The sequence below is a fragment of the Bacillus sp. N13C7 genome, from assembly GCF_026790065.1.
Taxonomy (GTDB): domain Bacteria; phylum Bacillota; class Bacilli; order Bacillales; family Bacillaceae; genus Bacillus.
Genome location: NZ_JALAMO010000001.1, coordinates 330,696 through 388,366, shown reverse-complemented (window position 1 = coordinate 388,366; position 57,671 = coordinate 330,696). Strand labels below are relative to the sequence as shown.

Here is a 57,671-nt window from a genome sequence, read left to right as displayed (position 1 = left end):
CGGGGGGCAGAAGAAAGTACTATAAACTTACTGCATTAGGATTAGTGGGATATGAAGACAAGCGGCTGGAATGGGAGTTTGTAAAAAAAATGATTGATACCTTTTTAGAAGGAGGGATAGATGAATGAGACAAATCGATATGTTTGTAGATTCAGTTTATTCAAAAACTGTCGGAAGCCGTAAAGAAATAAATGAACTGAAAGCGGAAATGAAAAGTCATCTGCTGGAAGCTGTCTATGAATTGATGGCGGAGGGGAAGTCAGAGAAAGAAGCGATTGCCACCGCAATTGATCGTTTCGGAGGAACAAATGAAATGAAATCAGTTGTCTCTGGATTATTTCAAGTGAAAAATATATTCGCCAAAAAGCTACTTTATGCAGCTTTTGCATTTCTTGTCGTCAGTATGACACTCTTTGGGCTCATATACGTGAATGAAGTCAAAAAGGACAGAATGCGAGAAGATTACATAATGTCTATTATTCTCAATCATTTAGGAAGGCAAGAAGAAATTACCACCGATAATGAGAACTATATGAAAGACTTGGTTGAAAACAACCCAAGTGTTTATGAAATTTTTCTAATGGATCATCAAAAAATAAAATCCGTGACTTCCAATGAAGAATTCCAAAATCTAAAACCGGATTTCCATGTCAGTAAAAATATTTGGACAACGAGTTCATCAGTTGTTAGTTTTGTAGGATATAGCCAAGGAAATGAAAATTGGGATTTGAATTTAACCCGTATAAGTTATAGACCGCTTGCCGATACCATCTTACATATTGGCGTACTTATATATTGGATTTTATTTTTCGTGTGGGCAATGCTTAATGCTCACCATCAGAGAAGGTTGAATGCAGGGTGGATTATCATGGTTGCCTTATTTAATGTTGTTGGTTATTTGTTATTTCATGTCTTAGGTAAAAAGAGAAAGCTTATTATAAATTAATGATTGTTTAGGAGGGGATGGGTAATAATCTCCTTCTCTACAGATGTTAGATTTTTTCACGCTCATCAGTTGAAAAATGTGAACTAGACAGATAGAATGAATGTGCTATGATAACTGGATTTGTACGGAGCCGTTTTAGGTTTCGTTTTTTTCATGAGCTTTTTTAGGGAAGAAAGGGGGATGAGTATGCCGCGTGCTCTTAAAATTTTAATTATTGGAATGTTTATTAATGTGACGGGTGCTTCTTTTTTATGGCCGCTGAATACGATTTATATCCACAATCATTTAGGAAAGTCATTAACCGTAGCGGGGCTTGTCCTCATGCTGAATTCAGGTGCCAGTGTGGCTGGAAACTTATGCGGCGGTTTTTTGTTTGATAAAATCGGCGGCTTTAAATCGATTATGCTTGGGATTGCGATTACGTTGGCAAGCTTGATGGGCCTTGTCTTTTTTCATGATTGGCCGGCCTATATTATACTGCTGACGATTGTGGGCTTTGGTTCTGGTGTTGTTTTTCCGGCCAGCTACGCAATGGCGGGATCGGTATGGCCTGAAGGCGGAAGGAAGGCATTTAATGCGATTTATGTCGCGCAAAATGCGGGTGTGGCGGTCGGTTCAGCGCTTGGCGGTGTCGTGGCGTCATTCTCGTTTTCATATGTATTTTTGGCGAATGCTGCTTTGTATCTGGTCTTTTTCTTTATCGTATATTTCGGATTTCGAAATATTCAGACGAAAGATGCGTCTCAAACGTCTGTGCTTGATTATGATGCTGTAAACAGCAAAGCAAAATTTGCTGCACTCATTATATTAAGCAGCGGCTATGTGCTTGGATGGCTGGCCTATTCTCAGTGGTCTACCACGATTGCTTCGTACACACAAAGCATTGGAATCTCTCTTTCCTTATACAGTGTGCTGTGGACGGTTAACGGAATTTTAATTGTGCTTGGCCAGCCGCTTGTCAGCTTTGTGGTGAAAAAATGGGCGGAGTCCCTGAAAGCGCAAATGGTCATCGGTTTTATCATTTTTATTGTGTCTTACTGCATGCTGCTGACGGCAAAGCAATTTCCCATGTTTCTGGCTGCGATGGTGATTCTGACCATCGGGGAAATGCTTGTTTGGCCTGCGGTGCCGACGATTGCCAACCAGCTTGCCCCCAAAGGGAAAGAAGGATTTTATCAAGGCTTTGTCAACAGCGCGGCGACAGGCGGCAGAATGATTGGTCCGCTGTTCGGAGGGGTGCTTGTCGACCATTACGGCATCCGTGCACTTGTTTTATCTCTTTTGGTTTTGCTGATGATCAGTATTGCCACAACGCTTTTCTATGACAAACGGATAAAAGCGGCTAAAGAAACAAATAAGCAGGCATCAATGTCTTCATAATAAAAGATCCCGCCGGATGAGCGGGATCTTTTTACATTATCGGGAGCACGTTAACGGCATCCTTTACATTTGAATATGTTTTCAGCGATGAAAAATTGGCATCCAGTTTATTCATTTTCATGGCTAATTCAGGCTTAATGCCGGTAATGATTAGTTCAGTTCCGGTCAATTTCAGCAAATGGCTCAGCTTGAAAATCTGGTCGGCGGTTTGTTCATTTACTTGTGCCAATCCTGATAAATCAATGATTAAATAATCGTCCTTGGATGTTGATAAGATATTCGTCAATGTGCAGACGATGGAATTAAATCGTTCCTCTGTCAGGTTGCCGATCAGCGGAAGAGCCGAAATGCCGTTGCGAATCGGGACAATCGGCGTTGAAAGTGCAGTTATTTCAGTGAGGGAATCCTCTAGAAGCTTTTCATACTCTTTTTGCTGGGTGATGTCTTTTTGAATTCCAACAAAATAGGTCTTGCCTTCGATCTCGAGCGGATCAATATTTAATTCATTCCAGAACATTGTTCCGTCTTTTTTGTAGTTTTGGATCTGTGCAGTAACCGGCTCTTTATTTTGCAGTGCGGTTCTGATGTTGGATACTTCAGCGGGGTCTGTGTGTTTCCCCTGTAAGAAGCGGCAGTTCTTTCCTAAAATCTCCTCAGCTTCAAAGCCGGTCATTTGAACAAAGCCTTGATTGACGTAGACAATAGGGTTGTCCTCAAGTGCGGGATCCGTAATCACCACACCGACCCGCGCGTGATCAAGCGCTTTTTTGATGACTTCCATCTGTCCTTGTACTCCAAATGATTGAAAACTAGCCATATAAATCCCCCTTAGGCTGTCTGCTAACTGCGCGAAAGCCTGGTATTCCCCTTTTTTTAATGAATTCTACAGTAACCGTAGCACAACACATGTTCTGATTCAAGCAAGCGCAGTTTGTTGTTTGTCATTCGGGCTTGTCCTCGTATACACTAAAAATAAGAACAGAGATTGAACATATGAACGGAAGAATATTGTATAAGCTTAATAAGTGACTAGGTCAATGTCACTGGGTGAAAAATGAATCTAATGCATCAAGCTTACCGATCATGTGTTCACATATAATGGAAGAAACAAGCTTTTTCAGATTTGCCAGTATGTAGATATCGAAAATCATCGGAATCGTTTAAGGGGGCTGGATGGCCTGAAGTCGCTTTACGAAATAAGGGCTTTAGGAAGGTGATGATGAAGATGCTGCATCAGGTACTCATTGCTTGTGTAATTGGAGGAATCATGGGGATTCTCGGTCATGTGAAAAAGAGAGGCAGGCTGGAGAAGCCCAGAATGACGAAGCGGTTTATCTACCTTGGATTTTTGGAAGATTGGTTTATCGGCATGACGGCTTCCATTTTACTTGTATTATCCGCTGACCCCGATTCAGGAATTCAACTTGTCATCTTATCCATTATCTCAGGCTACGGCGGTGAAGCTGTTCTCAGAAGTTTTGACTTTGTAAGAGAACTGAACAGCGGCGGCGAACCGGCCGAGTCCAAACGTCAAACCAAAACTCCACCCGAATAATTGTCCTCAATCTCCGCCCGTTCAGGGTACATTCCCATTGTATACAAACCTGCTTGCACTTATGAACAGAATTCTATAAAATACAGTTAAGATTACGGTTGCGATAAGAACAATGAAGAGGAGCAGTAAGAAGCAGATATTGTTGCAGAGAGTTGACGGCTGGTGAAAGTCAATCAAGTTTGTTTCTGAACTCACCTCAGAGTTGCAGCGGTGAAAAGCCGCTGACGCATAACTGCGTTAAAAGTATCAAGTGAGTGCGGCGAATGCCGCGCTAACGAGGGTGGTACCGCGGGAAAACGAAAGTCTCTCGTCCCTTTTTGGGATGAGGGAGTTTTTTTTAGTTTGGGAATATTCTGAATATAATTCTCTCCTTCCCGTCAATACTTGAACCATACACGCCGTATTCAATCAGAAGGAGGTTTTTACTTTGAGTTTTCAGCACAAAGAGATAGAAAAGAAATGGCAAACATATTGGCTTGAAAACAAAACATTTGCCACTCTTGATCATAATGAAAAACAAAAATTTTACGCGCTGGACATGTTCCCTTATCCGTCTGGAGCGGGATTGCATGTCGGCCATCCTGAAGGATACACAGCCACGGATATCCTATCCCGCATGAAGCGCATGCAGGGCTATGATGTTCTTCATCCAATGGGCTGGGACGCATTTGGCCTGCCGGCAGAACAATACGCGCTTGATACAGGGAATGACCCTGCTGTGTTTACGAAGCAGAATATCGATAATTTCCGCCGCCAAATTCAGTCGCTTGGCTTCTCATATGACTGGGATCGTGAAATCAATACGACTGATCCTGAATACTATAAATGGACGCAATGGATTTTCTTAAAGCTGTACGAAAAAGGCCTTGCTTACGTTGACGAAGTGCCTGTAAACTGGTGCCCTGCACTTGGAACGGTTCTTGCCAACGAAGAAGTCATTGACGGCAAGAGCGAACGCGGCGGCCATCCGGTTGAAAGACGCCCAATGAAGCAGTGGATGCTGAAAATTACAGCATATGCGGACAGGCTTCTTGAAGACTTGGAAGAGCTTGACTGGCCGGAAAGCATTAAAGATATGCAGCGCAACTGGATCGGCCGTTCAGAAGGCGCCCACGTTCATTTTGCTATAGATGGACATGATGAATCCTTTACAGTGTTTACGACAAGACCAGATACGCTGTTTGGCGCTACATACACTGTACTTGCCCCAGAGCATGCATTGGTGGAAAAGATCACAACAGCAGAGCAGAAAGAAGCTGTTGAAGCATATATTAAAGAAATTCAATCTAAGAGTGATCTTGAGCGTACGGATCTTGCGAAAACGAAGACAGGCGTTTTTACCGGAGCTTATGCGATCAATCCTGTAAACGGAGAAAAATTGCCGATCTGGATTGCGGATTATGTTCTTGCTTCATACGGAACAGGTGCTGTCATGGCTGTTCCTGGTCACGATGAGCGTGATTTTGAATTCGCTAAAACATTCGGCCTTCCGGTGAAGGAAGTCGTGAAAGGCGGAAACGTTGAGGAAGCAGCGTACACTGGCGATGGCGAGCATGTGAACTCTAATTTCCTGAACGGCCTTAACAAGCAGGAAGCGATTGAGAAAGTGATCGCTTGGCTGGAAGAAACGAAAAACGGTGAGAAGAAAGTGACGTACCGTCTGCGCGACTGGCTCTTCAGCCGCCAGCGTTATTGGGGTGAGCCGATTCCGGTCATTCATTGGGAAGACGGAACATCCACGGCTGTGCCGGAAGAGGAGCTGCCGCTGATTTTACCGAAAACGGATGAAATCAAACCGAGCGGAACAGGCGAATCACCGCTTGCGAACATTAAAGAGTGGGTGGAAGTCACAGACCCTGAAACAGGGAAAAAAGGAAGAAGAGAAACGAACACAATGCCGCAATGGGCGGGAAGCTGCTGGTATTTCTTGCGCTATATTGATCCGCGCAATCCGGATCAGCTGGCATCACCAGAGAAATTGGAAAAATGGCTTCCGGTTGATATGTATATCGGCGGTGCAGAACATGCCGTGCTTCATCTTCTGTATGCCCGCTTCTGGCATAAGTTCCTTTATGATATCGGTGTAGTGCCGACGAAAGAACCGTTCCAAAAGCTGTACAATCAAGGAATGATTCTCGGCGAAAACAACGAAAAAATGAGTAAATCTAAAGGGAATGTTGTCAACCCTGACGAAATTGTTGCTTCTCACGGCGCTGATACACTGAGATTGTACGAAATGTTCATGGGACCGCTTGATGCTTCAATTGCCTGGTCTGAATCAGGCTTAGACGGCGCGCGCCGCTTCCTAGATCGCGTATGGCGCCTGTTTGTTGAAGACAATGGTGAGCTAAATGGCAAAATCGTTGAAGGCGCCGGTGAAACTTTAGAGCGTGTGTATCATGAAACAGTCATGAAAGTGACAGACCATTATGAAGGCCTTCGTTTCAACACGGGTATTTCCCAGCTGATGGTCTTTATTAATGAAGCGTATAAAGCAGCAGAGCTGCCGAAAGAATATATGGAAGGTTTTGTGAAGCTTCTTTCTCCTGTCGCGCCTCACTTAGCGGAGGAGCTTTGGGAGAAGCTTGGCCATTCCGGCACGATTGCATACGAAGCTTGGCCTGTATATGACGAAACGAAACTTGTGGATGATGAAGTTGAAATCGTTGTTCAGCTGAACGGAAAAGTAAAAGCGAAATTACAGGTTCCTGCCGATGCGACGAAAGAACAGCTGGAACAGCTTGCTCAAGCAGATGAAAAGGTCAAAGAGCAGCTTGAAGGCAAAACGATTCGAAAAATCATCGCGGTGCCTGGTAAGCTCGTCAATATTGTGGCAAACTAAGCCTAGAAAAAATCCCCTTTGCCAAAAGGGGATTTTTTTCATCAGTCTCTGAATAGCAATCGTCAGGCTGACTTTGATATACTGAACATGATTATTGTGAATGGGAGTGTTTTCTTTGGAAATAAAAGAAATCAGCACAGCCGCTTTGAAAGAAAAAATTGAGGCGGACGAAGAATTATATTTAATTGATGTAAGAGAAGATGAAGAAGTTGCGGAAGGCATGATCCCGCAAGCTGTTCATATTCGCATGGGAGATATTCCTGAAAAAATGGATACCCTTGATAAAGACAAAGAGTACGTGTTTATCTGCCGCTCAGGAATGCGCAGCATGAATGTCTGCAGGTATTTGGATGAGCAAGGCTTTAAAACAGTCAATGTTGAAGGCGGCATGATGGCCTGGGAAGGCGAAACAAAACCAAAAAACTAGGGGAAGCGGTCCCTAGTTTTTTTATTTGTATTCCGGCAGCCAATCACCGTGGGCTTCAAATAAGTCGTCACACATGGAGATGATGTCATTCAAGGAAAGCTCCGCGCTTGTATGCGGATCAAGCATTGCAGCTTGATAGACCGCTTCTTTTTTCTGTGTAACAGCGGCTTCAATTGTCATCAGCTGTGTATTAATATTGGTCCGGTTTAAGGCTGCAAGCTGCTCAGGCAGTTCGCCGGCGAAGCACGGCGTAATTTTTTTTCTGTCAGCGACACATGTCACTTCTACAACCGCTTTTGAAGGCAGATTGGTAATCAGTCCTGTATTCAAGACGTTTCCCCCGAAGGTGAACGGCTCGTTTGTTTCCATTGCTTCTATAATTCTCGAACCGTATTCCTTTGAACGTTCATGCGTAAGGTTTTTATTGTTGACGATATCATCCCGCATTTTCTCCCAATTTTGAATCTGTTTCACGCATCTTCTCGGATATTCGTCAAGCGGGATTTGCAGCTCGCTGATCAGCTCGGGATAATTCCGTTTAATAAAGTAAGGGTGGTATTCTGCGTTGTGTTCGGAGGATTCCGTCACATAATAGCCGAACTTATCCATCAATTCAAACCGCACCATATCATGATGCTTTGTTTTTTGTTTTTCTTTTGCTCTTCTTTTAATTTCCGGATAGAGATCTGCACCATCTTTTTTGACTTCCAAAAGCCAGGCCATATGATTGATTCCTGCGATGCGTTCCTCGATTCCATCATGCTCCATTCCGAGAGATTTGAATAAATCCTTCGTGCACACTTGAACACTGTGGCAAAGCCCGATTGTTTTGATATTCGTATAGCGGAGCATGGCGCCTGTAAGAGTGGCCATTGGATTTGTATAATTTAAAAACCACGCATCCGGGCACATTTCCTCCATATCTTTTGCGATATCAAATAAGACCGGGATTGTTCTGAGTGATCTAAAGATCCCGCCGATTCCGACTGTGTCGGCAATCGTCTGACGCAGCCCGTACCGTTTGGGAATCTCGAAATCGATGACTGTGCTTGGTTTATATCCGCCAACCTGGATCGCATTGATGACATAGCTTGCGTTCTGCAAGGCTAGTTTTCTGTCATCGTAGCTGTTGATGGCAACGCTCGGATTATAGCGGTCTCTCAGATTTTCAAGCATGAGCTGGGATTCCCGCAGGCGTTTTGGATCAATGTCATATAGGGCGAATTCAAATCCATTCAGCGCTTCTGTTAATAAGCAGTCTCCCAAAACATTTTTCGCGAAGATGGTGCTTCCTGCACCGATAAATGTGATTTTTTTCATAATGCTTCCTCCTTAATGTTATCCCTTTACCGCTCCGGATGACAGGCCGGCAATAAAGTATTTTTGCAGCGCCAAAAACAGAATAACCATCGGCAGCATCGCCATGAGCGCGGCTGCGGCAACTAAATGCAGGTTGTTGGCGTTTTCTCCGAAAAAACCTGCCATGGCAACTGTTAATGTCTGTACCTTTTGATCTTGTAAAAAGAAAATGGCGAATTGATAGTCGTTCCATATGAAGACACAGGAAATAATACAGATTGTCGCAGTGATCGGCTTCAGCAGAGGAAACACGATCGTAAAAAAGATTTTCAGCATGCCTGCGCCGTCAATTCTTGCGGCTTCCTCAAGCTCTTTTGGAATGGTCGAACGGATAAAGCCTGAATACAAGAATACGGTTAACGGCATATAAGCGGCTGTATTGATCAAAATGGCGATAGCGTGTGTATTGACCATTCCGGCGTCCACGACCATCCGGTACAAAGGCACCATGGACGTTAATGGAGGGATGATCATAATGGAAATCAACAGGGCAAAAACGGCTTTATTCAGCTTCGTTTCCCGCCGGGCAAGAGGGTAGGCGGCAAGTGAGCCGAATACGATCAATAACAAGGCAGAAAAAACAGTGATGATGATGGTGTTCATAAAAGAGTTTCCGAGCGAAGCGCGCTCCCATGCGTCTGAAAAATTGTGAAAGGAGATGTCGGCTGGAAACAGCCATTTCGAACTGTAGTCCCCTTTTGCTTTTAATGAAGTGGTCAGCAGGATGTAAAAAGGAATGAAATGCGCACAGGCGACAATGGCGGCAAGAATCGTAATGATCCGCATGTTTTTTGAACGGGCGGTTTTCATGACATTTCCGTCTCCTTTCTTTTAAAGTACGCTAGCGCACAAAAGCTGATGATCAAAATGACAAATGCCATAAATATGCCTTGGGTTGCGGCATAACCGGCATCCTGCCGTTTGAAGTACAAATCATACATAAATGTGGACATGGACTGCGACGCATTTCCGGGCCCCCCTGCGGTGAGCGCGATAATGACGTCAAACAGCTTTAAGCCTCCGATAATGTTGATCACCATATTAATCGTGATTGAGGGCATTAACAGCGGCAGCGTGATCGTGAAAAACTGCTGCCCTTGTTTCGCTCCATCCATTTGCGCCGCTTCATAGTAGTCTTTTGGAATGCTTTGCAGGCCTGCTAAGTAGACAACCATAGCAATCCCGACATATTGATAGGTGTTAATCATGACAATGATCCATGGATTGAGTGATGGACTGGCGAGCGCATTGATCGGGCTGATGCCGAATACACCCAGTAAATCGTTGAGCGCGCCTCCGTCGTAGGAGAAGAAAAAGTACCAAATGTAGCCCATAATGAGCGGGCTGATCATGACCGGCAAATACACAATTGTTCTAGTTATCGCTTTCATTTTGATGCTTTGATTCAATAGCAGGGCGTACAAGAGTCCAACCACATTCTGAAAAAAGGTGCTGCCGAGCCCGTAAAGCAGTGTGTTTTTTAAGATGTGCCAGGTGTCAGGATCAGAAAACAGCCTTTCATATTGCGCGAATCCCACCCATTGGTAGACTTGTGAAAAGCCGTTCCAGTTTGTAAAGGTGATCAATGCGCCTTTCACAAACGGATAAATCATAAAGACCAGTACGGAGAGCAAAGCAGGAATATACATCCACCAAAGTGAGGACTGCTTTTTTGGCTTAACCTGTTTCACATGAACGTCCCTTGCGATCTCACTCATTGTTCTTCAGCTCCCTGTGTTTCCGATTGCTCCCGAAGTCGTTTGTATTCTCTGCCCAGCTTTTTCGAAATCTCTTGAGGCGTCAAAATGTCAGCCGCAAGCTCCTGCCCGACCGTGCCAAGGACATCCCACATTCCGTTTGGCAGGTATAACCGATCGAAGTAAGGCTCGACTTTGACATCTTGATAATACTCATAATCGTTTGCGTAAAAAATATCAGCTTTTACATGAGTCAGACCCGAAGGAAGCGACGTGGCCTCAGCCATTTGTTTGGCATTTGCGGGACGGGCCATAAATGCGATAAATTCTTTTGCCTCTTTTAAGTGAGGCGAATCTTTCCATGCTGCAAGCGTATAGCGTTCCCCGCCGATCCATATTGGGTCATCATCGGCATGTATGGCAGGTGTCGGGATAATGCCGACCTTGACGTTCGGATTGATCTGGGCAACGTCTTGGCCGAGTGTGCCGCCTTGCATCGTAAAGGCGATTTTGTTTTGGGCCATTAATTCAATGAGCTGTGATTTTTTTGCAGTTACAGCGTCAATATTGATTAGTTTTTCTTTCTGCATTTGTTTAAGGATCTCTGATAAATAAGTGAATTTGCTCCATTGAAAAGTACCGTTGATGAGCTGTTTTGTTTCATTATGGGCAGGATCTGTGATGAGAAGAGGTGTAGCGAATTGGTCGTAATATTGGGCGAATGAGCTTTTGTCATATCCAGCAAACCAGAAGGGCACAATCTTTCCCTTACTCTTTTCTTTAATCGTTCTCAGCGCTTTCATAAAGTCATCCATGGTTTCCGGCGGATCAATGCCGTAACGGTTTAAAATATTACGGTTATACGCCAAACCGTCTTTTGCCTGATTGATCGGATAGCCATACACCTTTCCATTCTTATTTTTGAGGATGCTGTTTAAATTTGGGTCAAGGTTTTGAGTCCATTCCATCTCACGGAGATCGGCGGTATATTCTCCGTACCTGATTTTTCCCCAGCCATGTGTATCGAAAAGATCGGGCAAGTCATTGGCAGCCATTCTCACACGCATCATATTTTCATAGTCATTGCCTGGGAAATGAAGGCTGACACGAATGTCACTGTGTTCCTTTTCAAACGCTGCCGCCAATTTTCTGAACGTATCTCTTTCAGTGTCGGTTGACATTGTAGAATAAATGGTTAACGTCTGTTTTGCGGTATCTGCTGAGCTTTTCTCTGCTGAGCAGCCGGGCAGCATAAGCAGAATAAGAGAGAGAAATAAAACAAATATGTGTTTCATCTTTTCCTCCTTATCATCGTGATGAATCTTTTCTTATGTCACCCCCTTAGCCGTACATCCGCAGCTTTGTCTCACGATTAATGTTGTGGGCAGTGTGACGCGGTGGGGAAGCGTTCGGCCATTGAGGCGGTCGAGCAGCAGTTTTACGCCTGTACGGCCCATTTCCTCTGTGTATACCTTCACCGTCGTTAAAGGCGTGCTGGCAAACTCAGCTTCTTCAATGCCGTTAAAGCTGACGATCGCTGTATCGCGAGGCACTTGCAATCCGGCTTCCTGGAGTGCTTTTAATGCGCCAATCGCCATGGAATCGCTGGCGATAAAGAATGCTTCCGGCAGATTGCCTTGAGCGATTGCTTTCTTCATCAGGCGATAGCCCTCACGCATGCTGTATTCTCCGACCAGCACATGCTCAGGCTGGGGGGCGGCAAACTCCAAAAAGGCGGTGAGGCGCTTGTCTTCAATGGTTCTGCGAATGCTTTGTCCGTCCTTCAGCGTATGCTCTTTTTCCTGTCCGCCAATGTAGCCTAACCGTTTGTAGCCTAGATCGAAAAGGTATTCGATTGCCTGTCGTGAAGCGGATTCAAAATCAATGCCAATCGAATCGTATGCTTGCGGATCTGGAGAATGATTAATAAATACGGCATGCTCCAGCCTTCCGCTGATGTGCTTAACCGCTTCATCATGAACACGGCCGATGACAATAACACCATCCAGTTCCCGAAAGATATGCTCCTGAAAGGAACCGAGATGAATCGAATTCGTAATGAAAATTTCCTGTTCAAAGCATTCTTTTTCAATGCCTTTGCGAATTGAAGAAAAATAAGGATCCTGCCGCTCCTGATCGGGGGACAGGCAGCTCAGCACGCCGATCAGCGGCTGGGCCCGCTGTTTTTGCCCGCGGGCTTTCCGGCGTTTGGCAACCGTTTGATAGCCAAGCTCTTCGGCAATATTGATGACTCTTTGTCTCGTTTCACCTGCAACTGTCAGCGACTCATCTTCATTTAAAATTCTGGATACAGTTGCACTGGAAACATTAGCTTTTAAGGCGATATCTTTAATCCGAACCATGGGTATCCCTCTCATCTTTTTAGTAAAATGTTAACTTATCTGTTTTTGATAAATTGATACTATCATATGGAAGTAAGCGGTTACAATAACTATTTTCGGAATATTTCGTTATATTTACTAAATATTTAGTAAATGATCTGATGTGGTTTAGAAAAATAAAGGGGAAACCCAATCTGTCTCGTAAATGTGAAGTAAGCGAATAAGGAGGGGGATGGAATGAAAAACGAAAAAAGAAAGCAGCTGTTTCGGCTGCTTGGAGATTTGCCAGATCAGAGGCCAATCAGTGCAGAGGCATTGTGTATAGAAAAAAGAGAAGGACATATCATTGAAACGCTCCTGCTTGATTTAAACGGATATGAAAAGGTGCCTGCTTATTTTGTAAAGCCGGAGTCAGCAGAAGGACCTTGTCCAGCCGTGTTGTTCCAGCATTCCCATGGCGGCCGGTATGACAGGGGGAAAAATGAACTGATTGAAGGAGCAGATTATTTAAAAGCGCCTTCTTATGCTCATGAGCTGACGTCTCTCGGGTATAGCATTCTTTCAATTGATCATTGGGGATTTGGAGATCGGCGAGGAAAAGCGGAAAGCGAGATTTTCAAAGAAATGTTGCTGACCGGCAGAGTGATGTGGGGCATGATGATTTATGACAGTTTAAGAGCATTAGATTATTTGCAGTCTCGTCCTGATGTCCTGTCTGACAGAATCGGAACCATCGGCATGTCTATGGGAGGGTTGATGGCATGGTGGACAGCGGCGCTTGATGACCGGATTAAGGTGTGCGTGGACTTGTGCAGCCAAGTAGATCATCACGTACTGATCAAAACACAGAATCTAGACCGGCATGGCTTTTATTACTATGTCCCGTCGCTTGCAAAGCATTTTTCCGCATCGGAGATCCAAAGCCTGATCACGCCGCGCCCGCACCTAAGCCTTGTTGGTGAACACGACCGGTTAACGCCGGCTGAGGGTGTGGGCAAAATCGAAAAAGAATTGACAGCTGTCTATGCTGGACAGGGAGCTTCTGAGTGCTATCAGGTGGTCCGTTCTGCTTCGGGGCATTTCGAAACGGCAGTCATGAGACATGCAGCTGTCCAATTTTTGCAAAAGTGGCTATAAGAAATCAAAGCTGGACCGTTTTACGTTAAAACGGTCTTTTTGTTTCTTTTTCACCATCTGCTAAATGCTTTCTCCTATTGACAGAATCGTTCGTGAATAATAATATTCTAATTGTTAACCTAAATTTATATTTAGTTAACATTTAGGGCGGAAGCGATCGCTTTCTTCAGTTATCAGTGAAAGGGCGAGAAGGGATGCAAGATGAAACATTTTATAGTGTCAGAATGAGGGCCTCTATGAATGGATCTCATGAAGACGGCGGAAAGCATATTTCCGGAGGAGAACGGCTGATTCCTTTCCGTGAGATGAAGCGTACAGTCAATGCCTTATTAGAAAAAGGATTATCCCATTCAAGAGGAAAACCTGATTTTATGCAAATTCAATTTGAAGAAGTTCATGAACCGATAAAAACCATTCAGCCATTGGCAGTGCATACAAATGAAGTAAGCTCCCCGGAAGAGGGGCAAAAGCTTGCCCGCTTGTTATTGGAAAGAGAGGGCGTTCCGCGAGAAGTGATTGAAAAAGCCTATGACCAAATCCCTGAATGGTCGGGTGTCAGGGGAGCGGTGGTGTTTGATATTCACTCGGGCAAGCGGATTGACCAAACAAAAGGAAAAGGGGTGCGGGTATCCAGAATGGATTGGCAGGACGCCAATTTTGAAAAATGGGCGCTCCACTGTCACGTAGCGGCACATCCAAGAATAAAAGAAGCCCTCGCACTCGCTTCAAAGGTCAGCCAGCACCCGGCCGCCGTTGCAGAATTGTGCTGGTCGGATGACCCTGATTACATAACAGGCTACGTTGCGGGTAAAAAAATGGGCTATCAGCGTATTACAGCAATGAAAGAATACGGGACAGAAGAGGGCTGCCGCATCTTTTTTATTGATGGCTCCAACGATGTAAACACGTACATACATGTTCTGAAGAAGCAGCCTATTTTAATAGAGTGGGAGGAAGATCATGACTCATGATTTGATAGAAAAAAGTAAAAAGCACCTCTGGCTGCCGTTTACCCAAATGAAAGATTATGATGAAAACCCCTTAATCATCGAAAGCGGTGCTGGGATCAAAGTCAAAGACATAAACGGCAAGGAATACTATGACGGGTTTTCTTCTGTTTGGCTTAATGTCCACGGACACCGCAAAAAGGAATTAGATGACGCGATTAAAAAGCAGCTTGGAAAAATCGCGCACTCTACGTTATTGGGCATGACCAACGTTCCTGCAACGCAGCTTGCCGAAAGATTAATTGATATCAGTCCAACAAAGCTCACGCGCGTCTTTTATTCAGACAGCGGCGCAGAAGCGATGGAAATCGCCCTAAAAATGGCGTTTCAATATTGGAAGAACATCGGAAAGCCCAAGAAACAAACATTCATCGCAATGAAAAATGGCTATCACGGTGATACGATTGGCGCCGTCAGTGTCGGTTCAATTGAACTGTTCCACCGCGTATACGGGCCGTTAATGTTCGATAGTTACAAGGCTCCGATTCCTTATGTATATCGCTCTGAAAGCGGTGATCCGGATGAATGCCGTGACGAGTGCCTGCGAGAGCTTGAACAGCTGCTCGAGGAACATCATGAGGAAATTGCCGCGCTTTCCATTGAATCAATGGTTCAAGGAGCGTCCGGTATGATCGTGATGCCGGAGGGATATTTGGCGGGCGTCCGCGAGCTATGTACAACATACGATGTCTTAATGATTGTTGACGAAGTGGCCACCGGATTTGGCCGTACCGGAAAAATGTTTGCGTGTGAGCACGAGAATGTCCAGCCCGATCTGATGGCTGCCGGCAAAGGCATTACAGGAGGCTACTTGCCAATTGCCGTTACGTTTGCCGCTGAAGACATCTATAAGGCATTCTATGATGATTATCAAAACCAAAAAACCTTTTTCCATGGTCATTCCTACACAGGAAATCAGCTCGGCTGTGCGGTTGCACTTGAAAATCTGGCATTGTTTGAATCTGAAAACATTGTGGAACAAGTAGCGCAAAAAAGTGAAAAACTCCATTTCCTTCTGCAAGATCTGTACACGCTTCCTCACGTGGGAGATATTCGCCAGCTCGGCTTTATGTGCGGCGCAGAGCTCGTTCAGTCAAAGGAAACCAAAAAGGCTTACCCTGCTGATCGGCGGGTTGGATACAAAGTTTCCTTAAAGATGCGAGAGCTTGGCATGCTGACAAGGCCGCTTGGGGACGTGATTGCATTTCTGCCTCCTCTCGCCAGCACAACCGAAGAGCTCGAGGAAATGGTTGCCATCATGAAACAAGCGATCCATGAGGTTACCAGCCTTGAAGATTGACGCCTGGTTAAACGAGCGGTTAGACAGAGTGAAGGAAGCCGGCATATACCGCAAGCTTCAGCCAATGAATGGGGCTCCCATTCCAGAGAGGAAAATGAATGGCACAAATCAAACAGTCTGGTCTTCAAACAATTATTTAGGACTCGCAAGCCATAGCCGCTTGATCTCTGCAGCCCAAGAAGCACTGCAGCAATTTGGGGTGGGAAGCAGCGGCTCGCGTTTAACGACAGGCAATTCCATTTGGCATGAAAAGCTTGAAAAAAAGATTGCCGGCTTTAAACGGACGGAAGCAGCTTTACTGTTTTCGAGCGGTTACTTGGCCAATGTCGGTGTCCTTTCATCATTGCCGGATAAGGAAGATGTCATTTTAAGTGATCAATTCAATCATGCGAGTATTATTGACGGGTGCCGCCTGTCTAAGGCAGATACAGTTGTTTATCGGCATATTGATATGGATGATCTTGAAAACAAGCTGAACGAAACATGGCGTTATCAGCGCCGTTTTATCGTAACAGACGGCGTATTCAGCATGGATGGCACGATTGCCCCTCTCGATCAGCTCATCTCACTTGCCAAACGATATCATGCTTTCGTAATCGTTGATGATGCCCACGCCACAGGTGTTTTGGGTGAATCAGGAAGAGGTACGAGTGAATACTTTGGCGTTTGTCCTGACATTGTGGTTGGCACCTTAAGCAAAGCTGTTGGCACGGAAGGAGGTTATGCTGCCGGTTCGGCGATTTTTATCGACTTTTTGCTGAACCATGCCAGAACATTTATCTTTCAAACTGCTATTCCGCCAGCCATATGTGCGGCGGCTTATGAGGCTTTCAACATCATTGAAGCCAGCGGGGAGAAACGGCAGCTTTTGTTTTCTTATATCGAGACGATCAGAACCAGTTTGAAGAACATGGGCTACCTGGTAAAGGGAGACCGTACGCCGATTATCCCCGTGGTCATCGGCGATACCCGTAAAACGGTCACATTTGCTGAAAAGCTTCAGGAAAAAGGGATTTATGCCCCTGCCATACGGCCGCCGACCGTACCGCCAGGTGAAAGCAGGATTCGGTTAACCATCACTGCTGACCACAGGGCGAGTGATATCGATTATTTGCTGACATCATTTCATTCAATCGGAAAGGAGCTGCACATCATTTGAGGGGTTTTTTTGTAACAGGAACAGATACAGAAGTGGGGAAAACAGTTATATCCAGCGGTCTTGCCGCTTTATTGAGAGCACATAACAGAGATGTCGGGGTGTTTAAACCTTTTTTAAGCGGTATATCTCGTCATCATCCAAAGAGCGACACTAGTCTCCTGAAAGACACATCACAAACGAGTCTATCTCATGAAGATATTACGCCTTTTGCCTTCAAAGCGCCGCTTGCGCCGTATGTCGCGGGGAAGCTGGAGGGAAAGGCTGTCAGCATGGAAGAGGTCTTGAACCATTGGGAGCAAATAAGAGAAAAACATGAATGCTTTATCGTAGAAGGTGCGGGCGGTATATCTGTACCATTGGGAGAGGATTATTTGGTCAGTCATGTCATAAAAGCATTGCAGCTGCCCATGATCATTGTGGCTCGTCCTCATCTTGGAACCATTAATCATACTTTTTTAACTGTTCAATATGCAAAAAGCATGGGTCTTCCAATCGCCGGCATTGTCATCAATGGAATCAGTGATTCTCCTGATGATGACGAAAAAACCAATCCTGAGATAATTGAGCGATTATGCGATGTGCCGATTTTAGGGGTTACGCCTAAGCTTGCCAACGTGACGAAAGAAACGGTTCTGCATATGGCAAAAGACCATATCAACCTATCATTACTGATGAATCAAGTGGGGGTATGAGAATGAATCAATGGATGGAACTCGCAGACCGGGTGCTGGCCGGCGCAGAAATAACTGACGAAGAGGCGCTTTCAATATTACATTGTCCTGATGAGGATATTTTGCTATTGATGCATGGGGCCTTTCACATCAGAAAACACTTTTATGGAAAAAAAGTAAAGCTCAATATGATTATGAATGCGAAATCAGGACTCTGCCCGGAAAATTGCGGCTATTGTTCACAGTCTGCGATTTCGAAAGCGCCGATTGAGTCTTACCGGATGGTGAATAAGGAAACGCTGCTTGAAGGCGCAAAGCGGGCGCACGATCTGAATATCGGCACATATTGCATCGTGGCAAGCGGCAGAGGACCTTCAAATAGAGAAGTGGATCAGGTCGTTGACGCAGTGCAGGAAATTAAAGAGACGTATGGACTGAAGGTGTGTGCGTGTCTAGGACTGTTAAAGCCGGAGCAGGCGAAGCGGCTCAAAGATGCCGGAGTAGACCGCTATAATCATAATTTGAATACGTCACAGAGAAACCATTCAAACATCACGACCTCACATACATACGATGACAGGGTCAATACAGTTGAAATCGCAAAAGAATCGGGACTGTCTCCGTGTTCCGGTGCCATTATCGGAATGAAGGAGACGAAACAGGACGTCATCGACATTGCAAAAAGCTTGAAGGCTCTTGACGCGGATTCCATTCCGGTGAATTTTTTGCATGCGATTGACGGCACGCCATTAGAAGGCGTCAACGAATTAAACCCGCTGTATTGTTTAAAAGTGCTGGCACTGTTCCGTTTTATTAATCCGTCAAAAGAAATCCGCATTTCAGGAGGAAGAGAGGTCAATCTCCGCTCATTGCAGCCATTAGGGCTTTATGCCGCTAACTCCATTTTTGTCGGAGATTACTTAACGACTGCCGGGCAGGAAGAAACGGAGGACCATAAAATGCTGAATGATTTAGGCTTTGAAATCGAATCAGTCGAAGAAATGAAGGCCAGTTTAAGTGCCAAAAGCTGAAAGATTCAATAAAAGCAATCGGTGTGATGTCGATTGCTTTTCTTTTTGAATAGAAAGGAGAAGGTTCACATGACTATTGCATCTTCAACTGCATCTTCTGGGTTTTTGAAAAACCCATACCCTTTTTACGAAACATTGCGCGCTGTTCATCCGATTTATAAAGGGAGCTTCATGAAATATCCGGGATGGTATGTCACAGGATATGAAGAAACGGCAGCCATTTTGAAGGATACCAGATTCAAAGTCCGCCCCCCGCTGCCCGAGAGAACAACCAAATATCAGGACCTTACACGTGTACAAAAACAGATGATGCTGTTTCAGAACCAGCCTGATCATAGGCGATTGCGGACGATGGCCAGCGGAGCGTTTACGCCGAGAATGACAGAATGCTATCGTTCGTATATTGAAGAAACTGTCCACCGCTTACTTGATCAAGTGCAAGGCAAAAAAAAGATGGAGGTCATTTCGGACTTTGCTTTTCCTTTAGCAAGCTTCGTCATCGCTAACATCATAGGTGTACCGGAGGAAGATAGGGAGCAATTAAAAGAATGGGCTGCAAGTCTCATTCAAACGATTGATTTTACCCGGTCAAGAAAGGCACTAACAGAGGGCAATCATACCGCTGTACAGGCTATGGCATTTTTTAGAGAACTGATTCAAAAGCGAAAACAGCAGCCGCAGCAGGATATGATCAGCATGCTCTTGAGGGGGAAAGAAAAGGATAAGCTGACGGAAGAGGAAGCGGCATCGACGTGCATATTGCTGGCGATCGCCGGACATGAGACAACCGTCAATCTCATCAGCAATTCAATTCTTTGTCTGCTGCAGCACCCACAACAGCTTTTGAAGCTAAAAGAAAACCCAGATCTTATTGATACCGCAGTTGAGGAATGTTTACGCTATGAAAGCCCCACGCGAATGACTGCCAGAGTTGCATCAGAAGATATTGACATTAGCGGGGTGACAATCCGTCAAGGGGAACAAGTCTATCTTCTGTTAGGGGCTGCCAATCGAGATCCAAACATATTTGCGCACCCCGATGTCTTCGATATGACGAGAAGCCCTAATCCGCACCTTTCATTCGGGCATGGCCATCATATTTGCATGGGGTCCTCGCTGGCACGATTAGAAGCACAAATTGCGGTCAATACACTGCTGCAGCGAATGCCCGGCCTTCAACTGGCTGATTGTGAATGGCGATACCGGCCGCTTTTTGGATTTCGGGCGCTTGAGGAGCTGCCGGTGACTTTTGAATAACCCTAAGCATGTGAGTGCCAAAAAAGTGTCAGCCCCGCCGAAAATGGGCAATCTATAAAAAAGGGGAGTGAACACAGTGAAAAAAGTGCTGATCGCCGGCGGAAATGGTGTGATTGGGAGACTACTGGCTGAAGGGCTTAGGTCAGATTATGAAGTGACAGTGCTTGATAAAGATCATGTCGACGGCACAGCCTCTTCCATTCAGGCTGATGCGGCAAATTATGAGGAGCTGTTGAAGAAAATTCCGAAGGATACAGATGTGATCTTGAATTTATTGGCTGTCAAAATCAAATACGATGTCATGGACATTGCTGAATTTGAAAAAATGACGGATGTTTTCTATAGGGCAAGCTATTATCTGTGCCGCGCCGCAGCGGAGCTCGGGATTGAAAAGCTCGTATTCGCCAGCAGCAATCATGTCACAGATGTCTACGAAAAAGACGGGCGTTCGCTCTTAGGACGGGAAATCACCACAAGCGATTATCCGCTGTCAAAAAACTTGTACGGCGTATTAAAGCTGACCTCGGAACAGATCGGCCATTTGTTTTATTTGGAAAATAAGCTTTCAGTAATCAATCTTCGCATTGGAACAGTTGTCACTGACGAAATAGATACACTGCATGAAAAAGAACGAACGAAAAAGACACTGCTTTCCCACCCCGATCTGCTGTCGATTTTTAAAGCTGCCATTGAAACCAATATCCGGTACGGCACTTATTACGCCGTCTCTGATAATCCGGGCCGGCCATGGTCCATTGAATCCGCTGTGAATGAACTTGGATTTTCGCCGCAAATCAATACAGCCGAGCTTCTGAATGAGGAAGAGAACGGAGCATAATCATTTTCTAAGATTATGCTCTTTTTCTTTTGTCATCGGTTTTAATCCACGGCAGTCCCCGCCCGGCCGAGGACTCTGTTCAAATGATTATAGACATGGCAATCACAGGTTTGCTACATTTTAGACACGATATCGTCACATGCTGCAGCTCGTTCAGAAAAGAATGACAACGCTTACAAAAGAGAGGTGGGAGCCATCGCACATTCATTGAAAAGTCGCCTGTTTGATTTTTTGATTTACGGGTTTTTGCTGATGTTCGCTTTAATATGCGTACTTCCGTTCATTCATGTCATCGCAGCATCCTTCGCCACAGTAGAAGAAGTTGTGTCAAAATCATTTATTTTAATACCGTCCACTTTTTCGCTTGATGCTTATCGCTACATTTTTTCAACAGATATTATTTATAAGAGTTTGCTTGTTTCTGTGTTTGTGACAGTGATAGGCACTGCTGTCAGTATGTTTCTTTCTTCATTGATGGCTTACGGATTATCCCGCCGAGATTTAATCGGCCGGCAGCCGCTCATGTTTCTCGTCGTATTTACGATGCTCTTTAGCGGCGGCATGATTCCGACTTTCCTTGTGGTCAAATCGCTTGGATTGCTTGATTCTTACTGGGCACTCATTTTGCCGACAGCCATTAATGCCTTTAACCTGATCATTTTGAAGAACTTCTTTCAAAATATCCCGGCAAGTCTGGAAGAGTCCGCGAAAATCGACGGATGCAATGACTTGGGCATTTTCTTTAAAATTGTGCTGCCGCTGTCACTTCCTGCGATCGCAACGATTTCATTGTTTTATGCGGTAACATATTGGAACACGTATATGACTGCGATTCTGTACTTAAATGATTCTGCAAAATGGCCGATTCAGGTGCTTCTGCGCCAAATCGTCATTGTATCAAGCGGAATGCAGGGGGATATGTCAGAAATGGGGGCAGGCAGCCCGCCGCCTGAGCAAACCATTAAAATGGCGGTCATAGTGGTGGCGACCATCCCGGTTCTGCTCGTCTATCCGTTTATACAAAAGCATTTCGCAAAAGGAGCTTTGCTGGGATCTGTCAAAGGATAAAAGAAATATGAAACGGAGGGGTACGATGGGAAACAAATGGAGGGTGCTTTTCATTGTGCTTGTACTGGCACTCGGCGGAGTGCTGGCGGGCTGTAAAGGGGCTGATCAGTCTTCGGCTGAAGGCAAAGCTGACTCGGATTCAAAGGTAAAGCTGTCTTGGATGGCGATTTTGTATCACCAGCAGCCGCCGAAAGACAGGGCAATTAAAGAAATTGAAAAGCTGACAAATACAGAACTGGACATCACCTGGGTTCCAGACGCGGTGAAAGAAGACAGGCTGAATGCGGCGCTTGCAGCCGGCAACCTTCCGCAAATCGTGACCATCCAGGATATTAAAAATTCGTCAGTCATGAACGCCTTCCGGTCAGGAATGTTCTGGGAGATTGGCGATTATATCAAAGATTATCCGAACTTAAGCAAAATGAACAAACTCATTAATAAAAATGTGACAATCGACGGCAGGCTCTACGGGATTTATAGAGAGCGTCCGCTTTCCAGGCAGGGTATCGTCATTCGAAAAGACTGGCTGGACAATTTGAATTTAAAAACGCCGGAAACGCTTGATGAACTTTATGAAGTGGCCAAAGCATTTACAGAGGATGATCCTGACAAGGATGGGAAAGATGATACGTTCGGACTGACAGACCGCAATGACTTAATTTACGGCGCGTTTAAAACGCTTGGCTCGTATGAAGGCATGCCGACGGATTGGAAGGAGTCCAATGGAAAATTCACGCCTGATTTTATGACACAAGAATACAAAGACACAATGAATTATATGAAAAAGCTGCGTGATAACGGCTATATGAATAAGGATTTTCCAGTCACAAGCAAAACCCAGCAGCAGGAGCTGTTTTCCCAAGGAAAAGCCGGCATCTATATTGGGAATATGGTAGACGCGGTCAATCTGCGCGACCATGCCTCTGATAAATCGATGAAGCTTGAGATCATCAACCGCATAAAAGGCCCTGATGGGAAAGAGCGGGTGTGGGCATCCGGGGGCCATAACGGCGTGTTTGCTTTCCCGAAAACGAGTGTGAAAACAGAAGCTGAGCTTAAACGGATTCTGGCGTTTTTTGACCGAATTGCTGAAGAAGACGTCTATAGCCTGATGACTTACGGCATTGACGGCGTTCATTACAGCAAAGAAGAAGGCAAAACGTTCACGCGCAAGGAAAGCCAAGTGAAAGACTGGCAGACTGATATTCAGCCGCTGTCCGCCCTAATCGCCATAGATAAAGCCTACTTAAAAAATACTGGGGATCCGCTTCGCACGGCGTACGAGGAACTGACGGAAGACAATGAAAAGATCATCGTCTCAAACCCTGCTGAAAGCCTGTATTCCGCCGCGGAGTCGGAACGGGGAGATGAATTGAAGAAAATCATTGATGACGCGACCTACAAATATATAATAGGCGACATCACAGAAAGCCAGTTTGATAAAGAAGTGGAAAAATGGGAGTCAAGCGGCGGAAAGCAGATAATTCAGGAATACGAAGAAGCGTTTAAACAAACAAAATAACATTGGAAAAACCCAAAACGCGCAAGCGGTTTTGGGTTTTTTACATGTTTCTTTTTTGCTGGCGGTAGTTTCCCGGTGTAATCCCCTCCAGCTTCTTAAAAGACCTGATAAAGTTTTGCGAGTTTTTGTATTTCAGTTTTTCGGCAATGTCTTTGACCGCCATGTCGGTTTCGGCAAGCCAGCTTTTCGCCATATGGTGGCGGTAGCCGGAGACATACTCGCTGAATGAAATGCCCATTTCTTTTTTGAAGATGCTGCTTAAATAGTTTGGGTTGTAATGCAGCCTGCGGGCGATTTCATCCAGTGTCAAATCGGATTCAAACTCGTGATGGATGATATGAATGATGTTGTCGGAAATATTTTTGTACTGGGCGTCCGCGCGGGCGTTCACTTTGTCTGTCATCGGATCAATAAACTCATTCTTGAGCCAGTTTTCGGTATCCTCGAATGTTTTCAGCTCAAATATTTGGTCATACAGCATTTTGTTTTCTTCAAGCTCAAATAATTCGATCCCGAGCACATGCATGAGTTCAATCACATGGTTCAAAAAGCGGGCGATGGCGATTTGAAATTGGTACGGGTTGGTGTTTTGGGTGAAAATGGCTTGCAAAATGGCGTGCAGGCATTTGTCTGCTTTCTCCTTGTCCCCTGCTTTGACAGCATCGAACAGCTCATGCTGAAGCTGCTTTGGAAAATGGGTTTTGAAGGTTTTTTTCTGATCAAGATCTTCGTAAAAGATAATCGATTTGTTTTCCGCTTTAAGCCGGTATTTCAACGCTTCTGAGCCTTCCGCATAGGCTGTTTTCGCTTTTGCCAGCGCATCAAATGGCTGGCTGATGCCGATGCTGACAGACAGCTGCAGCTCGGCTTCCGCTTTTTCCTGAATCATTTTTGCAGTCTCATTCAGCTCAGCGATGAATTCTTCCTTTGTCCCGTTCTGGTTGATCAAAATGGTTGCCTGCTGTTTGTCCACGACGGCGGGCGCAAGATGCTTGTCTGCCGGAATGTTTCTCTCAATCAGGCTGTTGACTGCAAACAACAGCAGATCCATATCTTTTTTCTCATATGGCGTATGATTGAGCGTATCAATTTGCAGCACAAGCAGGGCGAGATGCCGCCAATTTTGCTTTAAACCGAGGCTTTCGAAACGGTTATTGACCTCCTCATCGGTCAGTTTTCCAAGCATGAGCCTGACCATAAAATATTGCTGCAGATGAGTGGCCTGCTGTTTCATTGTCTCTTCAAGGTCGTCATTTCTGTCCTTCAGCTGCTTAAAGCTGTGTTCAATTAACTCAAATTCATTTTGTGGCGGCTGTTTCTCTGGAATGGCGCCATGCCGTGCGAATGATTCGTAAAGCAGCCGGATCGGTTTATAAAAATGGCGGGAGCCAAGCCAAGAGAATAATAATGAAAGCGTTAACAAAATAAAACATACCGTAAAGGTGATCCAGCCGATTGATTTAGCTTCTTTCTTTAATTCAGGCAAGGAAACGAGAGAGAAATAAGTCCATGTGTTATAGTCTGATTTTTGATAGGTGACTTTATATTGAACCCGGTCAATGACTGTTTCAAACTGTCCGCTTTTGGCTGTCTGCGCCAGCATTTTTTGGACAAAGTCGTCTCTTTGAAGAGTTTCACCGATATCAGACATGTTGTTATGCAGGATGATGCGCCCTTTTTCATCAATGATAAACAGGTTGTTGGCATTTGAATAGTCAGGCATATTTTTGACCAGCGAACAGCTCGGAATGCTTGCGGCGGCCAAACCCTTCGTATTTGTGCTGTTGAGAGGCAGCTGTTTAATCAAATTGATATTGTAGCGGCAGTTTTCTGCTGTGCCTTCTTTTGTCGAAATCAAATGATTGTTTTCCTCAAGAGTCCAATACGAGCGGCTCGCTTTGTGGTCCGTGTAGGCTGCGGCTGCTTCATGAAGAGAGTCTGTATTCAAACGGTACAAGCCGGAATTGTTCATGTACCATTTTTTCATATAACTCACAAGCGTCATGTTGGACAGGTCGGTATCAAAGCTTTGCAGATAGTTGAGCTCTTGGTTCACTTGGTTATAGATTTGAAATTGGTTAGAGTGCAAAGGCTCGGACAGTGTGCGAAGGAGAGGCGGCGAACTCACATAGTGGGTTAAAGAGTGATCGACGGTTTTTAATATGTGCTCGATGCTTTGCTGAGTCTGCCGGAGTGTGTCGAGCTTTTCCTCCGAAACGTTGGAGATAGCCGTTTTCTGAGAGTGCTCGTACGAAAACAATCCGACCAGAATGACCGGAATGGTGCTGAGCAGACAGAAAAACGTGATCAGTTTGTAATAAAACTTGTATTGGCTTCTTTTCATAAAACCCCCCATTTCATAACATCCACTTCACCTTAATACAATTAATCCAAAGATTGATAGATATTGTCAATAATCATTTTCTAATATTGGTGTCTTTTTTTCAGGTGGACCGGCTGAACCCATGGTTATAGAGGAATAAGGCAGGATGTGATCATATGATTGTAGACGGACGTTTGCGTGCTGCGCTACAGTGAAGGCAAGAACCCGTGAAAGGAGGCTTGGAAAAGGTGAAAACAGCAGAAGCGCAAGCACCGGCTGTTGATGCGGTCATTTTTAAAAAAGAGAAAAGAAAGCGCTTACTAAGACAGCTGATCCAGCAGAAGTATTTGTACTTCATGATTTTGCCGGGGTGTATTTATTTTTTGCTTTTTAAATATGTCCCGATGTGGGGAATTGTGATTGCGTTTCAGGATTATCAGCCGTTTCTCGGTATTTTGGGCAGTGAATGGGTTGGACTGAAGCATTTTATCAGGCTGTTTACAGAGCCTACGTTTTTTCTCCTGTTAAAAAACACGCTCGTGTTATTTGCTTTGAACCTGGTGATATTTTTCCCGGTGCCGATTTTGCTGGCGCTTCTATTAAACGAAGTGCGGAGGGCGCTCTTTAAAAAATTTGTTCAGACGCTGATTTATATCCCGCACTTTATGTCATGGGTCATTGTTGTATCGCTTTCGTTTGTGCTTTTGACAGTAGACGGGGGCTTGATTAATGAACTGATTGTGTTTTTTGGCGGCGAAAAAATCAATTTTCTGCTGAATGAAGAATGGTTCCGGCCTCTTTATATTCTGCAGGTCATTTGGAGGGAAGCGGGCTGGTCGACGATCATTTATCTTGCGGCCATCACTGCGGTGGATCCTCAGCTGTATGAAGCGGCGAAGATGGACGGAGCGGGACGGCTGCGGCAAATGTGGCATATTACATTGCCTGCTATTAAAAGTGTCATCGTCGTTTTGCTGATTTTAAAAATCGGGGACACGCTGGAGCTTGGCTTCGAGCATGTGTATTTGCTGCTAAACGCGACAAACAGGGAAGTGGCGGAAATTTTTGATACGTATGTTTACACTGCGGGGCTGAAACAAGGCCAGTTCAGCTACAGTACAGCGGTCGGCGTGTTTAAAGCGGCGGTCGGGCTGATTTTGGTTATGCTTGCGAATCGTTTGGCGAAGAAATTTGGCGAGGAAGGAATTTATTAAGAAAGGGATGGGATCAATGGATCAATCAATCGCTGTAAAATCGCCTCTTACGTACGCAGAGGCATTGGCAAAAACCATTATGAACACGTATACAGTGGAGGAACTGCCGCCTGCAAACCGCTGGCACTACCATCAGGGTGTTTTCTTATGCGGTGTATTGCGGCTGTGGGAAGCAACTGGACAGCAGCGGTACTTTGAGTATGCGAAGGCCTATGCAGACCTTTTAATCGACGATTATGGCAATCTATTATTCAGAAGAGACGAGCTGGACGCCATTCAAGCAGGTCTTATTCTTTTTCCATTATATGAGGAGACGAAGGATGAGCGGTATGTCAAAGCGGCAAAAAGGCTGCGCGGCTTGTATGGGACACTGAACCGGACGTCTGAGGATGGCTTTTGGCACAAGGACGGCTATCCTTATCAAATGTGGCTTGACGGCTTATACATGGGCGGGCCGTTCGCACTGAAATACGCCAATCTGAAGCAGGAGCCGGAGCTGTTTGATCAGGTCGTGCTGCAGGAGTCACTGATGAGAAAGCATACGAAGGATACAAAAACCGGACTCTATTATCACGCCTGGGATGAAGCGAAACAAATGCCTTGGGCCAATGAAGAAACAGGCTGTTCACCAGAGTTTTGGGCGCGTTCTATCGGCTGGTACGTCATGTCTCTCGCTGACATGATTGAAGAGCTGCCGAAAAAGCACCCAAACCGTCACGTCTGGAAAAAAACCTTGCAGGACATGATTGAAAGCATCTGCCGCTATCAAGACAAGGAGACGGGGTTATGGTACCAGATCGTTGATAAGGGCGACAGGCCCGATAACTGGCTGGAAAGCTCAGGATCCTGCCTGTACATGTACGCAATCGCGAAAGGAATCAATAAAGGATATCTAGACAGAGCATACGAACCAACCCTGTTCAATGCGTATCAAGGTTTGATTCAGCATAAAACCGAAACGACAGACAACGGTGCGTTTCTCGTCAAAGATATTTGTGTCGGAACATCAGCCGGTTTTTATGACTATTATGTCAGCCGGGAAAGAAGCACAAACGACCTGCACGGGGCCGGCGCGTTTATTTTGGCCATGACAGAGCTGGAGCCTCTTTTTAGGTCAACGGGGAAATGAAAACAAGTATACGTACGGCTTTGTGTGTGATCGCCTCAGTGCTCTTTTTGGCATCATGCTCAAGCAGGCCGGACGGAATGCATGTCATCCTCTTTTCTGATATGCAGGCAGGCGTACAAGAAAAAATAAAAAAGGCAGTCGGGCAGGAGGCCGGGAAGGTGGATATCTTTCCTGTTTTTCCGGAAAAACTGCTGACCGAGATCACCGCTCAAGAGGGGGATGTCTTCATCGTGCCTGAAGACATGTTTCAAGCGTACGATGATCCGGAAAATTTTCAGCCGTTAGACGAATGGGCGGTGAAAAAAACATCTCCTTATACAGCTGTTGATCAAAAAACAGGAGAAAAAACGGTCTATGCCGTTCAGATCAGAAAAGGGGAAAAGCAGCTGAACGGCTATTCCTTTCGATTGAATCGCAATATGGCAGCGTTTATCCCTGTGTATGCTAAAAAAACAGAGGAAGCGCTGCAGCTGATTTCTCAACTAACTGAAGTCCGATAGAGGTGAGGACATTGAAGAACATCGTCATTTGCGGATTGAGCAGCAGAGCTCTCAGTATGTTTATCAAACCGCTGATGGAGCGGTTTTCATCACATTATGAGATTACGGGATTGCTGGATGCCGATCCAAAACGTTTTGCCGTTTGCAAGAAAAGGTTTCCGGAGCTTGCCCACGTCCCAGAATACAGCGAAGTCGCTTTCGATGAGATGATGCGTGTTTCAAAGCCTGATATCGTTATTGTGACAGGCAGGGATGACACGCATGTCACATATATCGTAAGAAGCCTTCAGTGGGATACCGATGTGATTACAGAAAAACCAATGGTGACGACGGTGCAGGATGCAAATCGGGTGCTTGAGGCTGAGGCGAAAAGCAAAGGGAGGGTCACCGTTGCGTTTAACTATCGCTACAGCCCTTTTCACCGAAAAATTAAAGAAATGATTCTTGAGGGAAAAATAGGCAGGGTAACCTCTGTTGATTTAAACTGGTATATTGATACGTATCATGGCGCCAGCTATTTTAAACGCTGGAACCGATCGAGGCAATTTTCCGGAGGCCTCTCTGTCCATAAATCAACGCATCACTTCGATCTTGTCAATTGGTGGCTAGGGCAAAATCCGTCTGAGGTATTTGCTTATGGCGCGTTGAATTACTACGGGCCCGATAGTGAGTGGAACCCGCTGCCTGGTGAAGACGGGCGTTTTTGCGGGACGTGCCGGGTTAAAGAAAAATGCCATTACTATTCAAGATGGCATCCCCGTTCCTCCAAAGCTTCTGTTAAGGATGATCATCTCCAAGCGGGAGACCAATCCAGCTTATATACAGCATACAGGCCGGACGCGTGTATTTTTGATGAGGAGATTGACATTGAAGATACGTACGTGGCGGCCGTCAAATACGACGGCGGCGCGCTTTTAAGCTACTCCATCCTATTTTCCGCCCCGTATGAAGGCTACCGGCTGACGATCAACGGCACAAAAGGGCGTATTGAATCAAATGAATTTCACGAGCCTTCCAGAATTCCGTTTGCTTTTCCCGAGCAGACGATTGAATACTATCCGCTTTTTGAATCAAAGCAGACGATACAAGTGGTTAAAAACGAGGGCGGACATGGCGGTGGCGATCCACTATTGCTTGAAGATCTTTTTTTAGGGAAAGATCCGCTGCGCCAGTATGACATTTTAGCAGGGGCTGAAGCAGGCGCCTACTCTATCGCAGTCGGTGAGGGGATATGGCGCTCGGTTGCCGAAAAGAAGCCGGTCGATGTGAAGAGGCTTATTCAGATGCAAAATATATAAAGCGGAAAAGGAGGGGCCGCCGTGGAGCATGATGGTTCAATGGGTCGGGTGCTGCGTTTTTGCGAGTGGATCATGAGATTGGCATATACGAACTTGCTTTGGCTGTTTTTTGCGGTGATCGGCCTCGGGGTGTTCGGTATCATGCCCGCGACCGCAGCTTTATTCGCTGTCATGCGGAAATGGGTTCAGGGGCAGGAGAACGTTCCTGTGCTAAAAACGTTTTGGCGGGAGTACAAGGCTGAGTTTTTCCGTTCAAATCTGCTCGGTGCTGTATTGGCAATCATCGGAATGATCATTTATATCGATTTGGCCTTTATGTATCCGAGCCATTTCCTTCTGCATGTCCTGCGTTTTGCCATTATGATATTTGGATTTTTGTTCGTATCTATGCTTTTTTATGTGTTTCCGCTGCTTGTCCATTTTGACTGGAAAAAACGTCTGTATGTGAAGTTTTCGCTTTTGCTCAGTGTGGCGTATTTGCAATATACGCTCGTCATGCTTGCGCTGACTGTCGCTCTCTTTTTCCTGCTTGCGTACCTTCCCGGCATTGTCCCTTTTTTCAGCGTCAGCCTGATCAGCTACTGTCATATGCGAATTGTGTATGCTGTGCTGCTGAAAGTAGAGCAGCAAGATGGTGAGCCGCAGGAGAAACACCAAGCTTTTTATCCGCGGACGAGGTGATCATGATTTCTCTATCATAATGCTGTTCCAAACAGAATAGAGTGATAGAGAAAGGAGAGCGGATAAGATGCTGAAGGTGGCAGTATTTGATGAAGAGCATGAAAAAGACCTACAGACAGAAATCAATTCATTTTTAAAAGGGATATCAGAGGAGCAGCTGATTGATATCAAATATACGGTTTCGGCGGCGTGCGACCCGGACGGCGAGCAGCTTTACTGTTTTTCCGCCCTTATTTTATATCGTAAATAAAAAGATCTTCCCGCGGGCGCGGAAAGATCTTTTTTTGTTAATAAGCCTTTTTTACTCTTGGACTTCTCGGCTTGTCAATTTTCTCCGCTTTTTTGATCTCTCTTCGTTCTTTTGAAAGCGATTGATAGAGAGAGGCGATCATCAGCAGGATAACAATAGAAAACGGCAGCGCTGCCAGAATCGCTGTGTTCTGCAAAGCGGCAAGCCCGCCGGAATATAGAAGCACAGCCGCCATGGAGGACTGAATGATACCCCAGCTGAGTTTCACAGAGTTTGCCGGATTTAATGAACCGTACGACGTCTGCATGCCCAGCACGAATGTCGCGGAATCAGCAGACGTGATAAAGAATACAGCGATCAGAACCAATGCAAGGATCGATGTCACCATTGTCAGCGGATAGTTGTCAAGTGTTCCGAACAGCATCGTTTCAGTTGACAGCTTGGCCACATTGAACGTGCCTTTTTGCTGAAGGTCCATGGCTGATACGCCGAAAATAGAGAACCATAGAAATGCCAAAATACAAGGTGTCACCAAGACGCCTATTAAAAATTCGCGGATCGTCCGGCCTCTTGACACGCGGGCAATGAAAATGCCGACAAATGGAGACCAGGAAATCCACCATGCCCAATAGAAAATCGTCCAACCGTTAATCCATTCGCGTTTTTCAGGATCGTTCGGTGTCAGCCTGAAGCTCATTTGAACGATGTTTTGAATATATTGTCCGATAGAATCTGTAAAAGAGTTCATAATCAGCACAGTAGGCCCGACAACGAGCATAAACAGCATTAACAGTCCGGCTAAGCCCATGTTGATGTTGCTCAGATACTTAATGCCTTTTCCGAGACCGCTCCATGCAGAAAGCAAAAAGAGCACTGTTACAATAATGATTAAAATCAATTGGACGATAAACGAATTCGGTATTCCAAACAGGTAATTCAAACCGCCGTTGATTTGGGTTGCGCCGAGGCCAAGACTTGTCGACACTCCGACAACAGTGGCAAAAACAGCAATACAGTCAATCAATTTGCCGATCGGGCCGTTTACTTTATCGCCGAGAATCGGTGACAGCGTGCTGCTAATTAATCCGGGCGCGCCTTTGCGGAATTGGAAATAGGCAATACATAATGCCACAACGGCATAGATGGCCCAAGCGTGCAGACCCCAGTGGAAAAACGTATAGCGGAGTGCATCTCTAAAGGCTTGGGGGGTTTCTGTTTCACCTGATGGAGAGCTAATTGCGTAATGGCTGATCGGTTCAGCCGCACCATAGAATACTAAGCCGATTCCCATGCCTGCGCTGAACAGCATGGCAAACCATGATAATAACCCGAATTCCGGTTTTTCATCGGGCTTTCCGAGTTTTATTTTTCCGATCGGGCTGAAAATTAAAAAGAGACAGAACCCGACAAACAAAGAGACAACTAAAAGATAATACCAACCAAACGAATTGGTAATGAATGCTTGTGCCGATTGAGACACGTTTTGCAGACTGTCAGGAGAAATAACGCCCCACAATACAGCTGCAGCTGTGACGACAATCACAATCCAAAATACACTAGATATATGTTTCAACATTTCTCACCCTCTAATTTTTTGAGTACGCCTATATCTTGCTCGCAGGCTTAGTATGGTCGTACGCTGGCAGATCAATCCTCTCTTTAAATTACCCCGCAATCAGGTGAAACAAAACAAGTCTCACCCTAACATGAATGCGGAGAATGTTCAAATATTCGGCCTTTGTTTGCAAGTGTTCAAAAGAAATGGTTAAGAACGGGCGTATTGTCCGGCATTAAGCCCCGCAAGTCTGCCTGTGACAAGGGCAGAGGTAATATTGTATCCGCCTGTGTAGCCGTGGATATCCAGAATTTCACCGCAAAAATACAGCCCCTCCATTTTTTTAGAAGCCATCGTTTTCGGGTCAATTTCTTTTACAGATACCCCGCCTCCCGTGACAAAGGCCTTATCAAGAGACAGTGTGCCATTTGCGAGAACAGTAAACTGCTTGCAGTCCTTTACAAATTGTCTGAAAGGGTCTTTCGGCAGCTCAGAAAACGATACGTTCGGAGAGATGCCGTTTTTTTCAAGCAAGAATAGGAGGTAGCGCTCCTGCATCCAAGGCTTCAGCACGTTTTTAATGGCTTTTTTCGGTGCTTCTTTCAATTCTTTATACATCTTTTGAAATAGTGTTTCTTCATTGATATCCGGGTACAAATCAATTTTGATCGGCACTTGGGGCTGTTTTTTCAGCTCTTTCACAACAAATTGGCTGCATCTGAGAATAGCGGGTCCTGAGAGGCCGAAATGGGTAAACAGCATGTCCATTTTATGTGTGATAATCGGTTTTCCTTTTTTATTTAACACACTGACAGCGACATCTCTTAATGATAAGCCCTGAAGTGTTTTTTGCTTAATAAACGGTTCGGCAGATGTGACGGGAACCTCTGTCGGAAACAGCTCTGTTATGGTATGGCCTGCGGCTTCAGCCCATTCATACCCGTCTCCCGTGCTTCCGGTATGGGGCACACTTTTACCGCCGACAGCGATAATGACTGCCTGGCTATGGATCATTTCGCCGTTATTCGTCACAATCCCTGCTGTCTGTCCATCTTCATATATGACAGATTTAATTTTCTCGTTCGTTCTGATGGTTACGCGGAGCTGTTTCAGCCTGTTTAACAGCGCGTCAACGACACTTTGGGCTTTGTCTGTCACCGGAAACATCCGGCCGTGATCCTCTTCCTTCAATTGAATGCCGAGATTTTCAAAGAACTTGATAATGTCTTCATTATTAAATTCAGAAAACGCACTGTATAAAAAACGCCCGTTGCCTGGGATGTGCTTAATTATTTCTTCCACAGGAAGGCGGTTCGTCACATTGCAGCGGCCGCCCCCGGAAATTGCGAGTTTCCGGCCTAGTTTATTCCCTTTATCTATCAGCAAAACATCAGCACCCTGTTCTCCTGCTGCAATTGCTGCCATCAAGCCAGAAGGGCCTCCGCCGATTACGATTACGTCATACTGTTTCATCTTTATCATCAACTTTCTTTTTCCGTTTCGTATGCGAACACCCCGTCCGCAGTACTATTATAGCGAAAGTAAGCCTTTCCTTAAACGTCTTTTGCCGTGAACCTGAATCGTTCACAAGATTGCTTTTGTATTTATTACCGTCTAAATGCCCAGTTGTGGTAAAATAGAAAAGTTGAATCTTCGTAGAAAATGGTGATGAAGAAACATGTCAAGCAAACTGTTAAGAGGCACGTTTGTGTTAACGCTCGGTACATATATATCACGGATTCTTGGAATGGTCTATTTAATTCCTTTCAGCATTATGGTCGGGGCGACAGGCGGTGCATTATTTCAATACGGATACAACCAATATACTTTATTTTTGAATATTGCTACGATGGGCTTTCCGGCCGCTGTTTCTAAATTTGTTTCTAAATATAATTCCAAAGGGGATTACGAAACAAGCCGAAAAATGCTCAAGGCGGGCATGTCGATTATGCTTGTCACAGGAATGATTGCCTTCTTCATTCTGTATTTATCAGCTCCGCTGTTTGCGGAAATATCGCTGGGAGGCAAGGATAATAACGGGCTGACGATTGACCATGTCGTTTATGTCATCCGCATGGTCAGCTTAGCGCTGTTGGTCGTGCCGATTATGAGCCTTGTCCGCGGATTCTTTCAAGGGCACCAAATGATGGGGCCGACAGCCGTTTCCCAAGTCGTTGAACAGATTGTCCGCATCATCTTTTTATTGAGTGCGACATTCTTGATTTTGAAGGTTTTCAACGGCGGCCTTGTCATCGCTGTCGGTTATGCGACCTTCGCAGCGCTGATCGGCGCCTTCGGAGGCCTGATCGTGCTGTATATTTATTGGAACAAACGGAAGGGCAGCCTTTTGGCGATGATGCCGAATACGGGGCCGACAGCAAACTTAAGCTACAAGAAAATGTTTCTCGAGCTGTTCAGCTATGCCGCTCCGTACGTTTTTGTCGGACTGGCCATCCCTTTGTATAACTATATTGATACTAATACGTTTAACAAAGCGATGATCGAAGCCGGCCATCAGGCCATCAGCCAGGACATGATGGCGATTCTTACCCTGTATGTGCAGAAGCTTGTGATGATCCCGGTTTCCCTTGCAACAGCTTTCGGATTGACATTAATTCCAACGATTACTGAATCGTTTACTAGCGGAAACTATAAGCTGCTGAATCAGCAGATCAATCAAACCATGCAGACGATCCTGTTTTTAATTATTCCAGCTGTTGTCGGGATCTCTGTATTGGCAGGGCCGACGTATACATTCTTTTACGGATCAGAAAGTCTTCTTCCTGAATTGGGGGCAAACATTCTGTTTTGGTATTCCCCGGTTGCGATTCTGTTCTCTTTATTTACGGTCAACGCAGCCATTCTGCAGGGCATTAATAAACAGAAATTTGCGGTTGTCAGCCTTGTCATCGGCGTCGTGATCAAGCTCGTGCTGAATGTTCCGCTGATCAAGCTGATGCAGGCTGACGGCGCGATTTTAGCGACGGCGCTTGGATATATCGCTTCGCTTTTATACGGGTTTATCATGATCAAGCGCCATGCCGGCTATTCGTATAATGTATTAGTCAAACGGACAGTCTTAATGTTGCTATTATCAGCGGTAATGGGAATAGCCGTAAAAATCGTGCAGTGGGTATTAAGCTTCTTTATTTCCTACCAGGACGGCCAGGTGCAAGCTGCGATCGTTGTGGTGATTGCGGCTGCTGTTGGCGGAGCTGTCTACTTGTATTGCGCCTACCGATTAGGATTTTTGCAGAAAATATTAGGCCGCCGTTTGCCGGGTTTCTTAAAGAAAGGCAGACATGCCGGCTGATGAACAAAATATGATGAACCAAAGGGCTCGCATGCTGCGGGCTTTCTTTTATAAAGGAGAGATGAGGAATGAGACTTGATAAGCTGCTTGCCAACAGCGGGTATGGTTCCAGAAAAGAAGTCAAAGCCGTTGTGAAGGCGGGGGCCGTCATGGTCGATGGCAAACCGGCCAAAGATGTAAAGGCTCACGTTGATCCTGATACGCAGGAGGTGACCGTATACGGGGAACCGGTTGATTACCGCGAGTTTATTTATCTTATGATGAATAAGCCGCAGGGAGTGCTGTCGGCGACTGAGGACAGCCGGCAGCAAACAGTGGTTGATCTGCTGACGCCGGAAGAAATGAGATTTGAGCCGTTTCCCGCCGGCAGGCTTGATAAAGATACAGAGGGCTTTTTGCTGCTCACAAATGACGGCCAGCTTGCACATCGTCTCCTATCGCCTAAAAAGCATGTTCCGAAAACGTATGAAGTCCATTTGAAATCTCAAGTGTCGCCGGAAGATATCACCGCTTTGGAAGCAGGTGTCTATATAGAAGGCGGCTACAAAACAAAACCGGCAAAAGCGGAAATCAAGACAAACGACAACGGCAACACCGTGATATACCTGACGATTACAGAAGGAAAATACCATCAGGTCAAGCAGATGGCAAAGGCTGTCGGCAATGAAGTGATTTATCTGAAGAGGCTATCGATGGGACGCGTTTCCCTGGATCCCGCTCTGGCGCCTGGAGAATACCGCGAGCTTACAAAAGAAGAGCTGCAATTGCTGAATGAACCGCAAGCATGAAAAAACCCCGCATTCTAAATGCGGGGTCTTCTTTATAAGCACACAAAAACAAGGCTCAGAAGATTCTTCGCCCTGTATCTATCAGGCCGCTCTCAGGCGGCCCTATGTAATTTTTCAATGTTTATGAGGTAATCTTTACTTTCTTTCTCGTTGTCTCCCACTTGCCACGGCTTGGACTATGAACAAGATCATTGTATGCCAACACATTTAAGTCTCTTTGAATTGTTCTAGGTGTAATGCCGAATTCGTCAACCAGTTCCTGTGTTGTCACAAGACCTTTTTCTTGGATAAACATGTAAACTGATTTGATTCGAGTTAGCATACGGTTTGTTGAAGGTTTCAAAAAACCACTCCCTATCATAAGATCGGATGGACTTGACTAACCACAACTCACGACTATCAACTGCGTACGAAATAGCAACAAAGGCAGACATCTATTGTTTTAAAATAATTCGCCCTCATTATACACGATATCGCAGTAATGAATCTAGGGATAACTCCTATTAATTTTTTCCAATTCTCGTTGGGCAGCCATCCTTGTTGGATTACTATGTATTTCAGCTCAATATTATTATGCTTAAAGAAACTTTTTTTATTCTGTTTCGTAGTAAATTTTGGAGGTGGGTGCATTTTGACAAATTTGCTTGAAGCTTCAATAGAACAGGCTGGGTATACAAGCCGAAAAGAAGTGCTCACTGATGTTTTTCTGGAGGTCGGAAAAGGGGAGCTTGTCGGTCTGATCGGAGCTAACGGCGCCGGAAAAAGCACTGCAATCAAGGCAATACTCGGCCTCTCGGAAGATTTTAAAGGGCATATTGGCTGGAACGACTGCTCATTTGCATATATTCCGGAGCATCCGTCCTTTTACGAAGAGCTGACGCTATGGGAGCATTTGGATCTGATCAGCGCGCTGCACGGTATTGAGGAGGGTGAATTTGCGCATCGGGCTGAAAGCCTTCTGCAGACGTTTTCACTAGATCATGTTATGCATGAACTGCCTGTCACCTTTTCAAAAGGCATGCAACAAAAACTGATGCTTATACAGGCTTTTCTCTCTAAGCCGGATATGTATGTGATTGATGAACCATTTATCGGCCTTGATCCGATATCGACGAAACGCTTTGTGGACATGCTTAAAGCTGAAAAAGAGCGGGGAGCCGGTATCCTCATGTGTACACACGTCCTCGATACCGCAGAAAAAATTTGTGATCGGTTTTACATGATTGAGAAAGGTTCTTTATTTCTCCAGGGCACGTTAAAAGATATTCAGGAACAGACTGGATCAGTGGGGCAGTCATTGCTTGACTGTTTTTATAAGGCAGTTCAAGGTGATCGTTCATGAATGGGCGTACGCTCTTTTTTCGTAGGCTGTTTGACTATTACAGATATCAGTTTAAGGTGCTGCATGCGGTCATTGACTGGACAGTCGCTCTCTACATCGTTTTGTCGGCGCTTGCTTTTGTCATCTATCAGTATGTTGATTTAATGAACGGAAGAGGCCTCCTATATGAGTGGTCTGAAGTGATGGGATGGAGATGGCTGTACGCTGTGTGTGTGCTGATCATGTGCACAGGCTCGATCCGTACACTTTTAATGGAAGCGGACAAAGTGTTTTTGCTGCAAAAGAAAGAGATAATCTATCAGCTCAAACGGTACGCGCTGGGGTATTCCTTTTTGGTCACGCTGGCCAAATGGCTGCTTCTCTTTTTTATTTTCCTTCCTTTTATCCATTCTGTTCTCATCACATTGGCAGAAAGCGTTGCGCTATTGTGTTATTTGTTTGGCCTTCATCTATTCTTTTTATCCTTAAAGCAAGACAGGATCAGAAAGCCGCGCACCATTTCGAGACGGATTGGCGATATTCTTATCAGAGCGGTTCTTTTTGCCGGTTCTGCCATCCTGATCGTTTTCGCTGGATCACGCTTGCTTTTGCTCATTGGCATTATATGTTTGATTTTCGCATTCGTCCGCGGCTTGCAAAAGGCAGCTTCGTTCTCGGCTTTTGAAGCAGAGACGGCTGAAGAGAGAAAAAGCAGGCTGGCGCTTGCCGGGCTTGTCATGATGATGAGCCAGGAGGCGGGAATGCCGAAAGTGAAAGACAGGATGAGAAGAAAACCATTTTTATACCGGAATTCAAGAAGGATATTTAAAAAACGAACAATCTATACAGGCTATAAGGAATTGTTTTTCAAAGTCATGCTGAGGAATGGGGAGTATGCGAGGCAGATGTACATGCTATTGTCAGCTTTCACCGTTCTCATATTTGTCTCACCGATCTGGCTGAAGCTGATGGCGCTGTTGGTATATACAGGTGTTTGCCGTTATATCCTGACGCTTATTTTTGACAAGGTCATGGATTCCCCTTTTTTAATTGGCACTCCGAAGGACAGTGATGAATATTATCGCGCCAGAAAAAGCTGTATCAACATCCTGCACTATGCGTTTGCCGCCTGCTGTTTATTAGCAGCCGCTGTCTCTTTATTCTTCACATAAAAAACCCAAACGGCTGACGTCTGGGTTTTTTGTCTATGTTATAAAATAAACAGCTGGATGAAAAACAGAATGGCGAAAACGATGACGAGCGGATGAATGTCTCTCCATTTTCCCCGCGCTGCTTTGACGATCGGATATGAAATAAATCCAAGCGCAATTCCTGTAGAAATGCTGGATGTCAAAGGCATGGCCAGAATGACGAGAAACGCAGGAAATGCCTCGTCCATCTCTTTCCAGTTCATGTTGGAAACCGAGCCCATCATCAGGCTGCCGACGATAATCAAAGCAGGCGAGGTGATGGCGGCTATACCGGACAAGGCGCTGACAAGCGGACTGAAAAACATTGAAGCCGCAAACATCACCGCCACAGTCAAAGCCGTAAGACCCGTTCTTCCCCCGGCTGCGACACCTGCGGAGGATTCGATAAATGCAGTCGTCGGACTTGTTCCGAAGACAGCTCCGACTGTCGTTGCTGTTGAATCAGCAAGCAGCGCTTTTCGCACATTCGGCAGCTTGTTGTTCTTCATCAGTCCGGCTTGCTCTGCAACGCCGATCATTGTGCCTGTCGTATCGAAAATGGTGACCAATAGAAAAGAAAAGACGACAGCGTATAGGCCGTGATGAACGACATCGCCAAAAGCTGATAATGGATTTGAGATGATCAGCCCCTCTGGCAAATGAGGAAACGACATAAAGCCTTTTGAAAAATGCAGCTGACCGGTAAAAAATGCGATCAAAGCGGTAGCCGCCATTCCGATAAATAAAGCGCCGCTTACATTAAGCACCATCAGAACCACACTGATCAAAAGCCCGATCAGCGTTAAAATAACACCAGGCGAATGCAAATTGCCGAGAGTCACCAGGTTTGACTCATCAGCCGCCACAATTCCCGCCTGCCGCAAACCGATAAAAGCAATAAACAGCCCGATCCCTGTTGTGATTCCGTATTTTAAATTGTTTGGAATCGCTTCTATAAGTTGTTTTCTTAAAGGTGTTAACGATAGAATAATAAAGAGAACCCCTGCTGTAAATACTGCGCTGAAAGCTGTTGCGTATGAGATGCCGCCATCGCTTGCACTTACGACATGAAAGGCTAAATAAGCGTTCAAGCCCATGCCGGGCGCAATAGCAATCGGATAATTTGCTGCCAGGGCCATCCACAGCGTTCCGACAATGGAGGCAATAATCGTTGCGGTAAAAACCTGGTCGAAAGGAATCCCGGCATTAGCCAGAATGACCGGATTCACCACGACGATATAGACCATTGTGAAAAAGGTCGTCAGCCCTGCTATAATTTCTTGCTTTATGGATGTTTGCTGCTCTTTTAGATGAAACATAGTATCCTCCAATTACGAACGTTTTAACAAAACACCATTAATATTATTCGTTTTATTTGGTTTTTGCAAGTTTTTCTTGCGGAAAGGGGATCGTGATGAACTGGGAAGTTGAAGTGATCAGAAAAAAAGAAGATTTAATTCGTGATACGCAGGAATTTTTGAGAATCAACAGTGTAATGGATGAAACAACCGCCGGACCCGGCAAACCGTTCGGAGAAGGAGTAAACGCCAGCCTGACTTCATTGCTGGAGCTGGGAGAAAAAGAAGGCTTTACAACAAAAAATCTTGACGGCTTCGCAGGCCATATTGAATGGGGCGAGGGCGATGACATTGTCGGCGTACTTTGCCATGTTGATGTCGTGCCGCCGGGAGACGGCTGGACGAGTGATCCGTTTTCAGCTGATATCCGCAACGGACGGATTTATGCAAGGGGCGCCATTGATGATAAGGGCCCGACGATGGCTGCGTTTTACGCTTTGAAAATTGTAAAAGACATGAAACTGCCGCTTTCCAAGCGTGTCAGAATCATTATCGGAACTGATGAAGAAAGCGATTGGAGATGCGTGGAGCATTACTTCAAACATGAAGAAATGCCAACGCTGGGATTTGCGCCTGACGCCGATTTTCCGATTATTAACGCGGAAAAAGGAATCATTGATGCTTCGCTACTCATCCCGCACCGCTCAAACCAAGCCGATGCAGAGGCAGTGCTTGTCTCGTTTCAATCGGGTCTTCGCTTGAACATGGTGCCGGACGCTGCTGAAGCTGTTATTACAGGCCCGAAAAAAGAAGAGATTCTTGCTTCATTTAAAGACATGCTTCGCGCAACAGATCGAAAAGGGGAAGCTGAAATAGAGAACGGACAGCTCATTTTGCGTATGTACGGGCTTTCCTGCCATGCGATGGAACCGAACAATGGGATCAATGCCGGCATTTTATTATGCGAATTTTTGCAGCAGGCTGGGCTTGACGCAGCAGGACAGCGGTTTGTGCAAGTCGTGACAGATAAGTTCTCAAACGATACTAGAGGGAAAAAACTGAACATCGACTGCGAGGATGAAATCAGCGGCGAGCTGACACTAAATGTGGGAACACTGCGCTATACGGAAGGGCAAGGAGGAGAGCTCGGGATCAATATCCGCTATCCTGTGACCGCAGAAAGCCAAGTGATCCGTGATGCATTCGAAAACGCACCTGAATTTGAGCTGGGAGAATTCAAAGACAGCAAGCCGCATCACGTGTCAGCAGACCATCCGTTAGTCAAAACCCTGCAAAAGGTATATGAAGGCCAGCTGGGCAAAAAAGCTGATTTAATCTCAATCGGCGGTGGGACCTATGCCAGATCATTAAAAGCAGGTGTCGCGTTCGGCCCGCTGTTCCCCGGACGTCCAGACAGCGCACACCAAAAGGATGAATATATTGAAATCGATGACCTGCTGAGATCGACAGCGTTATATGCGCAGGCCATCTACGAACTTGCAAAATAAAAGGACCGGCTTCTGCGGAAGCCAGTCCTTTTTTAAACAAATGACCATAAATCAGTTGATAAATACCGTTCTCCTGTATCGGCTGTCATACAGACCACAACTTGGTCAGGAGAGAGGCGTTTTGCTGTTTCGATTGCCGCGAAGCAGGCAGCGCCTGACGAAGGCCCGACAAGAATTCCTTCTTCAGCAGCGAGGCGTCTTGTCGTTGTATAGGCGTCTTCATCAGAGATTTTGATAATCTCATCATATACATCTTGATTTAAAATCGGAGGAATGAAGCCTGGGCTTGTCCCTACAAGCTTATGTGCGCCGGGTTTTCCTCCGGATAATACAGGCGAACCCGCAGGCTCAACAACATGAACCGTGATATCGGGGAAAAGCTCTTTGAGTGCTTCACCTGTTCCGGTAATGGTTCCGCCCGTTCCAGAAGTGGCGACAAAAGCGCCGAGCGGTTTTCCGATTTCCTCTATTGCCCGGGCAATTTCTAGCGCCGTCGTTTTCCGGTGTGCGTCTGGATTGGCGGTGTTATCGAACTGCATTGGGATATAGCTGTTCGGAATTTGTTCGGCTAGCTCCTTCGCTTTTTTGATGCTGCCCGGCATTCTTTCCGCTCCTGGTGTTAATACAACCTCTGCACCGTAAGCTTTAAGAAGGTTGATCCGTTCCTTCGTCATCGTATCAGGCATGACTAAGATCGCTTTATAGCCCCGTGCTGCCGCATTCATGGCGAGCCCGATTCCGGTATTTCCGCTCGTCGGCTCTATAATAACTGAGCCCGGTTTGAGCAAACCGTTTTGTTCTGCTTCTATGATCATCTGATAAGCCGCTCTGTCTTTTACACTGCCGCTCGGATTGAAAAATTCAAGCTTTAAATAGACTTGTGCCGCGTTTTCCGGCTGAAGCCGATTCAATTTCACAAGGGGTGTATCTCCTATCAGATCAGCTGTATTTTCAACGATTTTCAACATTGTCATTCCTTTCTGAATAAAACAAGTGTCATATAATATCCTAACATAATAAACGTTTGTGTGAGAGGTGTTTTCATACACTGTTCCTCTATCCGCACAGCCTCTTTATTGATAAAATAATAGCTGTTACAGAAAGGAGTGTCAGACGGATGCCAGATATACGGCCGCATTATTTCATCGGCGTTCCCATTCCTGAGGGAATGGCAAATCCGATCTATCAGGCTGCGAAAAACGAGCCGGTTTTGACGTTTCAAAAATGGGTGCACCCGCTTGACTATCATATCACGTTAATTTTTCTCGGAGCGGCGGATGAGATGCAAATCCAGCAGCTTGAAGGCTCACTAGCTGAGGTTGCTTCAGAAACCGATCCGTTTCCGATTGAGTTCGGCAAAATAGATGTATTCGGCGACCGCAGAAGGCCGCGTGTTTTACACCTGGAGCCAAAGAAAAACAAAACGCTTGAAAAACTCAGGGAACTTACGAAACAGTCTGTTCTTCAAGCCGGCTTTCAAGTGGAAAAAAGACCGTATCACCCTCATATGACGCTGGCTCGAAAATGGACAGGCGAAGAAGGATTTCCGGCACATGTTCCATTTGAAAGCGGCGAGGTGACGATGATGGCTGAACGGTTTTCTCTCTTTCAAATACATTTGAATCAATCACCAAAGTACGAGGAAATATTTAAATTTCATTTATCTTAATTGATTGCGGAGTGGAGAAACAAACATGGCACAAATTATCAAAATTCATGATTATATATCGAGATATGAGCTTGATCCGTACCATTATATCAACCAGTTTGTACGGCTGAAAAAAGAGCGCTGGCTTTCATTATTAGAAGCAGCGGAGCGCCAGCAAGAAGAAAGACAAGCTCATGCTGAAGAGCCGGAACCAGTTCAGAAACGCAAAAAATTTTCGTTGAAAAGAAGAAAAGAAGAGATAAAAGCCGATATACAAGAAGAGAGACACCAATGGTTTGAGGAGGAAGATGATTTACATGTAAGGCTGCCAAAGAGCAGGATGGCGCTTGCTTCTTTCTATAAAAGGCATTTATATGATTTTCAGCTTAAATGGGCAAGCTCTACTCTTTCAGAAATATCTCATCTCTCAAACCAGGTGAAGCAGGACCGCATTTTGCGTTATCTGACCCAGCAGCTGCCTGACTCTTATTTCATTATGTATAAGCCTGTGCTGAGAATTCAGCAGGCGGCGGTTGAATTAAGCATTGTGATTATTTCTCCTCTTGACGTTTATTGCGTTTCTTTCTTAGAGGCAGAGGAAGACAGTGTGTACATAGGGTCTAAAAATCGTTTTTGGGAGAAGAAAACAGCCTCTCAGACTGCATCAGTGTTAAATCCGGCGCTGAGCCTGTTTCGGACGGATTCCGTTGTATCAAAGATCATCAAGGAAAAACAGGCTGATATTCCGGTTCGAAAATTGCTTCTGAGCAGAACGTCGTACATCGATTACCCGGAACCGCCGTACGGCTTAGAAATAGTGGATAAGCGCGGCGCGGAAGAATGGATTGAGCGCCAGAAGAAAAACACTGCCCCGATTAAACATCATCAGGTAAAGGCTGCAAAGGCTCTATTGTCATACTGCATGTCTGACTCCTATCGCAGACAAGAGTGGCTGGAGTAAAAGAGAACGATTTGAGCGGTTTTCTCATAACATAAGCAGGTGAGAAAGATGAGCCATTGGTTTTTTATTATTAATCCGGCAGCAGGACATCGAAATGGACTGCGTGTTTGGAAGTCCATTCAAAAGGAATTAATCAAACGGAAGATTGAGCACCGCTCGTTTTTAACTGAACACCCGGGACACGCCGAGGTGCTCGCCAGGCAGATTTCAACGATACAGGAATATAAGCTGAAGCGCCTGATTGTTATTGGCGGAGACGGAACTATGCATGAAGTTGTCAATGGGCTGAAAGATGTCGACGATATAGAACTGAGCTTTGTGCCGGCGGGCGCGTATAATGATTTTTCGCGAGGCTTTTCTATTAAAAAAATCGATTTGATACAGGAAATCAAAAAACTGAAGCGCCCGTTAACCCGAACCTTTCATTTAGGAAGTGTCAATTTCCTTCAGGATAAATCACAGGTTCTTTACTTTATGAATCATATCGGGATCGGGTTTGACGCTTATGTCAACAAAAAGGCAATGGAATTTCCGCTGAGACGGGCTTTTCTTTTTCTGCGGCTTCGATTTCTTGTGTATCCGCTTTCCCATTTGCATGCCTCGGCTACCTTTAAACCGTTTTCGTTAGCCTGTACAACGGAAGAAGAGACGCATGAATTTCATGATGTCTGGTTTGCGGTTGTATCCAACCATCCGTTTTACGGGGGCGGCATGAAGGCGGCTCCGCTTGCGAATCCCCGCGAGAAGGCATTTGATATCATGATCGTTGAAAATCAGCCGTTTTTGAAAAAATATTGGCTTTTATGTCTGATGGCATTTGGAAAACATACAAAGATGGACGGCGTTACGATGTTTAAAGCAAAGGACATTACGTTTTACACGAAGGACAAAATCCCTTTCCATGCTGACGGAGAAATCATGGGCACCACCCCATTTCGTCTCGGATCGAGTCCTTCACCCTTAAGGATCAAAACATAAAACGTGTTTGGAGGAGAGCTTCCGATGGTCAGCATCCGCCGCAGCTTCGAAGCGTACGTCGATGACATGAATATCATTACCGTTCTGATTCCTGCTGAACAAAAAGAAATCATGACACCGCCGTTTCGACTTGAGACAGAAACAACCGATTTTCCTCTGGCTGTCAGAGAGGAATACCGCCTTGAAGACACATACAAGTACGTCTGCGTATCAGGCCGTCCAGTGACATTCGGAAAAACACATGCTGTCAGAGCATCCAACGGCGACAAAACGGATCTCCAAATTGGCGCGGTCATCCGGACGGACGCGTTTGATGATTTATTTTTTTATGATGGAGAGCTGGGGGCCGTTTATACTGCAGATTATACTGAATTTAAAGTCTGGGCGCCTGCCGCAACCTCAGCTGCTGTCAAGCTTTCCCACCCGGATAAAAGCGGCCGCATATTCCAAATGGTGAGATCGGAAAAAGGCGTCTATACTGTTACTGTCACCGGTGATCTTCACGGGTATGAGTATGTGTTCTGTATCTGCAACAATTCAGAATGGGCGGAAACCGTTGATCCGTATGCAAAGGCCGTGACGGTAAATGGAGAGAAGGGCGTCGTCCTTCGCCCGGATCAAATGACATGGGCTGCTTCGACTAAACCGTTCTCAGCCCCTGTAGATGCCGTCATCTATGAGATGCATATCCGCGACTTCTCCATCCATGAAAACAGCGGCATGAAAAACAAGGGAAAATACTTAGCGCTGACGGAAACAGATACGCAAACCGCAAATGGCTGTTCTTCCGGACTAGCGTATGTCAAAGAGCTCGGTGTTACGCATGTAGAGCTTCTGCCGGTGAATGACTTTGCCGGAGTTGATGAAGAGAAGCCGCTTGATGCTTACAATTGGGGGTATAACCCGCTTCATTTTTTTGCCCCGGAGGGAAGCTATTCCTCAAACCCTCATGAACCTCAAACAAGAAAAACAGAGTTAAAACAAATGATCAACACCCTTCATCAGCACGGCCTGCGAGTCATTCTGGATGTCGTCTTTAACCACGTGTACGAAAGGGAGAATGCCCCCTTTGAAAAAACTGTGCCCGGTTATTTTTTTCGGCATGACGAATTTGGAATGCCGTCAAACGGCACCGGCGTTGGCAATGACATCGCGTCAGAAAGACGGATGGCGAGAAAATTCATTGCGGATTGCGTCATCTACTGGATTGAGGAATACAATGCCGACGGCTTCCGCTTTGATCTGCTCGGCATTTTAGATATTGACACTGTGCTTTATATCAAAGAAAAAGCAACTGCGGTTAAACCAGGAATCCTGCTTTTTGGAGAAGGGTGGGATTTGGCGACACCGCTGCCGCAAGAACAGAAAGCCACCTTGGCGAACGCTTCAAAATTGCCTGACATCGGCTTTTTTAATGATGCGTTCCGTGACGCTGTGAAAGGGAACACCTTTCACCTGCAGGCAGCCGGCTTTGCGCTCGGAAACGGTGAAGCAGCGGGAACCGTTATGCACGGAATTGCCGGGTCTTCTGGATGGAAGGCATTAGAACCGGTTCTGCCTGAACCCAGCCAGTCCATTAACTACGTTGAGTCACATGACAATCACACCTTTTGGGATAAAATGAGCTTTGCGCTAACTCAAGAAACTGACAGCCGAAAGCGAAGCAGGCAAAGGCTGGCAGCCGCGATTATTTTGCTTGCCCAGGGGGTGCCGTTTATTCACAGCGGACAGGAATTTTTCCGGACGAAAAAGGGAGTGGAGAACAGCTATCAATCAAGTGACAGCATCAATCAGCTGGATTGGGATCGGCGTGAAACGTTTAAAGAGCATGTCGACTATTTCTGCAAACTGATCTCGCTTAGAAAAGCGCATCCGGCATTCCGTCTCAGATCGGCTGCAGACATCCAGCGCCATCTTGAATGCTTGACGCTAAAAGACCGCCTCATCGCATTCAGGCTTTATGATCTAGAGGGGATTGATGAATGGGCAGAGATCATCGTCATCCACCACGCGAGTCCGGAATTGATTGAATGGAAGCTGCCAAACGGCAAATCATACCGGCTTTTAAGTGATACATCAGGCTTCCAGCGCAACCCGAAAGAAATCAAGAAAGCGGTTGCTGTAAACGGAATCGGAACGGTTATCTTATATTTAGCATCAGATCTTAAGAGTTTTGCTTGACGAAGTTTGTGCTATAGCGCTAAAATTTAAAGGACGGCTATTGATTAGCATATGAGACTCTCAATAGCTGTCTTTTTTATTTTCATACGATTCTTACGAAAAAGGCACTCGCTGGATAGACGAGAGACGATTAGCCTTTATTCTAAAATATTTTAAGAAATGATGGGTTGAACATTGATATGAACTGGTTGGGACAATTACTAGGTAGCGATTGGGAGATCTTCCCCGCCGGAGGAGCTACAGGAGATGCATATTATGCGAAACATAACGGGCAGCAGCTTTTTTTAAAACGTAATAGCTCACCTTTTTTAGCTGTTTTATCCGCCGAAGGCATTGTTCCAAAGCTGGTTTGGACAAAACGGATGGAAAATGGGGACGTCATTACGGCCCAGCACTGGATGACCGGCAGAGAGCTGAAGCCTAAAGATATGAGCGAACGGCCCGTTGCTGAATTGCTTCGTAAAATACACACATCAAAAGCCTTGCTGGACATGCTGAAAAGACTTGGAAAAGAACCGCTGAACCCGGGGGCTCTTTTGTCTCAGCTGAAGCAGGCCGTATTTGCTGTGCAGCAATCTTCGCCGCTGATTCAAGAAGGGATCAAGTATTTAGAAGAACATCTGCATGAAGTGCATTTCGGTGAGAAAGTCGTGTGCCATTGTGATGTTAATCATAATAACTGGCTTTTGTCTGAAGACAACCAGCTGTATTTAATTGATTGGGACGGCGCTATGATCGCTGATCCGGCGATGGATCTCGGGCCTTTGCTGTATCACTACGTCGAAAAGCCAGCTTGGGAGAGCTGGCTGAGCATGTACGGCATTGAGCTGACGGAAGGCCTGCGGTTACGAATGGCTTGGTATGTGTTATCTGAAACGATCACTTTCATTGCCTGGCATAAAACAAAAGGCAATGATAAGGAATTTCATGATGCAATGGAAGAACTTCATATTCTCATGAAACGTATCGCTGAATAATCAGGAATACGAATCCATTTGCTCTACCCATTGAGACAGGCTGTTCTGATGTTCTTGTATGTGTGAGTCGATGGATTTGGACGATATTCCTGATTGGCTGTAGCGGTAAACATCTTCCAGCACATGTTTGAAGTTTGAATCAAGCTCGGTGTTTGCCATCAGCGATTTAATCACTCGCTCGAGCTGCTCGTACTCTGCGACGGTTCCGCAGCAGTCCAATTGATGGTCAGTCAATATATCCTTTAATAAATGAACTTGATGCTCATAATGTAAACCCATAGCGGTACACATCCCTTCAGTATCATCATACGGGTTAAATTGTTCAAAACAGCGCGTTTTTATGCATGTGAAAGGAGTGTTCCGGCAGACGGGAACCTCTTTTTTTTATATACTCAGCCCAGCAGGCACACTGGAAAAACGAGCTTGCGGGTCTTTTTAATTCATGGTATGTTGTTAGTCGAAATAATAGATAGAGGTGTCAATCATATGAGAATGCGCCACAAGCCTTGGGCTGATGACTTTTTGGCTGAAAACGCAGATATTGCCATCAGCAATCCTGCTGATTATAAAGGAAAATGGAATACAGTGTTTGGCAACGATAATCCGATTCATATCGAGGTTGGTACAGGAAAAGGGCAATTTATTTCTGGAATGGCCAAACAAAATCCAGACATCAATTATATTGGGATTGAGTTATTTAAAAGTGTCATCGTGACTGCCGTCCAAAAAGTAAAAGATAGCGAAGCGCCGAATGTAAAGCTTCTGAATATAGATGCGGACATGCTGACAGATGTGTTTGAGCCGGGTGAAGTCAAACGGGTCTACTTGAATTTTTCTGATCCTTGGCCGAAGAAACGCCACGAAAAACGGCGTCTGACGTATTCCCACTTCCTCAAAAAATATGAAGAAGTAATGGGGAAAGGCGGAGCAATTCATTTTAAAACAGACAATCGCGGCTTGTTTGAGTACTCTTTAAAAAGCTTCTCCGAGTACGGCCTGCTGCTGACATATGTCAGCCTTGATTTGCATAACAGCAATCTGGAAGGCAACATTATGACGGAATATGAAGAAAAATTCTCAGCACTCGGCCAGCCGATTTACCGGGCTGAAGTTGAATGGAGAACGTAAAACAGACTCTGACAGGAGTCTGTTTTTTTTATGGGCCGTTTGCTACCATGATGACAGGGGGGATGAAAATGGAAACCATGAAAATTGGAAACATCACGTTAACCTGGCTTGACGGAGGCGTGACGCATATGGACGGAGGCGCCATGTTCGGTGTTGTTCCAAAGCCGCTTTGGTCTAAAAAATATCCAGTTAATGAAAAAAACCAGATTGAACTGAGGACAGACCCGATTCTCATTCAAAAGGACGGGCTGAATATCATCGTCGACGCCGGGATTGGATCCGGTAAGCTGACTGATAAACAAAAGCGAAACTATGGTGTGACACAGGAGTCGAATGTGAAAACCTCATTAGCGGCACTCGAATTGACGGTGAATGATATTGACGTTGTCGCTATGACACACCTCCATTTCGACCATGCCTGCGGTTTGACGGAATACGAAGGAGAGCAACTCGTGTCAGTTTTTCCGAATGCAGTGATTTATGCATCGGCTGTTGAGTGGAAAGAAATGCGCCATCCAAATATCAGATCGAAAAATACGTACTGGAGAGAAAATTGGGAGGCTGTTGTAGGCCAAGTCAAAACCTTCGAAGATACCTTAACGATCACGGAGGGAATTACGCTGCATCACACCGGAGGCCATAGTGACGGCCACAGTGTTCTGATATGCGAGGATGCGGGTGAAACCGCCGTACATATGGCAGATCTGATGCCGACACACGCTCACCGCAATCCGCTATGGGTGCTGGCTTACGATGATTATCCGATGACCTCTATCCCGCAGAAGCAGAAATGGCAGGCATTCGCAGCGGAAAAAGACGCATGGTTTATTTTTTATCATGATGCCGAATATCGCGCGCTTAAATGGGATGAGGACGGAAGCATCAAAAATTCACTCAAGCGGGCGAAGAAGCTATAGCATATTTTTATGTTTACCCTGCATGATTTCCGGCTAATAATGCAAACCTAGTACTAATTATGCTCAGAAAGGAAGAGGCAGGGTGAAACAATTTACAGTAACAAACGAAGGAGACATTCAAACAACATTAAGAGGCCTTGAAGTACTCTCTGTTCCTTTTTTGAACAAAGGTGTTGCATTTACTGAGGAAGAAAGAAAAGAGCTTGGCTTAAAAGGCTTTCTGCCGCCAAAGGTATTAACGATTGAAGAGCAGGCGAAAAGAGCATACGAACAGTTTTCCGCACAGCCTGACGATTTGAGCAAAAATGTCTATTTAACAGCACTGCACGATCGGAATGAAACGCTGTTTTACCGCCTGTTAAATGACCATTTAGGGGAAATGCTCCCGATTGTCTACACACCGACAGTCGGAACGGCTATCCAAAGATACAGCCATGAATACAGAAAGCCAAGAGGGCTCTATCTGTCAATCGATGACCCGGACGGTATGAGAGAAGCATTTAAACAGTATAAAGATCAAAGCGATACGATCGATTTAATTGTTGCAACAGATGCGGAAGGAATTTTAGGAATCGGTGACTGGGGTGTCGGCGGTATCGCGATTTCCATCGGCAAGCTGGCGGTTTATACGGCTGCTGCCGGCATTGATCCGAGCAGAGTGCTGGCTGTCGTTTTAGATGCGGGGACAAATCAGGAGAGCCTCTTGAACGACCCGCTTTATGTCGGCAACCAGCATTCCAGAGTGCGCGGGGAACGCTATGACCAATTTATTGACGATTATGTTGCGCTGGCAAGAGAAACATTCCCGAATGCATTGCTGCACTGGGAGGATTTCGGAGCGAAAAATGCGCGCAGCATTCTGAAACGCTATAAAGATAAAGTCTGTACGTTCAATGATGATATCCAAGGTACAGGCGCTGTTTCACTGGCGGCAGTTTTATCCTGTGCAAAAGCATCTAAAGTGCCGCTGAGGGATCACAGAGTTGTCATATTTGGAGCGGGAACAGCAGGGATCGGTATTGCTGAACAGCTGCGGGAAGCATTGGTGCGCGAAGGGCTGAGTGAGGAAGAATCCTACCAGCGCTTTTGGTGCATAGACCGAAACGGGCTGTTAACAGATGATATGGATCAGCTTCTTGATTTCCAAAAGCCTTATGCCCGGCCGGCTGATGAGGTGAAGAATTATCAGCGGAACGGGGAAGGAGGAGGAATTGACCTCCTAGAAGTGGTCCGGCAGGCTAAACCGACGATCCTGATCGGTACGTCTACGGTTTCAGGCGCTTTTACTGAAGAAATTGTAAAAGAAATGGCGTCACACGTAAAACGTCCGGCGATTTTGCCAATGTCGAATCCGACAACTCTTTCTGAAGCGAAACCGCAGGATTTAATCGAATGGACGGAAGGCCGCGCACTGATTACGACAGGCAGTCCGTTCCCTCCGGTAGAATACAACGGCGTGACGTACCATATCGGACAAGCGAACAACGCGCTTGTTTTCCCGGGACTCGGTCTTGGAACGATTGTAACCAAATCAAAATTAATTACGGATGGCATGTTTGAAGCATGTGCCCGGGCGATCGCAAGTATGGTCAATGTCGGGGTGCCTGGCGCGCCGATGCTTCCGAAAGTAGAGGATTTACGGACTGTATCGGCAACCGTTGCAGTGGAAGTCGCTAAAACTGCAATGAAGGAAGGCGTTGCGACGGAAGAGCCTGAAGACATCATACAGGCTGTGCAGGACGCGATGTGGTATCCGGTATATAAACCGATTCGCGCGATATAATAAAAAAGAGCCGCTGCATGGGCAGCGGCTTTTATGTTACGCTTGTCCGTTAAGAGGCGATTGTGTCAATGACATCTACAATTTCCCCTGTTTTCGCATCCACCATGACTTCATACTGCTCTAATTCTCCGAAAGCTGATCGTGTAATCCCGGTTTTGTACACCTGTAATGTTTCTCCGTTCACATTGTAAGGCTCGGGCTGTGTGTAAATCCATGATCCGTCAATCGGGCCCCGCTGCTTAAAAGCGGATTTTACGATGTGAAGCGCTTTTTCTGAAGAAATATAAGGCTTCATTACATATTGTTTCACAATGACTGCCGTACAAATGCCAAGTCCTGCTCCTAAAAGAAGATGACGCAATTTCAAAATAAAGCACCTCCTGGTTGATCGTACTTTTCATTATACAGAAACCGCCAAATCCTGTTAAGCAATACGCGGCTGATCGAGCAGATTCGATCAGGGTGCTTGGAAAACTTGATGGTTTCTAATAAAATAAAAGGACTACATAGAAATGAGGGGAAAACATGAATCAAGAAACGAAAGCGCTTTTCCAAACACTGACGCAGCTTCCCGGCGCGCCGGGCAATGAGCATCAGGTTCGTGCTTTTATGAAGCAGGAGCTTGCCAAATATGCCGATGACATCGTTCAGGACAGACTGGGAAGTGTTTTCGGGGTGAGAAAAGGTGCAGAGGGCGCACCGCGAATCATGGTAGCAGGACATATGGATGAAGTCGGCTTCATGGTGACTTCCATTACAGATAACGGGCTGATCAGATTCCAGACGCTTGGGGGCTGGTGGAGCCAGGTGCTGCTTGCACAGCGAGTTGAGGTTCAAACAGACAATGGGCCGGTTCCGGGTGTCATTTCGAGCATACCGCCTCATCTGCTGACAGATGCCCAGCGAAACCGCCCAATGGAAATCAAAAACATGATGATCGATATCGGAGCGGATGATAAAGAAGATGCCATTAAAATCGGCATAAAGCCGGGACAGCAGATTGTGCCTGTCTGCCCGTTTACGACGATGGCGAACGAAAAGAAGATTTTATCAAAAGCGTGGGATAACCGGTACGGATGCGGCTTGAGCATTGAACTTTTAAAGGAATTGCACGGAAAAGAACTGCCGAACACACTCTATGCGGGTGCAACGGTTCAGGAAGAAGTAGGACTGAGGGGTGCGCAGACGGCTTCCCATATGATTAAACCGGACTTGTTTTTTGCCCTTGACGCCAGCCCGGCAAACGATATGAGCGGCGACAAAAACGAATTTGGCCAGCTAGGAAAAGGCTTTTTGCTCCGCATTCTTGACAGAACGACAGTCATGCACCGCGGAATGAGAGAATTTGTTCTTGATATGGCGGAAACACACGGCATTCCATATCAATATTTTGTATCCGGCGGGGGAACAGATGCCGGCAGAGTTCATATTTCGAACAGCGGCGTTCCATCAGCAGTTATCGGAATTTGTTCCCGCTATATTCATACGAACGCTTCTATCATTCATATTGATGATTATGCTGCAGCGAAAGAAATGCTTATCAAACTTGTGACAGCCTGCGATAAGCAGACGGTTGCTGCGATTAAAGAAAATATGTAAAGTGTCATAAAAAGCTTGTTGAACGAGGCAGTAAGCCCGGATCGACAAGCTTTTTTCTTATTCTGTTTCAATTACATAGGAAAGGGCCTTGATGGCTTGGTTCACGGTTTCAACTGTTATATTTGCTTTGTTGGAAAGCTCTTTTAAAGGATGGTGGAGCGATTCCGGCCGAATGATAATCAGGGGTTTTCCTTTTGCGAGTGCATATGATGCATCCATTGCCGTATTCCACTGTTTGTATTTTTCGCCAAACAGGGCGATCACAAAGTCTGCTTTATTCATCAGGACGGCGGTTCTGAAGTTGTTGATGTCAGAGGCCTTGTCATCCTTCAAAACGGCATTTGGCTGAACGCCCATTATTTCTTCTCCGATATTGTCTGAGCGGTCATGATTCTCCATCGGGCCGACAAACGTAATCGGCAGCTTCAGTGATTTTGTTTTCTCTTTGATTTCTTCGCGCCAATTGCTGTGGATTTCTCCTGCTAAATAGACGATAAACTCCATGCTGAATCCCTCCTTATGTATATCCATCTGTCAATTTTACCCTCATGTACACGATGTTAAACGAAACGAGCTTGATAATGCAAATAAAATATGATAATGATAATGGGAAAGCCAATCTTACATATTCATTCGTTGCATATAAGTGGTTTTGCCGCAAGCAGTTTGGTATGATCCAAATGGACGAGTATCGATAAAACAACATGTAAGAACATAAAACAACTGGAGGGATATGAAATGAAAAAAATCGAATCAATTCAAGAGCTGGAAAAAGCGGTAAAGGATGATTGGGCGGTATTTATGTTTTCAGCCGACTGGTGCCCGGATTGCCGTTTTGTAGAGCCTTTTCTGCCTGAACTGGAAGCGAACTTCCCTGAATTCACATACTACTACGTAGACCGCGACAAATTCATTGATACGTGTGCAGAGTGGGAAATTTACGGAATCCCAAGCTTTGTGGTGTTTAATGAAGGAAAAGAAGTCAATCGTTTTGTGAGCAAAGACCGGAAAACAAAAGAAGAAATAGAACAGTTTTTAACTGACTCTCTCGCTAAAGCGTAAAGGAGGACATCGGTTTGAAAATGACCTCAAGGAAGCTGTCAGATATACTGAAACAGCGCCTCCAGCACGAGAATCGCTCCTTTCTGTTTGACAGAGAAAAAGACACCCTCCGTGTTGAGGATCAAACGACCAAAAAAGGGATTACGCTCGACTTGCCGCCGATTATTGCAAAATGGGAACTGAAAAAAGATGAAGCCATTGATGAAATTGTGTACTATGTCTCCGAAGCAATGACGGCAATGGAAGGAAAGGCTCAGGAAATGACCGGAAAAGAAAGCCGCATTTACCCGGTCATCCGCTCGACTTCCTTCCCGGACAAGTCCAGCGAAGATATTCCGCTTATTTATGACGATCATACCGCAGAAACAAGAATTTATTACGCACTTGATCTCGGGAAAACCTACCGTTTAATTGACCAGCGCATGCTTGAGAAAGAAAACTGGACAAAGGAGCGGATCAGAGAGACGGCTGCATTTAATCTCCGTTCCCTGCCGACAGTTGTCAAAGAGGATACGGTTGCCGGCAATCTCTTTTATTTCTTCAGGGCAAACGACGGTTACGACGCCAGCCGGATTCTCAACGAAGCGATTTTAAATGAGTACAAGCAGCAGGCAGAAGGTGAATTGGCAATCTCTGTTCCGCATCAGGACGTTTTGATTCTTGCTGACATCCGGAATGAATCGGGGTATGATATTCTAGGACAAATGTCGATGAGCTTCTTTGCAGGCGGCACTGTTCCGATTACCGCACTGTCATTTTTGTACAATGAAGGAAAGCTGGAACCGGTGTTTATCCTGGCGAAAAGCCGTCCGAAAAAGGATTAGAAAGGATTTTTACTTATGAACGCTTTTTATAATAAAGAAGGTGTGGGAGACACGCTCCTTATCTCTCTTCAAGATGTGACACGCGAACAAATAGGCTATGAAAAGCACGGCGACGTCGTCAAAATCTTCAATAACGAAACAAAGGAAACAACGGGCTTCAACATTTTTAATGCGTCTTCTTACTTGACAATTGATGAGAACGGCCCTGTTGCGCTCTCAGAAACATTCGTGCAAGATGTGAATGAGATCCTAAACAGAAACGGCGTTGAAGAAACATTAGTCGTTGATTTATCTCCGAAGTTTGTTGTCGGATATGTCGAATCGAAAGAAAAACATCCAAATGCGGATAAATTAAGCGTATGTAAAGTCAATGTAGGAGAAGAAACGCTTCAGATTGTCTGCGGCGCGCCTAACGTTGACCAAGGCCAAAAAGTTGTCGTTGCCAAAGTCGGTGCCGTAATGCCGAGCGGACTTGTCATCAAGGATGCAGAGCTTCGCGGCGTTCCGTCAAGCGGAATGATCTGCTCAGCGAAAGAACTCGATTTGCCGGATGCCCCTGCTGAAAAAGGAATCCTTGTGTTAGAAGGAGACTATGTGGCGGGAGACGCATTTGAATTTTAGACTCCCATAAATCCGCCCAAAAAAACGAATCATGTGAAAAGCCGCTAAGCCCTTGTTTAGCGGCTTTGTTTTGCTGAAAAGCTTAATCTTTTCTGGGCGGACCAGCAGTGGTATACTAAAAATCGTCCCAGAAAACTATAAGGGAGTTAGAGATAAATTATGAGTTGGCTTCATAAATTTTTTGATTTGTTTTTAGGCGAGAGCGAAGAGGATGCTGAACAGGAGAAAAAACCTGCTCAAATTCCGCAGCAGCAAGAAGTGCATCACCCTGAAGGACAACTAAAAAGATTGGAAGATCCTAAAATATATTATGAATATCCAAAAGGCAAGTTCCGTTTTCCAGTCGTCCCTGACGGATACAAAAACCATGACCTGAGAAGACGGCGCGCACCATCGGACGAACCGAAATCCGCACCGCGTCCAAGTGCCGCACCATACAGAGAACGTCCCAAAAATGAAAAAGAGCAGCATACATATCAAACGTCAGAGCCGGCGAAGAAACCGTTTAAACCGACAAATATCCCTTCTCCTATATATGGATTCAACCAAAAGCCATCCGTCAAAAAGAATGTGCCGAAACAGCCTTCTGACGAGACATTGAAGGCACCGGACAAATCTGTAAAAGAGAAGGTAACACTGCTGTCAGAAGAAATCGAACGCGAACAAGGCTATCCTGCTCCAGACAGACCGGCGCAGTACAAAAAGGAAGGGCCCATCTTTCCGGATACCGCGTTTAAAGAACAGCCTTCTGGCGTCTTAAACAGAAAGACTGCAGAGCCTGATGAAGCACTGGCACAGCGCTCAGCTGAGCCGCAAGAAAACAAAGCATCATCTTTTTTCGGCGTTCAACAGCCGGAAAAAGAAGAGTCTTTCTTTCCTGCTGAACATGCTGAAGAGCAAACAGGATCTGAGACGGTGGCGGAGGCACAAGAGGACCTTTCAGGCAGTAAAGTAATGCATGAAACGGTTGTGGCTCAAGAAGAACAATGGGAACAACAGTCAGAGAAATTGGAAGAGCCTGTCCTCCGCGCTGAACATGATGAAGAGCAAACAGGATCTGAGGCTGAAGAAACAGAAGACCCGTCA

General features: G+C 45.5%; 55 protein-coding genes, 1 pseudogene and 1 other annotated feature (1 of these 57 only partly in view). Of the genes and pseudogenes, 41 read left to right on the top strand and 15 right to left on the bottom strand.

Going from position 1 to position 57,671, the window contains the following annotated elements:
• From MOB98_RS01950 to MOB98_RS01940, 3 genes are all read left to right on the top strand, one after another.
• On the top strand, positions 1-128 hold the 3' portion of the coding sequence (locus MOB98_RS01950; protein WP_268359517.1) for a PadR family transcriptional regulator. Its footprint begins 214 nt before the window's first position; the window shows 128 of its 342 coding nt (coding positions 215-342); its start codon lies off the left edge, out of view; the stop codon is at positions 126-128.
• Positions 125-946 (top strand): permease prefix domain 1-containing protein, encoded by an 822-nt coding sequence (locus tag MOB98_RS01945; RefSeq protein ID WP_268367253.1) that lies wholly within the window; start codon positions 125-127, stop codon positions 944-946. Before MOB98_RS01950 ends, MOB98_RS01945 begins: the two co-directional genes overlap by 4 nt.
• A 186-nt stretch (positions 947-1,132) precedes the next feature.
• Positions 1,133-2,326 (top strand): MDR family MFS transporter, encoded by a 1,194-nt coding sequence (locus MOB98_RS01940; RefSeq protein WP_268359507.1) that lies wholly within the window; start codon positions 1,133-1,135, stop codon positions 2,324-2,326.
• A gap of 31 nt (positions 2,327-2,357) precedes the next feature.
• On the opposite strand, the gene MOB98_RS01935 is transcribed toward MOB98_RS01940, so the two are convergent.
• Positions 2,358-3,143, bottom strand: a complete 786-nt coding sequence (locus tag MOB98_RS01935; protein ID WP_268359505.1) for a blue-light photoreceptor — start codon at positions 3,141-3,143, stop codon at positions 2,358-2,360.
• A 402-nt stretch (positions 3,144-3,545) separates the two neighbouring features.
• Between MOB98_RS01935 and MOB98_RS01930 the strand changes: the two genes are divergently transcribed.
• The 3 genes from MOB98_RS01930 (at position 3,546) to MOB98_RS01920 (ending at position 7,150) form a co-directional block, all read left to right on the top strand.
• Positions 3,546-3,881, top strand: a complete 336-nt coding sequence (locus MOB98_RS01930; protein ID WP_003246114.1) for a DUF4257 domain-containing protein — start codon at positions 3,546-3,548, stop codon at positions 3,879-3,881.
• A gap of 103 nt (positions 3,882-3,984) precedes the next feature.
• Positions 3,985-4,199 (top strand) — a binding site (T-box leader).
• A 109-nt stretch (positions 4,200-4,308) separates the two neighbouring features.
• Entirely contained in the window at positions 4,309-6,723 is a 2,415-nt protein-coding gene (gene leuS / locus MOB98_RS01925) for a leucine--tRNA ligase (RefSeq protein ID WP_268359502.1), read from the top strand.
• A gap of 115 nt (positions 6,724-6,838) precedes the next feature.
• Positions 6,839-7,150: a rhodanese-like domain-containing protein gene (locus MOB98_RS01920; protein WP_003237998.1), complete on the top strand. Its 312-nt coding sequence runs from the start codon at positions 6,839-6,841 to the stop codon at positions 7,148-7,150.
• A gap of 21 nt (positions 7,151-7,171) precedes the next feature.
• Here MOB98_RS01920 and melA read toward each other — a convergent pair whose 3' ends face one another.
• From melA to MOB98_RS01895, 5 genes are read right to left on the bottom strand one after another with little or no spacing between them, the layout of a single operon-like run.
• Positions 7,172-8,470, bottom strand: coding sequence for an alpha-galactosidase MelA (melA, locus tag MOB98_RS01915; protein ID WP_268359499.1), 1,299 nt, complete (start codon positions 8,468-8,470; stop codon positions 7,172-7,174).
• Between the two features lie 18 nt (positions 8,471-8,488).
• The gene (locus MOB98_RS01910; RefSeq protein WP_268359497.1) at positions 8,489-9,319 is read right to left on the bottom strand and encodes a carbohydrate ABC transporter permease; all 831 of its coding nucleotides are present in this window, start codon (positions 9,317-9,319) and stop codon (positions 8,489-8,491) included.
• Positions 9,316-10,227: a carbohydrate ABC transporter permease gene (locus MOB98_RS01905; protein ID WP_268359495.1), complete on the bottom strand. Its 912-nt coding sequence runs from the start codon at positions 10,225-10,227 to the stop codon at positions 9,316-9,318. The genes MOB98_RS01910 and MOB98_RS01905 overlap by 4 nt, the downstream gene beginning before the upstream one ends.
• A complete protein-coding gene (locus MOB98_RS01900) occupies positions 10,224-11,501 on the bottom strand; it encodes an extracellular solute-binding protein (RefSeq protein WP_268359493.1) in 1,278 nt (425 codons plus the stop codon). The genes MOB98_RS01905 and MOB98_RS01900 overlap by 4 nt, the downstream gene beginning before the upstream one ends.
• Before the next feature lie 33 nt (positions 11,502-11,534).
• Complete coding sequence (locus MOB98_RS01895) at positions 11,535-12,569, bottom strand: LacI family DNA-binding transcriptional regulator (protein ID WP_268359491.1); 1,035 nt, start codon at positions 12,567-12,569, stop codon at positions 11,535-11,537.
• 216 nt (positions 12,570-12,785) lie between these two features.
• On the opposite strand from MOB98_RS01895, the gene MOB98_RS01890 reads away from it, so the two are divergent.
• The 10 genes from MOB98_RS01890 to MOB98_RS01845 all read left to right on the top strand — a co-directional run bounded on the left by MOB98_RS01890 (position 12,786) and on the right by MOB98_RS01845 (position 23,538).
• Positions 12,786-13,685 carry a dienelactone hydrolase family protein gene (locus MOB98_RS01890; protein ID WP_268359489.1) on the top strand — a complete coding sequence of 300 codons (900 nt, stop codon included), beginning with the start codon at positions 12,786-12,788 and terminating at the stop codon, positions 13,683-13,685.
• Positions 13,686-13,879: 194 nt separating this feature from the next.
• A complete protein-coding gene (gene bioW, locus MOB98_RS01885) occupies positions 13,880-14,656 on the top strand; it encodes a 6-carboxyhexanoate--CoA ligase (RefSeq protein ID WP_268359486.1) in 777 nt (258 codons plus the stop codon).
• Positions 14,646-15,992: an adenosylmethionine--8-amino-7-oxononanoate transaminase gene (bioA, locus tag MOB98_RS01880; protein WP_268359484.1), complete on the top strand. Its 1,347-nt coding sequence runs from the start codon at positions 14,646-14,648 to the stop codon at positions 15,990-15,992. The genes bioW and bioA overlap by 11 nt, the downstream gene beginning before the upstream one ends.
• Positions 15,982-17,151 (top strand): 8-amino-7-oxononanoate synthase, encoded by a 1,170-nt coding sequence (gene bioF, locus MOB98_RS01875; RefSeq protein WP_268359482.1) that lies wholly within the window; start codon positions 15,982-15,984, stop codon positions 17,149-17,151. The genes bioA and bioF overlap by 11 nt, the downstream gene beginning before the upstream one ends.
• Positions 17,148-17,843, top strand: a complete 696-nt coding sequence (gene bioD, locus MOB98_RS01870; RefSeq protein ID WP_268359479.1) for a dethiobiotin synthase — start codon at positions 17,148-17,150, stop codon at positions 17,841-17,843. Before bioF ends, bioD begins: the two co-directional genes overlap by 4 nt.
• Before the next feature lie 2 nt (positions 17,844-17,845).
• Entirely contained in the window at positions 17,846-18,853 is a 1,008-nt protein-coding gene (bioB, locus tag MOB98_RS01865) for a biotin synthase BioB (RefSeq protein WP_268359478.1), read from the top strand.
• Between the two features lie 69 nt (positions 18,854-18,922).
• Positions 18,923-20,110 carry a cytochrome P450 gene (locus MOB98_RS01860; protein ID WP_268359476.1) on the top strand — a complete coding sequence of 396 codons (1,188 nt, stop codon included), beginning with the start codon at positions 18,923-18,925 and terminating at the stop codon, positions 20,108-20,110.
• A gap of 76 nt (positions 20,111-20,186) precedes the next feature.
• Complete coding sequence (locus tag MOB98_RS01855; RefSeq protein ID WP_268359474.1) at positions 20,187-20,948, top strand: NAD-dependent epimerase/dehydratase family protein; 762 nt, start codon at positions 20,187-20,189, stop codon at positions 20,946-20,948.
• Positions 20,949-21,155: 207 nt separating this feature from the next.
• Positions 21,156-22,016, top strand: coding sequence for a carbohydrate ABC transporter permease (locus tag MOB98_RS01850; protein WP_268359473.1), 861 nt, complete (start codon positions 21,156-21,158; stop codon positions 22,014-22,016).
• A 25-nt stretch (positions 22,017-22,041) separates the two neighbouring features.
• Complete coding sequence (locus MOB98_RS01845; protein ID WP_268359471.1) at positions 22,042-23,538, top strand: extracellular solute-binding protein; 1,497 nt, start codon at positions 22,042-22,044, stop codon at positions 23,536-23,538.
• Between the two features lie 40 nt (positions 23,539-23,578).
• Here the strand turns inward: MOB98_RS01845 and MOB98_RS01840 are convergent, their stop codons facing one another.
• Complete coding sequence (locus MOB98_RS01840; protein WP_268359469.1) at positions 23,579-25,894, bottom strand: helix-turn-helix domain-containing protein; 2,316 nt, start codon at positions 25,892-25,894, stop codon at positions 23,579-23,581.
• 215 nt (positions 25,895-26,109) lie between these two features.
• On the opposite strand from MOB98_RS01840, the gene rmgP reads away from it, so the two are divergent.
• From rmgP to MOB98_RS01810, 6 genes are all read left to right on the top strand, one after another.
• Positions 26,110-27,075, top strand: a complete 966-nt coding sequence (gene rmgP / locus MOB98_RS01835) for a polygalacturonan/rhamnogalacturonan ABC transporter permease (protein WP_268359466.1) — start codon at positions 26,110-26,112, stop codon at positions 27,073-27,075.
• 7 nt (positions 27,076-27,082) lie between these two features.
• Positions 27,083-28,204: an unsaturated rhamnogalacturonyl hydrolase gene (gene rmgQ / locus MOB98_RS01830; protein ID WP_268359511.1), complete on the top strand. Its 1,122-nt coding sequence runs from the start codon at positions 27,083-27,085 to the stop codon at positions 28,202-28,204.
• Positions 28,201-28,704 (top strand): lipoprotein YteS, encoded by a 504-nt coding sequence (locus MOB98_RS01825; protein ID WP_268367254.1) that lies wholly within the window; start codon positions 28,201-28,203, stop codon positions 28,702-28,704. The genes rmgQ and MOB98_RS01825 overlap by 4 nt, the downstream gene beginning before the upstream one ends.
• A gap of 11 nt (positions 28,705-28,715) precedes the next feature.
• The gene (locus MOB98_RS01820; RefSeq protein WP_268367255.1) at positions 28,716-30,002 is read left to right on the top strand and encodes a Gfo/Idh/MocA family oxidoreductase; all 1,287 of its coding nucleotides are present in this window, start codon (positions 28,716-28,718) and stop codon (positions 30,000-30,002) included.
• A gap of 21 nt (positions 30,003-30,023) precedes the next feature.
• Positions 30,024-30,683, top strand: a complete 660-nt coding sequence (locus MOB98_RS01815; protein WP_268361197.1) for a YesL family protein — start codon at positions 30,024-30,026, stop codon at positions 30,681-30,683.
• 67 nt (positions 30,684-30,750) lie between these two features.
• Complete coding sequence (locus MOB98_RS01810) at positions 30,751-30,933, top strand: sporulation protein Cse60 (protein ID WP_003223398.1); 183 nt, start codon at positions 30,751-30,753, stop codon at positions 30,931-30,933.
• Positions 30,934-30,970: 37 nt separating this feature from the next.
• Here the strand turns inward: MOB98_RS01810 and opuD are convergent, their stop codons facing one another.
• Entirely contained in the window at positions 30,971-32,509 is a 1,539-nt protein-coding gene (gene opuD / locus MOB98_RS01805) for a glycine betaine transporter OpuD (RefSeq protein ID WP_268361195.1), read from the bottom strand.
• A 189-nt stretch (positions 32,510-32,698) separates the two neighbouring features.
• A complete protein-coding gene (locus tag MOB98_RS01800) occupies positions 32,699-33,961 on the bottom strand; it encodes an NAD(P)/FAD-dependent oxidoreductase (protein WP_268361201.1) in 1,263 nt (420 codons plus the stop codon).
• A 205-nt stretch (positions 33,962-34,166) separates the two neighbouring features.
• Between MOB98_RS01800 and murJ the strand changes: the two genes are divergently transcribed.
• Positions 34,167-35,801, top strand: a complete 1,635-nt coding sequence (murJ, locus tag MOB98_RS01795; RefSeq protein ID WP_268361193.1) for a lipid II flippase MurJ — start codon at positions 34,167-34,169, stop codon at positions 35,799-35,801.
• Between the two features lie 68 nt (positions 35,802-35,869).
• Positions 35,870-36,589: a pseudouridine synthase gene (locus MOB98_RS01790; RefSeq protein WP_268361191.1), complete on the top strand. Its 720-nt coding sequence runs from the start codon at positions 35,870-35,872 to the stop codon at positions 36,587-36,589.
• Positions 36,590-36,710: 121 nt separating this feature from the next.
• Here the strand turns inward: MOB98_RS01790 and MOB98_RS01785 are convergent, their stop codons facing one another.
• On the bottom strand, positions 36,711-36,932 hold the full coding sequence (locus tag MOB98_RS01785; RefSeq protein ID WP_003152337.1) for a DeoR family transcriptional regulator: 222 nt from the start codon (positions 36,930-36,932) through the stop codon (positions 36,711-36,713).
• A gap of 288 nt (positions 36,933-37,220) precedes the next feature.
• On the opposite strand from MOB98_RS01785, the gene MOB98_RS01780 reads away from it, so the two are divergent.
• Positions 37,221-37,931, top strand: a complete 711-nt coding sequence (locus MOB98_RS01780; RefSeq protein ID WP_268361189.1) for an ABC transporter ATP-binding protein — start codon at positions 37,221-37,223, stop codon at positions 37,929-37,931.
• Positions 37,928-39,082, top strand: a complete 1,155-nt coding sequence (locus tag MOB98_RS01775; RefSeq protein ID WP_268361187.1) for an ABC transporter permease — start codon at positions 37,928-37,930, stop codon at positions 39,080-39,082. The genes MOB98_RS01780 and MOB98_RS01775 overlap by 4 nt, the downstream gene beginning before the upstream one ends.
• 38 nt (positions 39,083-39,120) lie before the next feature.
• On the opposite strand, the gene pbuO is transcribed toward MOB98_RS01775, so the two are convergent.
• Positions 39,121-40,419, bottom strand: a complete 1,299-nt coding sequence (gene pbuO / locus MOB98_RS01770; RefSeq protein ID WP_268361186.1) for a hypoxanthine/guanine permease PbuO — start codon at positions 40,417-40,419, stop codon at positions 39,121-39,123.
• A gap of 95 nt (positions 40,420-40,514) precedes the next feature.
• On the opposite strand from pbuO, the gene pepV reads away from it, so the two are divergent.
• A complete protein-coding gene (pepV, locus tag MOB98_RS01765) occupies positions 40,515-41,906 on the top strand; it encodes a dipeptidase PepV (protein WP_268361184.1) in 1,392 nt (463 codons plus the stop codon).
• Positions 41,907-41,938: 32 nt separating this feature from the next.
• On the opposite strand, the gene cysK is transcribed toward pepV, so the two are convergent.
• Positions 41,939-42,874 (bottom strand): cysteine synthase A, encoded by a 936-nt coding sequence (cysK, locus tag MOB98_RS01760; RefSeq protein WP_268361182.1) that lies wholly within the window; start codon positions 42,872-42,874, stop codon positions 41,939-41,941.
• A gap of 149 nt (positions 42,875-43,023) precedes the next feature.
• On the opposite strand from cysK, the gene thpR reads away from it, so the two are divergent.
• From thpR to MOB98_RS01735, 5 genes are all read left to right on the top strand, one after another.
• The gene (thpR, locus tag MOB98_RS01755) at positions 43,024-43,575 is read left to right on the top strand and encodes an RNA 2',3'-cyclic phosphodiesterase (protein WP_268361180.1); all 552 of its coding nucleotides are present in this window, start codon (positions 43,024-43,026) and stop codon (positions 43,573-43,575) included.
• 25 nt (positions 43,576-43,600) lie between these two features.
• Positions 43,601-44,515, top strand: a complete 915-nt coding sequence (locus tag MOB98_RS01750; protein WP_268361179.1) for a hypothetical protein — start codon at positions 43,601-43,603, stop codon at positions 44,513-44,515.
• Positions 44,516-44,563: 48 nt separating this feature from the next.
• Positions 44,564-45,493: a YegS/Rv2252/BmrU family lipid kinase gene (locus MOB98_RS01745; protein WP_268361177.1), complete on the top strand. Its 930-nt coding sequence runs from the start codon at positions 44,564-44,566 to the stop codon at positions 45,491-45,493.
• 24 nt (positions 45,494-45,517) lie between these two features.
• Positions 45,518-47,674 carry a type I pullulanase gene (gene pulA / locus MOB98_RS01740; protein WP_268361175.1) on the top strand — a complete coding sequence of 719 codons (2,157 nt, stop codon included), beginning with the start codon at positions 45,518-45,520 and terminating at the stop codon, positions 47,672-47,674.
• 179 nt (positions 47,675-47,853) lie between these two features.
• Complete coding sequence (locus MOB98_RS01735; protein ID WP_268361173.1) at positions 47,854-48,651, top strand: phosphotransferase family protein; 798 nt, start codon at positions 47,854-47,856, stop codon at positions 48,649-48,651.
• Here the strand turns inward: MOB98_RS01735 and MOB98_RS01730 are convergent, their stop codons facing one another.
• Positions 48,652-48,930, bottom strand: coding sequence for a YtzH-like family protein (locus MOB98_RS01730; RefSeq protein WP_268361171.1), 279 nt, complete (start codon positions 48,928-48,930; stop codon positions 48,652-48,654). It lies immediately after the preceding gene.
• Between the two features lie 207 nt (positions 48,931-49,137).
• Here MOB98_RS01730 and trmB point away from each other — a divergent pair, with 207 nt between their 5' ends.
• From trmB to MOB98_RS01715, 3 genes are all read left to right on the top strand, one after another.
• Positions 49,138-49,779, top strand: a complete 642-nt coding sequence (trmB, locus tag MOB98_RS01725; RefSeq protein ID WP_268361169.1) for a tRNA (guanosine(46)-N7)-methyltransferase TrmB — start codon at positions 49,138-49,140, stop codon at positions 49,777-49,779.
• Positions 49,780-49,847: 68 nt separating this feature from the next.
• Positions 49,848-50,696: a YtnP family quorum-quenching lactonase gene (locus MOB98_RS01720; protein ID WP_268361167.1), complete on the top strand. Its 849-nt coding sequence runs from the start codon at positions 49,848-49,850 to the stop codon at positions 50,694-50,696.
• An 82-nt stretch (positions 50,697-50,778) separates the two neighbouring features.
• Positions 50,779-52,479, top strand: a complete 1,701-nt coding sequence (locus MOB98_RS01715; protein WP_268361165.1) for an NAD-dependent malic enzyme — start codon at positions 50,779-50,781, stop codon at positions 52,477-52,479.
• Between the two features lie 49 nt (positions 52,480-52,528).
• Here MOB98_RS01715 and MOB98_RS01710 read toward each other — a convergent pair whose 3' ends face one another.
• Complete coding sequence (locus tag MOB98_RS01710) at positions 52,529-52,846, bottom strand: PepSY domain-containing protein (protein WP_268361164.1); 318 nt, start codon at positions 52,844-52,846, stop codon at positions 52,529-52,531.
• A gap of 158 nt (positions 52,847-53,004) precedes the next feature.
• On the opposite strand from MOB98_RS01710, the gene MOB98_RS01705 reads away from it, so the two are divergent.
• Positions 53,005-54,078 (top strand): M42 family metallopeptidase, encoded by a 1,074-nt coding sequence (locus MOB98_RS01705; protein WP_268361162.1) that lies wholly within the window; start codon positions 53,005-53,007, stop codon positions 54,076-54,078.
• Positions 54,079-54,135: 57 nt separating this feature from the next.
• Here MOB98_RS01705 and MOB98_RS01700 read toward each other — a convergent pair whose 3' ends face one another.
• Positions 54,136-54,582: a YtoQ family protein gene (locus MOB98_RS01700; RefSeq protein ID WP_268361160.1), complete on the bottom strand. Its 447-nt coding sequence runs from the start codon at positions 54,580-54,582 to the stop codon at positions 54,136-54,138.
• A 77-nt stretch (positions 54,583-54,659) separates the two neighbouring features.
• Between MOB98_RS01700 and MOB98_RS01695 the strand changes: the two genes are divergently transcribed.
• The 5 genes and pseudogenes from MOB98_RS01695 to MOB98_RS01675 form a co-directional block, all read left to right on the top strand.
• Positions 54,660-54,776 carry a hypothetical protein gene (locus tag MOB98_RS01695; RefSeq protein ID WP_268361158.1) on the top strand — a complete coding sequence of 39 codons (117 nt, stop codon included), beginning with the start codon at positions 54,660-54,662 and terminating at the stop codon, positions 54,774-54,776.
• Positions 54,777-54,816: 40 nt separating this feature from the next.
• The gene (locus MOB98_RS01690) at positions 54,817-55,140 is read left to right on the top strand and encodes a thioredoxin family protein (RefSeq protein WP_268361156.1); all 324 of its coding nucleotides are present in this window, start codon (positions 54,817-54,819) and stop codon (positions 55,138-55,140) included.
• A gap of 14 nt (positions 55,141-55,154) precedes the next feature.
• Positions 55,155-55,964: a DUF1444 domain-containing protein gene (locus MOB98_RS01685; protein ID WP_268361154.1), complete on the top strand. Its 810-nt coding sequence runs from the start codon at positions 55,155-55,157 to the stop codon at positions 55,962-55,964.
• Between the two features lie 15 nt (positions 55,965-55,979).
• Positions 55,980-56,585 (top strand): YtpR family tRNA-binding protein, encoded by a 606-nt coding sequence (gene ytpR, locus MOB98_RS01680; protein WP_268361152.1) that lies wholly within the window; start codon positions 55,980-55,982, stop codon positions 56,583-56,585.
• A 159-nt stretch (positions 56,586-56,744) separates the two neighbouring features.
• Positions 56,745-57,671 (top strand): annotated as a pseudogene (locus MOB98_RS01675) (cell division protein FtsK); the annotation flags it as partial.

Bases quoted from the DNA above. Each gene is read 5' to 3' on its own strand.
- MOB98_RS01945 (WP_268367253.1), top strand. From the start codon at position 125: ATGAGACAAATCGATATGTTTGTAGATTCAGTTTATTCAAAAACTGTC.
- MOB98_RS01940 (WP_268359507.1), top strand. From the start codon at position 1,133: ATGCCGCGTGCTCTTAAAATTTTAATTATTGGAATGTTTATTAATGTG.
- MOB98_RS01935 (WP_268359505.1), bottom strand. From the start codon at position 3,143: ATGGCTAGTTTTCAATCATTTGGAGTACAAGGACAGATGGAAGTCATC.
- MOB98_RS01930 (WP_003246114.1), top strand. From the start codon at position 3,546: ATGAAGATGCTGCATCAGGTACTCATTGCTTGTGTAATTGGAGGAATC.
- melA (WP_268359499.1), bottom strand. From the start codon at position 8,470: ATGAAAAAAATCACATTTATCGGTGCAGGAAGCACCATCTTCGCGAAA.
- MOB98_RS01910 (WP_268359497.1), bottom strand. From the start codon at position 9,319: ATGAAAACCGCCCGTTCAAAAAACATGCGGATCATTACGATTCTTGCC.
- MOB98_RS01905 (WP_268359495.1), bottom strand. From the start codon at position 10,227: ATGAGTGAGATCGCAAGGGACGTTCATGTGAAACAGGTTAAGCCAAAA.
- MOB98_RS01900 (WP_268359493.1), bottom strand. From the start codon at position 11,501: ATGAAACACATATTTGTTTTATTTCTCTCTCTTATTCTGCTTATGCTG.
- MOB98_RS01895 (WP_268359491.1), bottom strand. From the start codon at position 12,569: ATGGTTCGGATTAAAGATATCGCCTTAAAAGCTAATGTTTCCAGTGCA.
- MOB98_RS01890 (WP_268359489.1), top strand. From the start codon at position 12,786: ATGAAAAACGAAAAAAGAAAGCAGCTGTTTCGGCTGCTTGGAGATTTG.
- bioW (WP_268359486.1), top strand. From the start codon at position 13,880: ATGCAAGATGAAACATTTTATAGTGTCAGAATGAGGGCCTCTATGAAT.
- bioA (WP_268359484.1), top strand. From the start codon at position 14,646: ATGACTCATGATTTGATAGAAAAAAGTAAAAAGCACCTCTGGCTGCCG.
- bioB (WP_268359478.1), top strand. From the start codon at position 17,846: ATGAATCAATGGATGGAACTCGCAGACCGGGTGCTGGCCGGCGCAGAA.
- MOB98_RS01860 (WP_268359476.1), top strand. From the start codon at position 18,923: ATGACTATTGCATCTTCAACTGCATCTTCTGGGTTTTTGAAAAACCCA.
- MOB98_RS01845 (WP_268359471.1), top strand. From the start codon at position 22,042: ATGGGAAACAAATGGAGGGTGCTTTTCATTGTGCTTGTACTGGCACTC.
- MOB98_RS01840 (WP_268359469.1), bottom strand. From the start codon at position 25,894: ATGGGGGGTTTTATGAAAAGAAGCCAATACAAGTTTTATTACAAACTG.
- rmgQ (WP_268359511.1), top strand. From the start codon at position 27,083: ATGGGATCAATGGATCAATCAATCGCTGTAAAATCGCCTCTTACGTAC.
- MOB98_RS01825 (WP_268367254.1), top strand. From the start codon at position 28,201: ATGAAAACAAGTATACGTACGGCTTTGTGTGTGATCGCCTCAGTGCTC.
- MOB98_RS01810 (WP_003223398.1), top strand. From the start codon at position 30,751: ATGCTGAAGGTGGCAGTATTTGATGAAGAGCATGAAAAAGACCTACAG.
- opuD (WP_268361195.1), bottom strand. From the start codon at position 32,509: ATGTTGAAACATATATCTAGTGTATTTTGGATTGTGATTGTCGTCACA.
- MOB98_RS01800 (WP_268361201.1), bottom strand. From the start codon at position 33,961: ATGAAACAGTATGACGTAATCGTAATCGGCGGAGGCCCTTCTGGCTTG.
- murJ (WP_268361193.1), top strand. From the start codon at position 34,167: ATGTCAAGCAAACTGTTAAGAGGCACGTTTGTGTTAACGCTCGGTACA.
- MOB98_RS01790 (WP_268361191.1), top strand. From the start codon at position 35,870: ATGAGACTTGATAAGCTGCTTGCCAACAGCGGGTATGGTTCCAGAAAA.
- MOB98_RS01775 (WP_268361187.1), top strand. From the start codon at position 37,928: ATGAATGGGCGTACGCTCTTTTTTCGTAGGCTGTTTGACTATTACAGA.
- pbuO (WP_268361186.1), bottom strand. From the start codon at position 40,419: ATGTTTCATCTAAAAGAGCAGCAAACATCCATAAAGCAAGAAATTATA.
- pepV (WP_268361184.1), top strand. From the start codon at position 40,515: ATGAACTGGGAAGTTGAAGTGATCAGAAAAAAAGAAGATTTAATTCGT.
- cysK (WP_268361182.1), bottom strand. From the start codon at position 42,874: ATGTTGAAAATCGTTGAAAATACAGCTGATCTGATAGGAGATACACCC.
- thpR (WP_268361180.1), top strand. From the start codon at position 43,024: ATGCCAGATATACGGCCGCATTATTTCATCGGCGTTCCCATTCCTGAG.
- MOB98_RS01750 (WP_268361179.1), top strand. From the start codon at position 43,601: ATGGCACAAATTATCAAAATTCATGATTATATATCGAGATATGAGCTT.
- MOB98_RS01745 (WP_268361177.1), top strand. From the start codon at position 44,564: ATGAGCCATTGGTTTTTTATTATTAATCCGGCAGCAGGACATCGAAAT.
- pulA (WP_268361175.1), top strand. From the start codon at position 45,518: ATGGTCAGCATCCGCCGCAGCTTCGAAGCGTACGTCGATGACATGAAT.
- MOB98_RS01735 (WP_268361173.1), top strand. From the start codon at position 47,854: ATGAACTGGTTGGGACAATTACTAGGTAGCGATTGGGAGATCTTCCCC.
- MOB98_RS01730 (WP_268361171.1), bottom strand. From the start codon at position 48,930: ATGGGTTTACATTATGAGCATCAAGTTCATTTATTAAAGGATATATTG.
- trmB (WP_268361169.1), top strand. From the start codon at position 49,138: ATGAGAATGCGCCACAAGCCTTGGGCTGATGACTTTTTGGCTGAAAAC.
- MOB98_RS01720 (WP_268361167.1), top strand. From the start codon at position 49,848: ATGGAAACCATGAAAATTGGAAACATCACGTTAACCTGGCTTGACGGA.
- MOB98_RS01705 (WP_268361162.1), top strand. From the start codon at position 53,005: ATGAATCAAGAAACGAAAGCGCTTTTCCAAACACTGACGCAGCTTCCC.
- MOB98_RS01700 (WP_268361160.1), bottom strand. From the start codon at position 54,582: ATGGAGTTTATCGTCTATTTAGCAGGAGAAATCCACAGCAATTGGCGC.
- MOB98_RS01695 (WP_268361158.1), top strand. From the start codon at position 54,660: ATGCAAATAAAATATGATAATGATAATGGGAAAGCCAATCTTACATAT.
- MOB98_RS01690 (WP_268361156.1), top strand. From the start codon at position 54,817: ATGAAAAAAATCGAATCAATTCAAGAGCTGGAAAAAGCGGTAAAGGAT.
- ytpR (WP_268361152.1), top strand. From the start codon at position 55,980: ATGAACGCTTTTTATAATAAAGAAGGTGTGGGAGACACGCTCCTTATC.